This window comes from Acinetobacter sp. YH12205, assembly GCF_013418125.1.
GTDB classification, from domain to species: Bacteria; Pseudomonadota; Gammaproteobacteria; order Pseudomonadales; family Moraxellaceae; genus Acinetobacter; species Acinetobacter towneri.
This window is the reverse complement of the sequence record NZ_VPCQ01000009.1, coordinates 1-57,671: the sequence shown is the minus strand read 5'-3', so window position 1 is coordinate 57,671 and position 57,671 is coordinate 1. Positions and strand designations below refer to the sequence as shown.

Genomic DNA, 57,671 nt, shown 5'->3' with positions numbered 1-57,671 from the left:
ATTGGCTTTGCTGTCATCTAAGGCTCCTTTGGTAATTCGACCCGCTGCATAGTCACGTTGTGCTTGGCTATAATCATCTTTAGCTTTAGATAAGGCTTTAGTTGCATCTGCAACAGCTTCTACCGCTAAGATTGCATCTAAATAGGCATTGCGAATGCCGACTTCTGTACTGATGGTTTCAGTATGAGTCTTTTCTTCTGTGGTGGTTTTATTTTCATAACCGCCTATGTTAAGATTTCCTCGACCATGATCAATGATCGTATCACCTGTCGCTGTGATATTTTGGCCGAGGATATCTACACCTTCTGCACCTTGAATTGTTAAATTTTCAGTATTGATATTGCCTGACTTATGCGTTGTGGCTGTAGTTTTAACGGTATTCTCTGCGTCTTCAAGTACAAAGCCGCCCACTCGAATGCTGTCTTTATTCAGCTTAACCCCAAGACCTTGTACCGTTTCTTTGCTGTTTGACGTAACAGTTTTGTGTTGTTCTTCTGCTGCATCGAGCGTGACTTTTTTGCCCGCTAAGACCGTGTTCTGTGCATCAATGTTGCTACTGGTCAGTGTCGTTTGACCTGCTGAACCCACATAGACATTATTGGCACCAAGATCGGTCCCTGTTTGTGTTCTTTGCTCAGTCCGTGTGCTCGATGATTCTCCGATCGTGATCTTCGGTGCTTTTAATCCCGGAGCTAAAGCCTCAATACCCGCTAAGCCAACAGCAGTCACTTTCATTAAGTCTTTGGCAATGCCACGATAACCTTTTTGGGTTTCATCCCATTGCTGATCATTGGTTTCTAATGTCGTCAGACTGACATTTTCGGGCAGGGCATTACCATCTTTGGATTTTAAACTGCCATCCGCTTGGCGTTCGAATTGTTTATTGCCAATATAAATATTGTCTTGAGCTTGTATATCATTGGCTTGCAGCTCGATATTTTTACCGGCATTGATATCAACATTTTTGCCAGCTTTGAGCTGTGTTTGTGCAACATCTTCGTCGATATATCCTGATTGACGGTTTTTAAATTGAATTGTATTTTTCTTGGCTGTTTCCGTGCTCTTTATATCAGTATCAATATCTGACAAAAGTTTTACATTGCCTTGGTTTGCCGTAATTTGAATGCTGTCTTTCGCACCAGCTTGCAGGTGCGTGGCTTGAATATCTCCTGTTTGGCTATTGATCAGGATATTGCCACCCGATTGGATGTCGGTTGCAATCGATTGACTGGTCGAAGATTGGATTTTTTTATCTGTTGTAGAGAAGCCACCTTTTTCTTGGGCTGCAAGCTGAGAACTGCGTTCATCTCGTCCATTTTCGATCAAGACATTTTGTCCAGCATCAATCACTACATTGCCCGACGTACTGTTCAAGGTGCTGGCTTTAATCTGAGTATTGGCACCACTTTGCAGGGAAATATTTCCTTTCGCCTGAATCTGCGTCCCTACATCTCGACTCGAAGCATTCAGAATCTGATCCTTGTCACCTGCTGAGCTTAAATCACTGCGACTGACATTCACCGTAGAAAGATTCAGGTCTTGTCCCGCTTGGATCGCAATGCTACCTTGGCTTTGTAGATCTGATGCAGTCAGATTGATATTATTCTTGGCATTGGCAACCAGCTGACCATCCGCATCTTGTACATACAGCCCAGCAACACGGCCAATGTTTTCAGCGCTAAATTCACTTAAACCGTGCTTATTTTCAGTTTTAATCGTCGTGGTGATGTTGTTAATGTCTCGGCCCGCATCAAGGGCAAGGATTTGATTGGCGGTCATTGTCCCACCAATATTATTGATATCGGTGTGTGCTGTCGCAAAGACATCTCGACCTTGTATTAAGCCACCCACGTTATTAATGTTATTGGCTTCAAGACTCACCAATTGGCGTCCAGCAATACTGCCTTGGTTGTTTAAATCCCCACTCAGTTTTAAATTGACCGTCTCGCCTGCAATCAAGGCACCTTTGTTGTTTAAGTCCCCCGACTGTACCGCAACATACACTTTCGGTACCAAGACTTGGATTTTTTCGCCATCAACGGTAATGGTTTCTGTCACCAGCCACACCATATCACTGGTCAATCGAGCAATCTGTGCTTCTGAGAGCTTCACTCCAACACTTAAATTAAGATCTTTGGCAGCACTTACCCCAGAATCCATCAAGGCTTTGAATTGATCCTCGAAGTTCGTATAACCATCTAAATAAACTTGACCCGTCAGTTGTGCAATTTGGTCATTGACCAGTTTTTGCTCGTAATAACCATCCCCTAAACGTTTTTGCATATTTTGTGGGTTGGTCGCGAACATTTGCAGCATGTAATCACTGCCTAACCAATTTTTATAATTGGTAAAGGCATCGCTGCTTTCAATCAAAGGGCGGTTATTATTTTCTTTATTAACGCTGTATAAGGATTGCAGCGGTAAGCTGAGTTCTGAGGTATCACCATTTAATGTGCCTTGGTGAGCACCATCATATTTCACCACATCAAGTTTTATTGGCGTTACGATATCAGCTGGATTATAGGGTTTAACACTGTTCCACTTACTTCGTTTACTTGTACCTAATGTATTCCAACCTACATAGTGATACTGTGATGTCCCCGTTTTAATCACACGATGCTCACCCTCAGCATCAATATTATTCACTTCATTTTGTTCAATATTAATGCCTTTCGTCGCTAGAATTTGGCTCTTGTCATTGGTCAGGCTTTGGCCTTTTAGCGTCAGTGTGCCACCTGAAATAATCTCCGCTGGTGCACTGGAATCCACATAGTGTTGGGTTTCGTACTGGTTGTAGATATATCGGGTATAGTCTTCATATTTTTGACCATCCAGATAAATGCTGTCATAACTGCCACGACCTGTAATATGCGATGAATCAAGAATTTCAGCGCTTCCAGCACCTTGATAAGCGGTCACATCTTTGCGGGTTTCTGGTATTTCTTTGACACTTGAACTGAAATGCAAATTTCGGTTGGTCAAAATATCCACGCCTAAGTACATATCACCCACGGATTGAATACGTGCACTGGCATTGTCTAATAATGCGGCAGAGCCTTCTGCCATATGGTTTGCATTGAGTTGTCCACCAACAGTCAGCGCACCTTCGCTGGCAATTAAGGCTTGTTCTCGGTTTTCAATTTTTCCGCCTGCAATATCTAAGCGTTGACGTGCCGCAATCGTGCCTGCTTTGACATCGCCATTGGTTTGCTGTTCTGCATTGAGAAGATGCGCGGCTTGCAGGGCAATATGGTCACCATAGATTTGACCTGTACCCACGTTTTGGATGCCTTGACTGGCATCAATACGAGTTAAACCTTGGCTATTAATGAGGCCGGTATTGTTGACGTTTTCAGCCTGAATGCGTTGATCGCCTAGACTTAATATCTTGCCATTATTGTTTAAATCTTTTGCTTGAAGATTTAAACTCGCTGGGGTGCTATCGACTTTATTTTCTGCAACTACTGCACCGCTATTTTGCAGCTCGCCATTGGCACTGATTTTAATATGCCCGGCTGAAGCAAACACTTGCCCTGCATTGTTAATCCCAACCCCTTGTTCGGTACTGATTAAACTGATTTTGCCCGCATACATTCCGCCTAAGTGACTGGTATCAATGGCAAACTGTGGCACAGTGCCTGCCAACCCCGAAGCCGCCTGTATCGCACCAGCCTGCGGATTAACTTCAATATCATTTTGTCCAGCAACCACCGTCAATTCTTTAGCCCAAATCCCCGCATTGATCTGTGCAGCACGGCTGAGTAACTGGGTATAGTCGGCTTTACTGGCATCCAAGCCCTGACCTGTGATGTTAATCACCCCGTCACGGACTTGATAACCTGTCACTTGTCCATTTTGAATATTCGGATTGGCGGTACTTAAAGTCACCCCACCTGCATTGATAAAACCGCCACCATCGACATTAATCCCAGCTTGGTTGGCAATGATCACATCTGCTTTACGTCCACCGACCTCTACATAGCCATTTAAGTGACTTGGATTGCTGCCGTTCACCTGATTAACAATGACTTTGGCTTCACCGCCTGCAAGCCACGGATTGGCTTGGATATAACCCCCAAGCTGCGTTTGAGTATTTTGGCGGCTGTTATTTAAAATGACACCGTTCTGATTCACATCAAATTGCTGGTAGTGATTCACCGATACCCCAGCTTTGCTTGGGGTTTGAATATTCACCTGCGTTGTGCCATTGGCACTGTTCAATATCGTTGGACGCTGATTGCCTGCCGCATTCGAGTCTGCAACAACATTGCTGTGCGATACACCAATAGATGCATTGATCAGGGCAGTGCCTGTAATCAGCATCAATGAAAATGAAAGAACTTTTAAAGCTAAACTTTTTTCAGAAGCAACGACTGGTGTTTCAAGATCAACCGCTTTATTATTCTGTGTTGAGGCTTGTCCTGCAGCTGCGACATTTTCTGCAACAGCAATCATTTCACCACGGGTTTGACTAAAAATCGTTTTATAGCAGTTCTTATTCATTTTTCAATTACCAATGTGTCTTTATTTGGGAGATTTTTTCGCTTTAATACTACGAGCTCATTTTTTAGTTTGTACTTTTCTTTAGATCAGAATGAATAACTGGCACTAAAACCATAATTCAAATCATAATTTTGGAAATATTCAGGCTTCTTGATTGGTTTACCGATAAATATATCGTAGTAAAAAGTGCCACCCACCTTAAATTGACCACGTAGCCCCATCGCACCACCCACAAGGGTTTTACCTAAAAGCCATTGGGCAGATTGACCATCAACATGCCCAGCATCCAAGGCCATATAGAATTGATGTGCGGGAAAAATAGACATGGCTAAATCATTGCGCCAGTAGAAGCCACGGTCTGCTGCTAGGGTTAGGTCACCATCAAAACCGCGTACTGTATACCTTCCACCAATGGAAAGCCGGTCTTGGATGGTCAGCGGGGTGTCATTGTATTGCGCTCTAAAGGCACTTGAGTAGCTATATTGCTGGTTCTCAAATTGGAACGGAACATTCAGATTGGCATCTAGCGTCCAGATCTTCATCCGTGATGTACCTTCGTTCAGCGCTTCCTCAACTGCTGGTAATGAATCGAATGCACCTGTGCCTCGCTTATACCCTAGACTCAAATCCAGCACTGCAAATTGAATATATTCACGATGATCAAGGTTTAACTGCCAACCCGCAACATCTCTGCGCTGTATGGTCAGTTCGGCATCATCAATATAGCTTTTAGATTCTCGATGCCAGCCTTTCAAGGTCGCTGAGGTTTTACGCTTGGCATCCCGATAAAGCAATCGGGTCAAGCCTAAGTCTTGAGTCTGACTTTCTCCATTATAGTTATAGACATTATTGGTGCCTGCAACAGCTTGGTCATAATTGTATCGACTCGCATTGGCGCTGATCAGCCAGTTTTTATAAGGGACTGAATAATGAAGGGCATAGTTATGGGTTCCGCTCTTCACAGTGGTTCCATTTTGATCCGTAATCTCTTGCTGATCTGCTAAGTTACGGCCCATGGTGACGTAAAATAAGTCACTTCTAAATAAAGGGTTATCGACTGAAACGGTGATGTTACCTTGGTATTTACCGGTTTGACGACTACCGGCATCATCAGCACTTAAGGTCACGCGAATTGGAATTTTTCGCTGTTTCCATTTGACGATAACATCACTTTGATTGGGCGCATCTGCAGGAATAATTTGAATATCAGCTTCCGCTGTAGGCAGTCTTTTTAAGTTTTCTAAGCCTTGCTCTAAGTCACGTAAATTGAGAATATCGCCACTCTTCATTGGAAAGATATTTTTGGCATATTGAATTCGGCCTGCTCGGGTATTTTCCTCATCACTTAAATCGAGTTTGATTTCTCGAACTAATCCCGGAATGACGGTGAGTTTTAATACGCCTGTACTTAAGTTTTGAGGTGCAGCCAATATTCGTGTCGTAGTAAAGCCTCGGCCAATGATGATGTTCTGCGTTTGCGTCATCAACAGATTAATTCGCTGCTCACCCATGCATAAACCTGGAGTAAAACTTAAATCTTTTAACGCTTGTTGCACATATTGATCAAAATGCTTACTCATTTCGCCATCAAGTTCAACTGTCTTGATTTCAAAACAATTCTGATCTTCAAGGTCGGTAAGTTGTACAGCTTCTTTTTTTTGGATGACATCTAAATTAACATCACGTTCTGGTTGTATAATTTTTTCTAGTTCTGCTTGGCGCTGCTGGTTTCGAATCAAACCATCTATCGCTGGATCAAATGTTTCTGCAAATGCAAAAGGAGTAACAACAAAACCACCCAAAGTAAGCAAAATACTTTTTAATACTATATTTTTTTTGAACATAAATTTATTGCATGTTAAATTTTGCGCAGAAATTAACAAATAATGACCAAATATTCAATGGTATTTTATTTTTCAATTTCTCCCATTAGATTGTACCCCTCAATAGACACTTAACTTTCATTCTGCAGGACACCTTCACTTGCCACATGTGTCGTTGATAGCCAATCTGACCATTGTTCTTGATATAACTGTACCATATGAGCACTTGGCTGTTTTTTCGTAAGCGTCCGCTGAACACACCTTATGAATTCATCCTATAAGCCTTAATTTAGTCCCCACTTAAAAACAAGTGGGGACTTAAATTTATGACGACAAATAATCAGACATCCATCGCATCTCTAGCGAAAAAACGAAGAACATACAGTGCTGAATTTAAACAGCAGATCGTTCAGGCTTGTAAAGCACCTGACGTTTCAATTGCTTCGGTCGCTTTGCAACATGGATTGAATGCAAATCTTGTATCCAAATGGATTCGCTTATTTGATGGTAAACCAAAGAATGATCGCTCACCACCACCGAATAAACCTGCATTTATTGCCTTATCCTGCTCTGCACCATTAGATCCTATTTCTACTAATATGTTAACGGTTCAAATTGCTTTACCTCACTCAAAAGCAGAAATTGGCTTTGTGATACGGGTCTGATTTTTCTTGATAAGCTGTGGCTCAAATTTACCCTCACGATCTCTAGGGGTATCTAGTTCAAACTCACCATCATCAGTCAGTAGACGCTTCGTTGTGTAACCATTGCGAGCATTTTTACCTGTTCGTGGACTATTCTTTTCGTAACCTAAATGGTCGGTGAGTTCCGCATTAAGGGCAGTTTCAACAGTCAATTTCTTTAAAGCCCGACTAAAATTATTGAGATCGAGTTCGGTTTTTAGGTTCTTGGCTAACTCTTTAGCGAGTGCCAACATTGCTTCATCTTTCATGGTAAACACCTTTTGTTTGACCCCAACAACGTTGGGGGAGTTTAAGCGTTTACATAGTTTTATTTACAGTCTCAACAAATCCGAAAACAAGGCATCACCATTGCTCATCTAAGGAGTAGACCCAGATACGATATTAGGCATATTTAGGTTTTTTGTCGTGTACAGAGTCAAAAAAGATAGAATCTGGATTTTTATTACATTTACTATCCGTATACTTCAACAGCAGCTTTGAATGTTTCACTTAACCTTAAACTTTTTTTAAAATTAAATATATTTACATATACGTTCTAAAATTTGATATAATTTATTAAAACTTTAGATTCCAAGTGTAAATAATGAGAAGCGCTAATATTCGACGTGATGGCTACTTAAAATTTCTGAATACATGGCAAGACCGTGATGTCATTAAAGTACTTTCAGGTGTGCGTCGCTCTGGAAAATCCACCTTATTGGCAATGTTTCAACAAATCCTAAAAGCACAGGGTGTACAAGCCGAAAACATCATTGCCATCAACTTCGAATTTATGGAATTTGAAGAACTCACCGATTACCGTAAACTACATGATTATGTATTGTCCAAAGTTGATAAAAGTAAAAAAAACTATGTTTTCTTAGATGAAATACAACATGTTACAAATTTTGAGAAAGTAGTCGACTCTTTATATGTTCGGGATTATATCGATTTATATATTACAGGCTCAAATGCATTCTTTCTAAGTGGAGAACTTGCGACTTTACTTACAGGACGCTATATCGAGCAACATGTTCTACCTCTGTCATTCCAAGAATTTAAACAGTGGCATATTGAAAATAATCCGATCATCCAACAATTATCAAATCGTGATTTGTATGCCATGTATACGCGCAGTAGTTTCCCTTATACGCTTGCCATGACTAGCCAGCAGGAAACTTATGATTACTTGCAAGCAGTCTATGCCAGTGTAATGTTTAAAGATGTTATTCCCCGTTTGAATACTGCCGATATTAACTCTCTCGAGCGTGTCGCAAGATATTTGGCAAGCGTGACAGGCTCACCTATTTCCATCAATAAAATTAAAAATACCTTTGTTTCAAGTGGGGTTAAAATTTCATTTGAAACAGTAAAACGCTATATTCAGGGCTTACAGGACAGTTTGTTATTTTATAGTGCCGCACAATTTAAAGTACGCGGGCGTGAGTTATTACAATCCTCTGAAAAATACTATTTAGTTGATGTCGGATTGCGCCGGATTATGTTGCCTGATGCTAATGCTGATCAAGGTCATATCTTAGAAAATGTGATTTATCTTGAGCTTGTCAGACGAGGTTATACGGTCTATGTAGGGCGGGTTGATGAATATGAAATTGATTTTGTTGCTGTCGATACTTTACAGAATTTAACTTATTATCAGGTGGCATTAGAAACGCTCAATGAGGAGACACTCAGCCGAGAGTTACGTCCATTACAGAAAATTTCTGATTCGTATCCCAAGTATTTGCTTACCTTAGACACGATAGGGACTGAAGCGAATTATAATGGTATTGTAAAAATGAGTGCTCTCGATTGGTTGCTATCTGAAAATAAGTAAAGTTGAGGGTAGACATGGATACACTTATTTATTAATTAAAACTCAAAGACTTTTCAGCATTAACCAAGAGTGTGATCAAGCATAATTTCTGCTCCATTTGTGATGGATTGATTTACCTCGACTCGATTTCTATCTGATTAAGATGTATGGTCCGCTTGCATCATGTGAGGACAGGAAAAGGCGAAACGGCTACTTTTTGCATGTGATTAGATAGTTACGGCTGTTATAATCCGTTACTTAACGGGGGATTAATATGTTTAAAAATTTATTACTGAGTTTATTTGTGGCTGTTCCACGGCTTTGTTGCATAAAGATTTTGTAAGCTTCTGATTTAAATAGGTTTGTATGAATTTCAACCTAAAAATTAATGAACAAAATCAGTTGGTTATGTATTTATGCAACAAAGCCTATGTTAGAATATTTTTTTATCGATAGTCCAACATTAAAATTTCGTCTATCTGCGGGCTCAAAGAAACGATTATTACTATCATTGACAATCACGGAACCCACATAGTTTCGATCTAATAAATTATCTAGTCGTGCATAAGTATTTACTTTCCAGTCTTTATTGACCCACAAATAGCCAACATTTGCCGCAACGACCGTATAACTTGGTGCAGTATCAGAGTTGATATCATCGACATAAATCTTGTCCATATAACGTGCTTCTAAGCCTGCCTGAAATCCCTGCTCAGGTTGCCATGCCAAGCCTACAAAAGCTTGATTCTTGGCAATACCTGGAATATATGTTCCTTTTTGTATCAGCGGTTTGGTTGTGGTCGCTGGAATATCAGCATCAAAAGTCGCATCTAAATAACTATAACTGGTTCGAATATTGAGTGCTTGCCAGAGCTGTTTTTGCCACGATAACTCTAAGCCTTCACGTAAGGTTTTTTCTGCATTACGAAATGTGCTTCGCCCGCCATTGGCATCGTCAGGCACAATGTCATTTTTAGTTTCAGTATGAAATACAGCAAAAGTAAATAACCCTAAGGTATTCTGCGATTTTAAGCCAAGTTCTACGGTATCACTGGTCGCAGGTTTTAAATTAAAGTTAATGCCTGAAGTCCCTACTGTAAGATAGGCCATCTCGGTAAAGGTTGGTGTTTCGAAGCCTTTGCCATAGCTAGCATAAGTATAAAGCTCAGGTAATATATCCCAGCCTAAAGCGACAGTTGGAAGTAACTTTTGATAATCTGTTGAACCACTGTCATCACCATTGCCTGTGGTTTAGTCATGGTGCTGAAGCTATTTCTGATGTCTTAATTCTATTACCTGCAACACAGTACATTTAAGTTGATGATGCTACTAGCAATGTTTTAACTATTGGAAAATATTACAGTAATTTAAATTATTTGGGGGAATTTTCAATAAACATAAATTTCGACACGTCACATTGTGTCGTTAGTAAGTAGGATGATTCAATCACTTCAAACTTAGCATTGGTATAACCCTGCCCTATGAGACAGCTTCATAATAAGGCTGCTTATATCTAGAATACTGTGGCAGTTTAAAGTTTTATTTTAATTTTACCTCAAACCACATTTGATAAATAATGAAGAAAACCTAGATATAACCCCCACAAACTACTGATATTTTTAATTTGCTAAAATTTTACATTGATCATATTTCATTCATGTAATTGTCATTTTTGCTTCTTATGATGAAGCTTTTTAAACATGATGCTTCAAAAAAATGAAAAAAAAACCACTAACCTTAGCTTTATTAGCTTCGACAATTTTATTAACCGCATGTACTGATGATGGGGACAATGGTCAAAATGGATTGAATAGTTTGATTCAACAGACGCCTTTAGTACTTGGAAATGATGATTGCTGGAGTGCTGGAACACGTATTGAAAGTGGTTTGGATAAAAATCAAAATGGTGAGTTGGATGCGAATGAAATCCAGCAAAGCTCCATCCAGTGTGGTCCAAACTTATTTGCCCAAGGGGTTGCATTGCCTTACCAAAACTTAACAAGCTTTAAGGCGAATGGAACAACTATTGCGAGTGCATTTACACTTCGACAGGGTGGCTTTGGCTCTGATGTTGCTGCCCATCCTACGAACAATAAACAATTTTACGCAATCACAGATCGTGGCCCAAATGCTGACTATAATGATGGCGTGAATGGTGCTGGTAAGATTTTTCCAATGCCAGACTATATACCTAAAATTGGGTTGTTTGAGGTACAAGATGATGGCTCAATCAAACTCATCAAAACGATTTTATTAAAAGATCGTGATGGAAATAATATTAGTGGATTACCGAATACTGCTGCACTAGGTGGTACAGGCGAAACACCTTACGATATTCATGGCAAGGTCATCGCTAAAGATCCATCAAAGCCTTATGACCCAATAACGAACCCTATCAAACTTGATGATTACGGTCTCGATTCTGAAGGTTTGGCAGCATTGAATGATGGTACATTCTGGGTGAGTGATGAATATGGTCCTCACATTGTGCACTATGATGCCAATGGAAAAGAAATTGGTCGTATTAATCCTTTTGTAAATGATGTGCGCAATACCTTCACTTTACCGCAAGAATTTAGTTATCGTCGTGCCAACCGTGGTATGGAAGGTTTAACTATTACACCTGACCAAAAAACATTGGTTGGGATTATGCAATCGACAATGGACTTACCGACTAAAGCTGTTAATAAATCAACCTTAACACGTATTGTGACGATCAATCTTGAAACAGGAAAAGTTGCTCAGTATCTCTATCGTCAAGAAATTGATGCTAACTCAAACTCAGCTATTATTGCGATTAATGATCATGAGTTTTTAGTACTGGAACGTGATGGCAAATTCCTTAAAGACGATCCGAATATCATGAAACATGTTTATCGTATTGATCTGAAGGATGCTACCAATTTGGAGGATATCGCAACTCAGGGCGATCTAGTGCAAGATCCTAAACTTGGTTTAACGATTGCAGGTAAAACCCTCGAGCAATATTTCATCAATAACGATAAAAAATGGGAAGCATTACAAGCACTAAATATTCAGCCAGTAAGTAAAACATTGGTATTGGATATGGGTAAACGTGTAAGTTATGCGCATGACAAAATGGAAGGTCTATGGTTGATTAACCGACAAACTCTTGGCATTGTGAATGATGATGACATGGGTCTTTGGACAACCAATGGTTTAGAGCAAAAGTATTTGGATAATGTGGGCATGCGTGTCGATACACCTACCTTATATATTGCCGATAAGTTAAATCTTTTCAACCCATAACAATGAATGAAGCCCAAAAGCTAAAACTTTTGGGCTTTTTAAATTCAACTTTTGTCTAGAGAGAAAAATGAGAATAACTCAATCGGCTTTGATAACTTTCTTGGCAATTACAGTGCTACCATCGCTGAGCTATGCATCTCCCAAAGCCACATCTCGCGAATACAAAGTACTATTAGATCCCATAAATTTTAATTATGGAAATGAAGCAAGCAGCATAAATAGCTATTTTTCAGCGGTGAAAAATGCGATTGAAAATAAAATCAGTCGTGACGTAACTGGTGCTATGATCTTTGATACACAAAGAGAAATCCGCTTTTACGATACTCAAGGAAGCTGTACTTTAAAAAATATGGGATACAGCTTCAGAGAGCGTAATGAAAATGGTACAAAAGAAGTAACTTTAAAGTATCGTGGATATGACCATTATATTGCTGACTTCAAAGATTTGACTAGCAATGTATCAGGCGCAAAAACTAAGCTAGAAGATGACATTACTCGTAAAGATAACTTGAGTTTCCTTGTAGTTGCAAGCAAGTCAACAACCGTACCAACCTCGCGAACCATTAACGATTTTGAGGATATCAATATTCTATTTACTGGCTTCAAAAATGACTATAATTTTAATAATAGTCTAGCCCTGAATCAAGTTGGTGGTCTAACTATCTATGAACGAAAATATAGTGGTGCAACGATTGATTTAGGTGAATTCGATGCAGATTTAGAGTTAAGTTTATGGTATACCCTATTGCCTTACGGTAGTCTAAAACCTGTTTTAGCAGAAATTTCGTTTAAATATTCAGATCCCAATGCGAATTTCACAAGAAAAGTAGTTGATCGTGCTGCTTTAAGCTTCAGTGCTTTAAAAGGTTTAACCCAATATAATGCACCAACTTCGACAGCAACAAAGACTCAGTTTGTGTACCAATATCAATCAAATTTCTGCAATTAGCCTTCATACACATCTAGAAAATTTAACCTGATAGAAACAATAAAAAATGGGTAACTGTCAGATCAGGTTTGAGATACAAGTTATCCTTCTCTGCCCCAATTTCAAGCCCAATATTTAAAGCTTGGGCTGTTCTAAACACATTAATCACACAGCCTAAACCGAGTGAATAAATCGGCTGTCTTAATAGAACAACAACAGCACCTAGAATATGCTCAACTTCAGCCACAGTTTCAGGCTCGTATAGGTATTTTCCGTTCGCTTCTACGTGATTGTCAGTTTAGGACGCAAACTGGGGCTCATCCCGCCTGCACGTCCAACGCACAGCTTGGGGTATGAAGAATCACTCTATTGGTTCAGAGTATTGGCCTTCTTCGATGGCAAACGCAGCCGCATGTCGAAAAGGCCCATCAGGCGAAAATAGCAAGCCCCCCATTTGATCACTTACCGTGGCAGTTGGGACAATGGGGCAACACTTGATATGCCGAGCTTAAGAGGGTGAATAAGAGGGATGTGAACCGCCCCAAGGAATGGGGCAATTGGGGATGCGGTAACAACTCCTAACCGCATCAAGAATACCAAACTTGCAAAAGTCCCAAATTGGGACTAATATCTATTTATGAGAATTATCGCACTATCAACCTTAAAAACATTTTGGGAAGACAGCTCAGAATACATTGACGCTAAAGAGCCAACGTTAGCTTGGTATAGGCATGCATTAAACGCTGATTGGGGAGCACCGGCGGATGTGAAACAGGACTTTAGAAATGCCAGCATCCTCAAAGATGGGCGTGTCGTGTTTAACATTGCCGGTAATAAATACCGGTTAGTTGCTTGGATCAATTATGCGTACAAAGTGGTTTACATACGGTTTATCGGCAGCCATGCGCAATACGATAAAATTGATGTACAAACGATTTGAAGCCAAAAGGTAGTAACAAGAGGTAAATATAATGGACATCAGACCTATTAAAACAGATGCCGACTACCGCGCGGCATTAAACGACATCGAAAACCTAATGATGGCGGAGCCTGATACCGTCGAAGGCGAAAAGCTGGACATTTTGGTTACGTTAGTCGAGGCCTACGAAGCAAAGCATTTTCCAATGGATTTGCCAGACCCTGTTGAGGCAATAAAGTTTGAGATGGAGCGCAAAGGCTTAACCGTTAAAGATCTTGAACCCATGATAGGTAAAAGCAATCGTGTTTATGAAATCCTAAACCATAAGCGATCACTCACGCTAAAAATGATTTGGAAACTTCATGAAGGGTTAGGTATTCCAGCAGAGTCGCTGATCAAGCCACCGCAAGTTCGCGCTTTATAGTGCTGCGAATCAAAATTAGTTTGTTATGAATGACGCTCGCTACCCAAACATTTCTGCTATTGATAACAGGCTAGCTGAGCTTGAAAATGAAAAGCAGCAGCTTCTCGCATTAAGAGAGGCTTTGCGTAGCGCTCAAATCGAGCGTTCAGTACAGACATTCACGCCAGAACAAAAGGTCGCCTTATTCAGACAACGATTTCGTGGAAGAGAGGATATCTTTGCCAATCGTTGGCAAAATCAACAGGGGCGCAGTGGCTATTCCGTAGCCTGTGATAATGAGTGGGTAAGCGGGCTATGCAACAAACCCCGCATTAAATGCCAAGACTGTTCACACCGAAAGTTTAGCGAATTAAACGAGCACATTATTTACAGGCACCTTGCCGGTCATCAAGTGGTAGGTCTGTATCCACTACTTAAAGATAATTCGTGCTATTTGTTGGCAGCCGATTTTGACAAAGGCTGTTGGCAAGAAGAAGTCAAAGCAATGTCTAAAGTGTGCCAAGCGTTTGATATTCCGCACGCGATAGAAATCTCGCGTTCTGGCAACGGGGCTCACTTATGGATATTTTTTGAAACCAATATCCCAGCGAACCATGCTCGGGCACTGGGTTTCGCTTTGCTTGATAAAGCCATGGAAATATTTCCAAATCTATCGTTTGACTCCTATGACAGGCTCTTTCCTAACCAAGATGTACTTCCTGAAGGCGGGTTTGGCAATCTCATTGCGTTACCACTTCAAAAGGAGGCTCGCCTTTCAGGTCGTAGTTGCTTTGTTGACAGTGACCTGAATGCCATCGATGATCAATGGCGGTACCTTGCTGAGCTTAAAACGCTCACTCAGTCGAGTATTGACCAACTCATAACAACTATTTCACCCAACACCCTATTACTGTCCGAGCAAGGGCTAACAGACAACCGCCCTCCTTGGGAAATCACAGCCAAAGCCGCACCAATAAAATTAGAGTCTTTGCCGAAAAACGTGACCATTACCTTGGCCAACCATATCTACTTTTTGATGAGCGAGTTACCTGGGCCATTACTGGCCGGACTAAAGCGATTAGCTAGTTTTTCTAATCCTGTGTTTTTTAAAACACAAGCGTTGCGCTTTTCAACCCATGGCATTCCGAGGTTTATTTCCTGTGCTCGTATTGAAAACGGTTATCTAGCACTACCGCGAGGCTGCCTCGATGATGCGATTGCTTTGCTACAAGAGCAAAACATTTCGCCACTATTTGACGATAAGCGTGAAATTGGTAAACCATTATTAAAGCTTACCCCTGAGTTCACTTTGCGAAAGAACCAGCGTGACGCAGTGGCCGCAATATCTAAACATGACTTCGGTATTTTGCATGCGCCAACTGCATTTGGAAAAACGGTTACTGCCATTGCTATGATCGTAAAACGCAAAGTAAATACCCTCATACTGGTTCATAGCCGACAACTGCTCGACAATGGCAAGAGCGCTTACGCACGTTCCTACCCGAAGTAACCATTGGCAGTATAGGCGGAGGTAAAAGAAAGCCGAGTGGCATTATCGACATAGCCACCTACCAAAGTTTGGTTAATAAAAAAGACAATTCCATCACTCCTCTCATTCAAGACTACGGCCATATTATTGTTGACGAATGCCACCACCTATCTGCACCAAGGTTTGAAATGGTACTCAACGAGGTAAGAGCAAAATATGTATTGGGCCTTACAGCAACACCAGAGCGACAAGATGGTCATCAAAAGATCATTTTTATGGCGGCAGGGCCTATTCGCTACAAAGTGAAACAAAGCCCTGATGAGCAATTTACTCAAACCGTGATGATTCATCAGCTCTACGATGTACCAGCAGCAGAGCTTATAAAAACAGATGAGCGCCCCAAAATAAGCGATGCCTACCGCTGGCTCGTCAATAATGAGCAGCGCACTTCAAAAATCGTCTCAGACGCCTACGAGTGTGTTCAAAATGGCGGACACCCGTTAGTCCTTACAGAGCGTAGAGAGCACGCAGAATCCATACACTCACGACTTACCGAAATGGGTATAAGCACTGTCGTACTTAAAGGCGCCATGAAAGCTGCGGAACGCAAGAACGCTGACAATCATCTGCAATCGGCTCAAGTCGTCGTCGCAACAGGAAAATATGTAGGCGAAGGGTTTGACCTACCAAGACTGGATACGTTGTTTTTGGCCATGCCCATCTCATGGAAAGGAACATTGGCTCAATATGCCGGTCGTATTCATCGTGAATCGGAAGGCAAAACACAAGTCACTATTCACGACTATGTGGACTGCACTCTCCCTATGCTGCAACGCATGTTTAAAAAACGCGAGAAAAGCTACAAGGCTATGAGGTACGCCCTTGAGTACATTGATGACAACAGTAACAAGCAACCTTCATTGAAATTAGAAAACATCCCTTCACCAAATACCAAGCCAAAATAAACAGCAGCACTTCATTAAACACTTCCCCATGCCTTTACCCCCATACGCCAAAACTGAGCTAAATCAGCTGTGGTTTGTGCTCCACAATTGGAAATAAATTCAGCAATCTCTAAGTAGCTGGCACCTTGAGATTGTTCACCATCATAGTATTGAAGCTGTGTCATGGCCGACGAAAAATGCAGCCGCTTGTCACCGTCGCGGTCAAACCGTTTTGTTAAGAAGGTATGGTGCTGTGACGAAAATTGCCTCATCTCACTTGGAAACATGTCAACACCTGCCGCTAACGCCAATTCATAACAGACCATCTCCCACGCGCCCACATCATGGGTATCGTTTAAATTGGGAAACTTAGCAATCCACAAGTGGTCTTGTTCATCTGTGACACAAGCTTTGGGCCTTGCACCACCTAATGATGAGCCTGGAGAAATCAGCATTTTCAACCAGCGGTAATACTCGTCACTGTCGATGTTATCGTCTTTTTCAATCTGCATTGCTGCATGCTCTAGCTCTCGCAAAGAAGCCATTGGCGGCGCAGCAAATTCAGAATTGTCGTCCAAAAAAGCATTCGAGCCTGTTCGCTTAAATCGAATACCACCCATCCGGTAAGAGTCATTTACGCCCAGCAGGTAATCCAATTCGTTTAATCGACTTGTTGCTCGAATGCCTTTGCGCGCCTCAATCGCCGCACGCCGCTGCATTAAAATACGCCCCCATCTATCAGGCGATGAATCAAGAAATGCGCGGAAGCTTTTATCGACTTCATCGTTTTAGAGTACACCGGAGTGGAGGGTCAGGATGGGATCAATTTGCAAGCGATAGGCTGAGGTTAAAAATGCTTTATCGTAGGCAAAACTAAACACGCCACCTCGGCTTGAATCGCTGTAAGAAAGCAGCCCTATTAGCAAAGGTGCTTCAATTGGCTGCCAGTCGGCATAGACTTCAACGATTTCACGGCTCATCTTGAACCTTCCAGCAATTTTATGTTTTGCAGCTTGATACCCACTTCATCATGGGCGGCCATTTCTGCAAAGTTGCTTTCCATGCCAAGAACGGCCATCACCTTTAAGTAAGTGCCTATGGCAACGCCCGGATCACCGGCTAAGACTTAATTCACGGTTTTATGATCAAAACCAGTACGTTCACACAGTAGCTTTTTGGTAAAACCACGTCTTTTCATCGCCAACAGCAAGTCTTCACCAAACTGCGTCAGGATTTTACGCTGCTTTGGAAACAATATATTGTGTAAGTCACGCTTAGCCATATCACCAACCAAAGGGACTATATTCCCACTTTACTCAATATAATTGGATTTATATCCTACTTTTAGGTTTAGCTTGCGCGTTGGCCAAGGCGATGATGTGAATCCCTGAATGCCAAAGGTCATCAAATTACACTTTTATGCGCATAAAAATGTAAAATTCCGCACTTTTCTGCGCGTAAAAGTGTAGGCTGAGTTATACTACAGGCAGTTAACAGTCTTAATTGGCGGGAAATGACAATGCAGCGCAACTTACTAAACGCCCTAATAACATGGAAAAATCAACCGGTGCGCAAGCCATTATTGATCGATGGTGCAAGACAAACAGGTAAAACCTATCTGCTACAAGAGTTATTTGGGAATACCTTTGCCAACATCCTTCGTATCGACTTCCTTGAAAACCCTGCCTACAAAGAAGCGTTCGATGGCTCTCTGTCACCTGACGAGCTAGTAATGAATATTGAGTTGTTAACCAACCAAGCGTTCAACCCAGAAACCGATCTGCTGATATTAGATGAAATTGGCGAATGTGAACGTGCCGTTACCTCACTAAAGTACTTTGCTGAAAAAGCACCGTCCTATTTTGTCGCTGCCAGCGGCTCGAATATTGGTTTGCTCAACACCTTCCCTGTGGGCAAGGTAGAACAATACAATTTACGACCACTGACCTTCCAAGAATTTATTTACGCATCCAACGAGCAAGCGCTGATCAAAGCGTTTGATAGTCAAGCAAGCACACCGGCAGTACACACCAAATTGATGGACAAACTCACTGACTACTTTTTTACTGGTGGTATGCCGGAAGCCGTTTCTGCTTGGTATCAGTATAAGGATTCAAGCATTCTAGAGCGTGTTGAAAAAGTCACAAAAATTCATGCCGATTTAGTGGAAGGTTATCGCCGCGATTTTGGTAAGTACGCGGGCAAGGTCGACACCACACTGATTGAATCGGTATTTAATAGCATTCCAGCCCAGCTATCACTTGTCAGCGATGAGTCGGTTAAACGCTTTAAATTTAAGCATGTGCATGAGCGTAAATCTCGTTATAGCGATTTTGAAACCGCGATCCATTGGCTTAACTGCTGCCGCCTAGCTTTGCCAAACTACCCTATTGAAGGATTGCCGAAATCTCCGTTAGCGGCCTATAAAAAAGAAAATATGGTGAAACTGTTTTTGTTTGATGTGGGTCTGCTTAATCATATGCTCGGCAGCAGTTATAAAGAAATTAAGCAACAAAACTATGAATACAAAGGTTATGTGGCTGAAAACTTTGTGCAACAAGAGCTCACTGCCATTGGCGTTGACCCAAGCTATTCATGGAATGACGCCCGTGCCGAAATCGAATTTATTTTGGCGACCGATGAAGGCGATATCGTCCCTGTGGAGGTCAAAAGTGGTAAACGTACAAGAGCAAAATCGTTGGCATCCTACGTTGAAAAATGTACTCCAAGTAAAACCTTTAAGTTAACGGGTACACAAGGCTCATCCGCATTAGAGCAAACCAATATCGTGATGCCTTTGTATTTCACGCAGTATTTACCACAGAGATGGTAAAAGCGCGTTACTTAGACCCCGAGGTCTACACAAAGTGACTTCATAGGTAACAATTTGTAGACCTTTGGTGGGCTTACAACCTTTCAACCAACCCTCAATCGGTTTTTTGCTAACGTCATTTGGCCAGCCTATCGCCTCATCGTTTAAAGCAAATCACTCAAGCGATTTAACAGTGCTTTACGGCTATTATTCGCCACAACAAAGCGCTTAAAACGTTGTTCAAACGCCGCTTCATCAGCTTTGAACTGATAGGCCTCAAACAGCTGATGCAGATAGCGTGATGCCGCATCGTAACCACTGGCGCAAGTTCGATCCGCTTGCTCTTGTGATTGCTGCCAGTAGTGCTCACGTTGATTGTAGATATACGTCAACGCTTTTTCTTTTTCCGCTTTTTCGATAGCTAATTTTTTTGCGAGTGCTGCGGCTTGCTCTTGCTGTAATTGACTTTGCGCTTGCTCAATGAAAGGAGAAATGACGGCGGAAGTTAACCAGTATTGATAGATCTCGTCTGTGTTGACAGGTTCTTTTCGCGTCAGCGCTAAGGCTTGGTGACGGGTTAGCTGGCCTTGCTCAAACAACGTGCGTAATAGCGTGTCTTTCTCTGCTTGCGAGAGATTATGGATCCACGCATCAAGCGTAAGCTGAGTTTGTTTGGCTTGGTGACTGGGTTGTTCGCTCAGCACCATGGCGAGCGCCTTAACCAATGCTAAGGGAATATCATACAGCGCAGCAAACGACTGCTCCTCTTCCCTGAGGTGCTCAAAATCGAATTGAATTAACGGCACTCGCTCAACGCCATCATTAAAATCAAACGCTTTGAGCCACATTAAGTACACAAGGCGCCAATCCCCTTGCATTAACCCGCCGCGTAAAGCGGCTAAATGCTGGAAAAAGTCGTCAGCATGCTCATCGTCAAAATACTCATCACACTCCTCAAGGGAAAAAATCAGCAACTGCCACTCATCGTTTTCGTGAACATGAAGTCCATCACTTGAAAAGCCAAGTAACGCATCTGGAAGCGTTCCTGCTGGTAGCTTGATGTATACATCGATTGAGCCCCAATCGGCATAGTAAAAACCGATATCAAAGTATTTTAACATCAGCTCAAAAGGCTCGGCCTTTAGATCACTGTAGGTGTAATACACCTGAAAGGCCGTAGCGCTGATCTCGGCACGGCTTGAAATGGCTCTGAGTGCTTGACGTGCTTTAGCATCTAAATACCCATCCAGACGCTCAAATTTATAGTATTGAAATTCGCTCACGGTGACCTTGCTATTTATTTATTGTGAATTGAAAAGTTTGTTTTAACAAAGGCTGTACCTGAATCACTCTGGCGACTTGTTCAGCGTTTATATAACGTCTTGGGTCAATCGTTACAAATCCCCAAAACTGCAAAAATCGCTCAATAAATCGTGATTCGATGAGCATACTTAAGTTTCTTTCTGGCGAGAAGTAATCATCCGTAGGGAATACCAGCAATAGATTAGGGAAAGCTGTCATCACCTCTTTCACAAGCTGCTCCACACTGTTGTGGCTTTGAATACGCCACAGCATAAACAACCAAAAAGTGCGCAAGTCGACATCGTATTCGAAACTGTCCAAATAACCCCAGTTATATTTGCTGATAGCGGCCTCTAACATAGGTTTGAAAAAGGCCTGTATGCCTAGCGCTTGATACTGCTTTTGCGCTGATTTTTTTACATGGTAGCGGCCACTGCGCCGATAAATAATACCGCTAATTTCGGCAAGCACTCGGGTGTAGTGCAAGGCATTAAATTTGTCTTCATTGCTGCCCGAAAACTCGCTGATGCTTATACTACGTTCTAATTGAGCAACGGCAAACTCAGGCAATAACTCACTGGCCTGTTTAACCAACTTAGCCGGTAAGTTGCCTTTACTCGTGGCTTTGAAGGAGCCTTCTTGCGCCATGGCCTCATCAAGAATGAGGGCTAGATAACGCATTATTGGGCTGGCAGAAAGAGAGTCGGGAGTGCAAATTGTCACCCACTTTAATTCATCAAAAGGCGCATAAAGCCAATTGGCCATTTGCGTTGGCGTTACGCCACAAAAATCGGGATGAGGTTGATGATTGCGTTCTTGCACTTTGTGCTGCAAAGCGGCATTGAGTTCATCAAGACTCAAATTTGGGTTCATTGCCAGCATGGTTTCAACATCATCGAAGACTTGGGCATGTTGCTTGGAAACGCTGCTCATACAACAACGTTTAAATTTTTTACCACTGCCACAATGGCAAGGATCGTTTCGGCCGAGCTTCATTACTGTCCCTTCTTATTGTTATAGAAAAAGCGCTGCATTTTCTTGTTTACGCTGCTCCAATGTCTTAGCAATCACGGACATTGTTGTTTTACTGATCCCTTGTTGCTTGGCAAGATACGTAAATTGGCTGATGGCTTCTGCGACTTCTTCAATAACTTGCTTTGCATCATTCCAATTCGCAAAGCCAGCACTAGTAGCAAGTTTTTGCATCACCTTAAGCGATGGCGCTTTGCCATAACCGCCGAAAGCAGTGGCGTGTTCGTTGAATGGATGTGGGCTGTAGGTAACATCGTAAAAAGGTGCAGGGTTCCATTGACCGTCATCCGCTTGCAAAAACGCCCAGTTTTTACTGTGGTCGTCTTGGTTAGACGACAGCAGGTTAAAAACGGCACGGCGAAATTGCAGCTGCCCAGCAGCAGGAGATTTACACAACTGACGGCTGGCTTTGATCAAGTCAATATAATCTAAACTTGGCGTTCGAAAGTCTGCATCCAGCAGCCCGCAAGCGCTGTGCATATGCAAGCGACCTGAACTGCGATTACCGCTTAAACGGGCCTGCTCCGTGACATAATCAAAACGCTTAAGCGCCAACCAGGCAGACGCACCGCTTGTAGTTGGTGCTTCAATGAGTTGCCAGACTGGTGGTTGGCACTTGGCAAGCTCGGCCATTTGCAAATAAACCGCTTCACACAACCCTTCTTCATGCCCGAGCGCGAGATTTTTCGAGGTAAACTTAATCAGCCAAGCCTCATCTCCAGGCTGAGCAAAGGTTCGACAATGCTGAGTTTCCCCTGCAGGCATATAAATCTGCGCCTTAGGCCTTGCTCCACCCGAACTACCACCGGCGACTAATGCGGCCAACACCTGTTGCGTATGCCCATCTAACTCATCGTGATTATCATCCATATAATCTGACATTGAAGCATCGAACAGCGTTTGTGCTTCTAAGCCCAAGGTTGCTAAATCAATGTCCGCGTATGTCGTGGCTGAAAACTCAGACACCGGAGCAAAAGACAGCGCTCCCATGCCTTTATCACCGACAAAGGCCAGTCTATCCATCGCCGTTAATTGATTAGGTAGGATGCCCTTTTGCCGGAAAATACGATCTTGTAACAACATGCCCCAGCCATCGGGCAAACAATCCCCAAATACGCCATGTACACCTTGGTGCGGCGCTTTAGGTGCGGCTTGAACTAGCGTATTCGCTTGCAAGGTAAACGGTGATAAATTGCCAAACTGCTGCAAATAGTCGTCAGTATACTGAAAAAAAACGCCTTGCCGATTCTGCGCCAAGACTCCAACAGATATCTGCTCACCTGAGCTTAGCGTACGAGTAACATTAAGCTTCTGAATCGGTTTAAAACTCATCTTTTAGCACCTCATCAATACTCATGGGTATAGCAGCGCGTTCTTTGCTAAGTTGCGTGAGCTGATAAAGCCTATCTAGCGAATCAAGTGTCTGCCATAGCAACAGCAATTGACGAAATGAAATTTGCCCGGTCAGCTCAAATTTCTTAATGGTGGCCGCAGGTACGCAGCTTCGCTCAGCCAATGCAGCGCGCGACAGCTTTGCCTGCTTGCGTAACTCACGTAAATAAGCCGCATAAGCTTGGCTTACATCGGTATCATCAAGTAAGGTAAAATTCATCCGCAAAGACCAAATGGATACAGTTATATCCATTATAGCGAAATAAAACATAAAGTGGATACTATGATATCCATAATTGCGTAGAGTGTTGAAAAAATCACTCGATAAAGCCCTTCAAAACTGCTATTTTTAGACCCTAACAGCAGCATAAGATTAACCCGTTAGGTCAGGTGGCCTAACTTAAATAAAAAAGTCTCCGACAAACCCGGTACGGTTCAGCCATATATAACTCCATCAACCTGATTTTTTACCATTCGGTTTACCTAATTAATCATCACAAAATTATGTTGGTGATTATTTGGTAAATTTTTAAAAACTTATGTGACCAAAATTAAACGATCTTAATAAACATTAATTCCAATAAAAATATTTTAAAACGTAAGTTATTGATGTTATTGTACTTATATACACAGCAATTTATACAATTTAATGTAAATTATGTTGGTGACTATTGCCAAGGTTGGGGTTTCTGCAATACTTGAAATACGTTGTGCTAGATCTTGATCTAGCCGGTATTTATTAGGCAAACGTATTTGTTTTTCTATCCCCAAACTAGGTTCATAACTATTGGCTTGTTTTCGCTCTAGTTGTGTATCCGTCTTACGTACTTGCATACCGGCTGTAACAGTCCACGGATTTTGCCCTACTTTTAATCCTTGTCGGGCAAAGTCTGCATAATCTTGCTCTGATATTGCAGCACGCACATTCGGATGTTCTACTAGACTCTGTTGTACTGCTTCAAGTGGTGGCAAAGCAGCTTCAAGTTGAGGTTTTGCAATTGCTGTCGAAGCCACTGTAAAACAATAGCCCAACCCAAACAGATACCAAATTTGGCCTAGAAGTGTTGATTTAAATTTGATATTTAATGTCATTAGTCAAGTGCTCCTTGGCTCATATAACCAGAAATTAATGTAGGTATGACCCAATAAAAACAATCACTTGATTTAAATTTTTGCTGAATATGCGCCAAAACCAATGATACAGATTCGTGTTGTACAATCAGCAATATAAGATTCCGTTCAGTTGCTCCGCGAATTTTTTCCTGAACATTACGATAATGTTGGCGATTACCAAACCCTTGTGCGTTGACACAAGTACACCCTGAAATCAACTCAGGAATTAACCACAAATGCTCCATAAGTTCTTCAGCAATATCAGAGGACACGTTAATAGAGAGTTGGCATATTTCAGACATGATGATCTCGCGCTAAACCAAATTTTTTAAACAAGTTAGGAAGTAAAATCAGAGTCAGCAAAGTACAAGAAATAAGCCCTCCAATCACAACTATCGCCAATGGACGTTGAATCTCGGCACCAGGGCCAGTAGTAAATAACAATGGGATCAAACCTAAAGCTGCAATACTCGCGGTCATCATGACTGGACGTAAACGGCGCATAGCACCTTCACGAACAACTTCCTCAATTGCAACACCACGAGAAATCAGTTGATTAAAATAACTAATCATCACTAAACCATTCAGTACAGCAATCCCCATCAAGGCAATAAAACCAACTGATGCAGGAACAGATAAATACTCACCTGTTAATGCTAATGCAAATACTCCACCGACTAACGCAAAGGGAATATTGACGAAAACCAATACGGCTTGACGCACCGAACCCAAAGTCGTAAATAGTAAAAAGAAGATCATTGTTAATGCAGCAGGTACAACAAGCATTAAGCGAGCAGCCGCACGTTGTTGGTTTTCAAATTGCCCCCCCCATTTGAGTGAGTAGCCGGTTGGTAACTTGACTTTCTCTGCAACCAATTGTTTTGCTTCATCTACAAAACTAACTAAATCACGATCACGTACGTTGGCACGTACCACTGACATTCGTGATGCATTTTCACGATCAATTTTTACGACACCCTCAGTCTTAACCACTTCTGCTAAAGATAACAATGGCACTGCAGCTGCATTCTCAATTGGCAAGGCAATATTGGAAAATTCAAAACTCGACTCTCCCAAACGTGGATCCCCTTTCATCATTAATGGAACAGGGCGCCCCTGTTCAATAATGGAACCTATTTCTTTGCCTTCCACGAGCATCTTGAGTTGGGCTTGAACATTTTGACTGTCCAATTGATTTCGTATAGCCATATCACGATGGATTCGCAGCTCTTGATACTGTACTCCCGAATTTTCGAGTGTCATGACATCTTCATTGCCTTCAATGCCTTGTAGAACTATTGCAATTTGCTTTGATAAATCATTAAGCTGGTCTAAATCACTTCCAAAAATTTTGACAGCCAAATCTCCTCGTACTCCAGACAACATTTCTGAAGTGCGCATCTCTATGGGTTGACTAAATGTTAAGTTCACGCCAGGAACATCTTGAAGTACAAGACGAATTTTTTCTAAAATTTGCTCTTTATTTTTGACTTGCCATTGCGTTTGTGGTTTTAGCACAATGAAACTATCTGTTTCATTTAACCCCATAGGGTCTAATCCCAATTCATCAGAACCTGTACGTGCCACAATTCTTTCAACTTCAGGCACTTGTTCCAAAATACGTTTTTGAATATCCAGATCTAATGCAATTGAGTTTTGTAAGCTAATCGAAGGGATTTTTTCTAACTGTAAAATAGTATCTCCCTCATCCATGGTTGGCATAAATGACTTTCCAATGAATGGGAAAATCAATGCAGCCAGAAGTAAGGTACCACCTGCTAAGACATAAATCTGTTTAGGATGGGCTAAACTCAGATTCAAAAGTTTTCGGTAACCAGTTTCTAATTTAGCTACTAAAAAGGGTGTGTGATGTGCTTTCGGTTTTAGAAAGAATGAACACAGTACAGGAATCACTGTCAAAGAAAAAATTAGTGAACTTGATAAAGCAAATACAATTGTTAAAGCCACAGGTGAAAAGAGCTTCCCTTCCAATCCTTCAAGCGTGACCAATGGAATAAACACTAACATAATAATGATCATGCCTGCTGTGACTGGTACTGCAACCTCAGACACTGCGCGGTAAATCATATTTAATGGCGGTAAAAAAGAACGTTGCGGTGACTCTTTTGCTTCAGCAAGTTGCATTTCAATATTTTCAACCACTACAACTGCAGCATCCACTAATAAACCAATCGCAATCGTCAAACCACCTAAAGACATTAAATTGGCACTTAAACCAAAATGGTGCATCATCAAAAAAGTACTTAGTGCAGATAATGGTAAAACTGCCGCAACCACTAAAGCAGACCTTAGGTTTCCTAAGAACAATAAAAGTAAAATCAAGACTAAGACAATAGCTTCTAATAACGTTTTACTTACGGTATGAATGGCTCGGTTTACCAACTCACCACGATCATAAAATGGTTCAATCGTTGTACCCTGTGGCAGAGTTTTTTCAATGTCGGACAAATGCTCACGAACATGTTGAACGACTTGACGTGCATTCGCACCTTTTAAAGTTAATACAATACCTTGGACAGCCTCACCTTGGCCATTTTCAGTCACTGCACCATAGCGTGTGAGTGCTCCAGTATGTACCTGTGCAACATCTTTAACCCGCACCAATGTTCCTTGATGGCTAGAAACAATAATATCGCCTAACTCTTCAAGGTTTCTGACGCGGCTATCGCTTCGGATCAGTAATGACTCTCCATTTTCATTAAGCCGCCCAGCACCATCACTGGCATTATTTAGCTCGATTGCCTGTTGTAGCTGTGTTAAAGATAAGCCTCGTGCCGCCAGGGCCTCTAAATTAGGGGTCACTTCAAATGTACGAACAAGTCCCCCCAAAGCGTTAACATCGGCGACCCCTTCAATTTTACGAAGTTGTGGACGAACCACCCGATCAAGTAGAGTTCGTTTTTCCATATCACTGAGTGGCCCATGTAAGGTAAACATAAAAGATTCACCTAATGGGGTCGTCATGGGTGCAATTCCACCTGACGTACTACTTGGTAATGCAGACATCACATTACTTAAACGTTCATTCACCTGTTGTCTAGCCCAATAAGGGTCAGTGCCTTCAGCAAAGTCTAATGTGATAATCGCAATCGCGTATTTAGATTGCGAACGCATTACTGTCTGATGAGATATTCCCAACATTTCTTGTTCAATGGGTACAACAATACGGCTTTCCACCTCTTCGGGCGTCATGCCGGGCGATTTCATCACAATTTGTACTTGCGTACTTGACACATCAGGAAAAGCATCAATTGGTAGTTTCGTAAAAGCAATGTAGCCTGCCACACTGATCGCCAATGTGAGCAATAATATTAAAATGCGCTGACTAAGTGAAAAGGCGATAAGACGTTTTAACATATGTCTCACCTCAACGTTCTGTAGTGCTAATAGGTGCTTGCTCTGCACCAAAGCCAGACCACACCGCCTTGAGACGCTCTACACCACTGATAGCAAGTTGCATTTTGGGTTTTAATTTTTCAGCTGTAATATAACTTTGCTGCTGATCAGCTGATAGAACTTCAACCGTTACAGCTTCAAACCCCTTCTGATTTTTAACAAAAATAATGTGTTTACCATCTTGTGAGGTTATGGCAGTACTTGGTACTGGCCATGCTGCAATTACTGTTGGCTGCTTACTTTGAACATGAACTTTGACAAATTGTTGCACCCGCAAACAATTATGTTTGGTATCCATTTGTACGATGATATTTTGAGTTTGTGTATTCCCTACAAGTGCTGGAGCGATATTTTGTATATGCCCTGTAATATCACAACCTTCAACCTGAACAACATCCCCAATATGCACATATTTACTGTCAGCTAAATTAGCTTGTAATAACAATTGTAACGGTGAATCAGCGTTTACAAGTTGACCTAATACTGTACCAGCCTCAACATACTGACCTGTAGAAACCTGTAAGTTTTCTATATAACCACTTGTTGGGCTTTTAACATAGACAATGGAATTTAGACTATTTACCTGCCCTCCTCCCATAAATTGCAGCATTCGCTGTTTTGCACCTAAGTTAATATTAAGACGCTGTACTTGATTCTGTGCCTCTTGCACACGCTTCTCGGCAATAATGCCTTCAGCATATAAGCTACGTTCACGTGTTAAATTTTGCTGGGCTAATTGTTGTTGAGCACGAAGCTGCAATATTTCATTTTGAATCTGAATTAAATCTGGACTATGTACAGCAAGTACATGATGATTCCGGGTAACTTCTGCCAAGGGTTGTACCAAAACTTGCTGCACCATTCCTGAAACAGGACTAGTCAGTACAACTTTGCTTTCTGGTGACCACTGTACTTGCCCTTGTAAAATAATTTGTTTTTGTATGTTAGTAGAAGAAGCACCTAATGTGTGTAATTTGATCCCAACTTGCTCAATTTGTTTTGAAGAAATTAAGATTTGTTGCTCTGAGACTTCAGGACTCCTCTCAGCCTCTGAAACCTGTCTCTCTACTTTAGCCTCTATATTTTTATTCGAGAGCAGCTTACTTCCCCACCATAGCCCAAGGCTAATCAAGATCAAGACGCTCATTAGATATAATAGTTTTTTAAAATTTAGTACATCTACTCGCTGATCCACTCGTTTCATCCTTCAAGAGATTTTCTCTACAAAGCTAAGATTAAGTTCTTAAGATCAGATTAAGTTTATAAACCTATTTCAGACTGCATAGGCCCAAGTGAACCGTATTGGGTTTGTGGGAGACTTTTATTTAACTGATGTTACGTAGTAAGTGCATTTTGAGCATCTTCGCTACTACATGTTGTAGTCGATTTATAAATTATTAATAATCATTATATTAAACTATATATTGTTATTATTTCTCACGAAAATCAGCATCAAAACATAGGTGACTTTTATAAACTAAAATGTCTAAAATGAAGTGACCAAAACCACATTAAATGATCTAAATTGATCAAAATTTTACTCCACCAAAAACTATATACCAGTAATCAAATCATATACTTATAATTAAGGTCATTTAATGGAATAAATCTCGGTGACCTTGCCAAGGTTGGGGTATTTTTATGATCTAACTTTTACTACTTTGTAGCAGGAATCACAGCCATACAATCAATCAATCCCAACCTCGGTAATAGCTTAAAAATATTACTAATAAAAATAGAACCAAATTAAATTATGCACACCAAAACTATAAATTGTGTCTACTTTTCTACACTTACACAATAAATACCGTTAGATTACTTGAAAAGTAAACAGTTAAATAGTAGAAATGTATCATAGTTATATTTTAATAATCTAAATATGTGCCGTGGAACGCGTAAACAAGTAACTTCTGAATGTTCATTTAATTTTGATAACCCCAAAATTATCTTCAAGCGAGATCTTTCTAAACTCGCATTAAACACTCATCCAGATTTTGCTGGCATTCATCACTGCTATCACATGGCCTTTCGAGCTCTACGATTAACTTCTCATTTTCGTTTAGCATCAAACAAACTCAATGTTTGGTCTATAGCAGGAATATCCAATTTCTGGATCGCTGATAATTTTGATTTGTACCTGCATCACATGAAGCTTCCGCCTTCACCTCAGGAATTACATGTATATACGTTCCCACCTGATGCCAACTTACAACAACAACTCAAACACTATGCAAGCTTTGAATTCTTAAGTTTTTTGCAAGCAAATACTTTTGATATACACAATTTAAATCCGCAGCATCTTCAGCAAGCGATCAACCGATATATTTCGACTGAAGTTTTACTCGACTTTAATCGCTTACATTCATTCAAAGCACATAAAACGCTCAGTCTTGAGGGGCTTGGTAAGTTACTCAATTTTAGCCATACACAACTCCACAATAGAAACAGAAAAATCCATGCACGTCGCCAGCATCTACTTGACGAAGTCAGCAAGCAATCAAAAGTCGTCGATCATTATTTAAATCAAAATGATTTTTCACCAAATCCAACAGATTTTTGGAATTGTTCATATGCACGAAAGTGAAACTAAGCCCCTTCCTCAACCCAAAATTTTATTATCAGACTTATTAAAAAAGCTTTTTAATGCAGAGGATTTGTGTCTTCATGCACATATTAACTTTATCGCAGATCTATTGGTTTACCATGACTGCTCAGATTATCTTAAGGGGCTTGTTCTCAGTGAGATTGAATCTGATATTTCTACAAGTTCACCACCTCGCATTCCCGCTACTCTCCAAGCGTCTAGAAAATCTAAAATTGGTGATTCCCCAATCACGTATTACATCAACAGTATTGCCAGCATTTATCATGCGCACACGGAACTACTCACCTGGAATGTGCTCGTCCTTAAAGCAGCACTATATTTATTAGCATTGCCGCAGATCAAACCAGATTTATTTGAAAAACAACATACAGAGCATCTCAATACGATTAAGCGCTTATTTCAGCGTTTCCGCGTTGCAAACAAGTCTTTTTTTGCAAAAAAAAAAGATGCTCACGCATTAGATTATCAAGCATTCTTAACTCTTAAATTCCCTGCTTTATTTCTATCATTAGAGCAATTTGTAGAGTCTGCTCTTCAACCTGAAGCAGATCAAGAACTAAATGATTTTCAGAAAAATTTCTGTGATGAATTACGTATTGCATTCAATTATGTACTAAAAAGCCGTCCAAAAATTGCCAAATCAAGTGTAGATAGTAAACTGCAATATCGTACATGGGATACCGATGGAACTATTAACGAAATCATTGAGACTAAAAAAAGTAATAGAGGTTTAGCTAATGAGCAAGCCCTTGACGAGCAAGAAGACCCCTCTGTTATTGTTCAAGCAGATCAGATTACACCACTTGCCAGACATTCTAAAAATGCCCAACGTATGGCACTTTCGTTAATTCCAAAACATATGCAACGACAAGATCATTTGCTCACTGCAAGTTGTTTACTCCCAAGTGTTTATACTATTTCTGACCTAATTACATACCTGTATCATGATGATAAAAAACATAATGATAAAAGCGTGCTCGTTGTATTACTTTGCTTAATCACAGGCGTTGGCTTTAAAGACTGGTTAAATTTTCAAAAAAGGCGTGTAAAAAGATTAAATCATCGCCAAGTCATTAAATTGCAAAGTGACCAATACTATCTCTCAACCAAATTCAGCATTTTTGAAGATGCAACGTTTGAATATCCGGAGTCACTGATCAATAACACCGTTCATTTAGATATCCCTATCCCAAATCACTTTATTGATCGTATCAAAGCAGAACCAATCATCACTGAAGATGAGCTAAAGAAAAAAATTAGAATAATAAAAGATGAAGTCAAAATTCCTCAGCTGAACTTATCAAAAACTAGCTCATTACTGCATCATGTTATTTTGCAAAAAACAGGCAATAGGCAACTTGCTGACATCATCACTGGTGTAGATGCAAGTCACTCTTCTTCAAGCTCTTACTGCCATTACAATGTAAATAAATTACAAAAAAATTATGTCAAAGTTTTATCTGAACTATGTACACAGCTCGCTGAAAATGACTACGGTGATATTGTCTATAGTGATCAGTCCATCTGCTTTGGTAGCCAAAAAGCACCAAGTAAAAATGTCATAAAGGACATCCTTTTCTATCTTTACACCAAAATTTATACGACTTCAGATAACGACTGGGTAGAAAGTTTTAATGCTTATAGCATTTGGATGTGGCATATCCTACTTTTGTTTACCGCTGCACGACCTGTTCGGGACTTTCCAGGTTTTTTGAATAATATAAGTTTTCAGCAACAGACAATTATGCTGTCTGACAAAGAGGTCGGTGGTAGACGTGGCTTTGGACGCTTGATTCCACTTTGTGCATTTCTCATCGGTGAATTAAAGAAATATCTTCGTTTCCTCGAACATATCCAACAACATTACATGGCGATTAACCGCGAAATCTCAGCCCAAATTGATGCCATATTTAATAATGAACAGCCTCTGTTAAATCTTTTACAAAATGGCACACTCACTCCGCTTACACCTTCCAATGTGCGTGACTTTCATCCTGAAGTTGGGTTAGCACATCCCAACTGGCACCGCCATACAACACGTGCCTTTCTCACCAACAAACAAATCCCCGAGCCTTTAATACTTGCACTTTTTGGACATGAAGCCTTCCAACAGGAAGCCGCACATCCATTTTCTAGTTTGTCTCTGAACCAATATCGCGCGCTCGCAACACATTTAAATGAAATGCAGGAATATTTTGAAATTATTGGAGTGAATTTAAATGTCCTCATCGCTTAAAAAAGCAGATCAACTGTTTGCCGAAAAGAAACGAGAACTTACTCGACAATTAAATGAACAAAAAATTCAAAATGAAGTTCATGCTTCACTCCGCAAATATTTTTCAGAACAGCAGTTTGATCAGAATCCACATTTGCTAGGTGATTACGGCGAGGTTTATAGCCACATCAAGAAAAACTCTACGAGTAAAAAGTGGATCAAGTTTGCATATGATTTTTTTGAAGATTACATCAAAGAGTTAAATGCTCAGCATCGCTTGGATTTAGAGCTGCCTCATGCTGTTTTAGATATTAAAAGAGATAAGCCTATCGTGACCATGAGCTGGAATGCCGATGGTCATGAAATAAATGACCTCGTACAACAGCTTTATAATTATTGGGAATTGGCTGAAAGCTGTGACTCATTCTCAAATGAGGAAATCGTGGGCAATATTATATTGTCTGCCATTCTATTTGGTGGCTTAAATGAAAAAGCTGAACTTAATGCCTTGCTTGAACACCTCAGAAATCCAGTAAAAGTACGCCATTATAAAGACCTTAATATTCTTTTTTTAGAATCCCATTCTAATCATTATGGCGATATTTTTATTGATGAATATACTGTTCGAAAATCTAGAAATTTTATTCCAGACCCCGTCACACGTCTGTGGCTAATACATTTTAATCTGAGAGATATTCGACATGTTCATCTTCCCGTAGAGGGCTATCTTGAGTATATCTTTCGAAAAATAAAGAAAAAGTTTAAAAAAAATAGCTTATCGCATTTACTTCAGCATGCTCGCTACAACTGGTTACAGCTTCCCAACGTAGATATAGATCCGGCGCTCTCTGAATGCCTCATCGGGAATTTACTCAGTTGTGGTTTACCCGAACAAGAGTTTGAGCGTTTTGTGCAACCAAAATTTAAATATAAGCATGAGCTCACTACTGAAGTCATTCATCAGTCTAAGAATTTACCTCCACAAACTGTTTATTTGCATCATGAGCAAGATGCACTAAAAGATGTACTAAAAATTCATAAAGACTTATTAAAAATTATTCGTCTTCGCCAAACAGATGCCCCAATCTATCAACTCATGATCGATTATTGTATGGAGAATGCAAAACTCTTTAATGAATACAGTAAACGAATCACCCTGTGGTTAATTAGTCTCTTTAAACCACCTCAAGAAGATATAGATCTGCTAGCTCAGAGATTTGATTTTTGCGCTACAATTTTTGCTAAAATCATTTCCAACAATAGCCAGTTAGCCAAAAGCTCAATTTACACATACTACACTCGAATTGGTGAGCCTTGGCTAATCTATTCTTTACAATATCAATTTTCTGAGGACGATGAAGAAACACGCCTGCAAAAAATATATGCACAGATTTATCAAAATAACTGTATTGCTGAAAGTCTGCTCGAAGATACTGTTAAAAAATCGGCTGCTCAAATTGTAAAAACACTCAAACGTTTTCATCAATTTCAAGAACAACTATTCGATGCCCCAGCATTCACTTTAGAGACGCTGGATCAACAAACCAGACCACGCACACGTATTATCAGCCCAGTCACATTTCAACTGTTAATCAAAAAACTTCAACAAGCACATCTACAAAATATCATCTCTCAACATGACTATGAAAATCTTAGTCTTATTTATACGCTTGCTTACAGAACTGGGATGCGAATTAATGAAATGATTGGTTTACGTATCAAAGATACTGAAGGATTAAACAGAATATCATTATTGGTCAAGCCATATGGGTCAGAAAAAATAGGCAATGAACACAGATTAAAGACTGACAGCGCGCAACGTAGCGTGCCCGTGTATTGCTTACTCAAAGCATCTGAGTATCAACAATTTCATCAATATGTTGTCAAACAGCGGTTAACAAAAAAACCGAATGATTATTTATTCAGTCAGTTCAATGAGAATAAGAAACTCAGCCAGCACATGCTGACAAATTTTATGGATCAGTTATTCAAGCAACATCACTATACATTTCATTCATTTAGACATTCTGCAGCAAATCATTTAGCATTAATTTTTAAATGTGATTATCATTTTTTGTCTGATAGCCTCACAGACTATACGGAAGTTGAATATAATCAGCTCAGGGCTGAGTTATTACGTAATTCAATTGATCAAAATCATTGGATTATCATCGCACATCTTTTGGGGCATCTCGAACCCATCGAGACCTTTAAAAGTTATATTCATGTAGCTTACTTTATTGCAGGTTATCAATTTTCCAAATATCGCCCATTACTAAGCAATGGTTTGGTTAAGAAAATGCTGGGGATAAGCAATTCAACACAAGAGTTACATTTTCTAAAATCGCTCAATGATCAGTCTGAATTCAATTTTGAAATGCATGCTACAACGCTCTGTAAACTCCTTCTAAACAATCAAGAAAAATGGATAGCGAGCAATGCTCACACACTACATGCAGAATTAGAGGTAAATCAAACGCAAGAACATTGTATTTTTGACTATTTTGTCGCGACTCCAGAATCTAAAATCGATCTTGATCTATTTTATAAGGCACTCTGCTTATTAGAGTTATACAAATATGATACGGAGCGCGTAGCACAAGAACTTTGCCTATCTCATGAGCTCATCAAGTATTGGTATGACAATGCAATCCAACTCAAACAACTTAAATCTAGAAAAAACAATCCAAGACTTTTTCATATAACCGAACTGCAATACATCAAACCGTCAATGATTGATACTAATGAGGACCTTTTATTGGTCACACATTTTTTTAACTATCTACAAGCCTGCTATCAAAAGTCACCTGAAAATATTAGGTATGTCTTAGAATTCTTTATTAATCACGTAACTGCTTCACATACAGGTTTACATTCAACGCGGAAAAATATTCAGAATCTGGAAAAATTCTACTATGCGGCCAAAGATCTGTTTCCTGCCAACATGTGGCATTTACTTGGAATAGATATGGTTAATTTTTTAAACAAAGAAATTACGCCGAATCTACTCAAACTTGCCAAGGCAAATCAGAAACTAGAAGGTTACCCAACAACAAAAGAAAATAATGCACGCTTACAGCTATATTCCTTAAAACAAGGCAAAGCACTACCGGCTTTTAAATTTTGTTTACATCTGGCTTGCATTGGTAGGCCTGCTCAATTGCAGTTAGAAATAAAATGACTTCAATAAATCATCGTAACGGATACTGCTTAACTCTCGTGCTACACCTAAGTTTTAATGGTGAGTGTCTGTTTTAATTTTTTTTGGGGGTTATACAGTTAATTAATGCTGATAAAAGCCTAGGCTGGCCATATATAATTCCATCAACCTGATTTTTTACCATTCGGTTTACCTAATTAATCATCACAAAATTATGTTGGTGATAATTTGGTAAATTTTTAAAAACTTATGTGACCACAATTAAACGATCTTAATAAAAATTAATTCCAATAAAAAATATTTGAAAACGTAAGTTGTTTATTTCATTGTACTTATATACACAGCAATTTATACAATTTAATGTATATTATGTTGGTGACTATTGCCAATATCGGGCTTTGGATTTTGATGCTGTATTGATTGAATTTAATGGGGAGGATGATCATGTTCATTTATTAATTAATTACCCACCAAAAGTTGCTATTTCAAATTTAGTGAATAGCTTAAAAGGTCTATCTAGTCGCCACCTTAGAAAAGACTTTCCTGAAATTAAAAACAAACTTTGGGGTGATTCTTTATGGTCGCCAAGTTACTTTGCTTCAAGTTGCGGTGGTGCGCCATTAGAAATTATTAAACAATACATCGAGCAACAACAATCACCTCATTAGAATTAAAAATCGAGCCTTATATCACCTCCATAAATGAGGGTGTTTTACGGCTCATTGGATAAATAAACATAAACGTCGACTACTCCCAGATCATTTAGCAACCGTACGTATTGAGCATGAATCTGCATCAACGCAATACATCTGTGGGTGCACACTGCGTCGTATCGGCGAATATCAGTGAAAAATTGAATTTCAGACCAGCGCAGTTCTATAAAGAACAGCATGTGCGTGGTAAATGGGTTTGTGATCAATGTGACACCCTGACTCAGCAAACGATGCCTGCCTATGTGATCGATAAATGTATTGCGACACTTGAGTTACTTAGCCATGTGCTGGTATCCAAATATGCTGATCACTTACCGCTGTATCGTCAGCGACAGATCTTTCTGCGCGCAGGTGTAGATCTATCTAGATCCACCCTGTCAGATTGGATTGGTCGCTGTGGTGTAGACACTTGAACCTCTGGTCAATGCCTTAAAACAGGTGGTGCTGCAGCAAGGGGGTGATCTATGACTTTCAAGAAACCGTTCAGGTCTGCATGCAGAAGAATTCCTGAATGGCTGGCAGGGACATCTGGTCTGTGATGATTACAGTGGTTATAAAGCACATTTCAAATCAGGTCAGATCATTGAAGTAGGTTGCATGGCACATGCATGTCGTAAATTCCATGAACTGCATATCACTGGGAAAAGTCAGATTGCTGAACAGGCACTGGTGCTGATTCAGAAATTGTATGCGATAGAAGCAGAGTTAAGGCACAAGACCGACGGTACAGCGCAACAACGCTGCGAATACCGGCAACGGCATAGTCAACCAGTGATGCAACAACTATATGAATTGCTCAACCAACATCATCTGATGGTGCCATCAAGTTCTACCACCGCTAAGGCAATCAATTACACTCTAAAGCGCTGGCAAGCCTTAAGCCGCTATTCAGATGATGGTAATCTATCTATTTACAATGATTTGGTGGAGAACCAAATGCACCCTTGGGCTTTAAGTCGTAAGAACTGGTTGTATGTTGGATCACTGCGCAGTGGTCAGCGAGTTGCTAACATCATGACATTGATCCAGTCAGCAAAGTTGAATGGTCTAGATCTGTATGCCTATTTAAATGGTGTACTGCAAAAGTTGCCGACATACAAAGTGATCCAAATTAAAAGATTGGCATAGAGTTTAGAGGATACTTACAAATCAATGGTATCGCCAAGTTGATCGTCATCATCTTTAGCTAAAACGGTCTTTAGCTTATCATTTGTGGCTAGACGCAACAGCATCAAATATCTAGCTTAAGAAGCATCTCAGAGTAAATTTTTACAACAAAGCTAATAAGCTTAGGCTATTTTAATAGTTTTCATGATCCGCTGCTTTATACAAAGGCTATAAAAATATTTAGTAATTTTTTATCTAAATTACTCTATATACTTAAAACTTGGTTGATCTCCCTATCTTAACCACACCATTTTTTGAGCACTGAAAAACTTTTTTCTGCAAAAATATATGAGGAACAACAAAAGTGTAAAATCTAAAAATAATATCTATTCTTTTAACTATTTTTCATTCAGCTATACACACAGATATTTTGTATCCAATTTTCTTAGTACTTGAATTCTTCAGTGATACATTAAAAAATGTGTAGCAAGTTGCTACACTTTTCCTTAGACAAGCTCTTTACCAAAAATATCATTCAGCCTATCACGAATACTTTGTACAAATTCCGGATTATTTTTTAGTTTATGCTTCATATTACGTTTAAAGTCATTCAAGCTCATACCAACTTCAGCAAAATCCATTTGGAATAAAGTGTCATTAATAACAATATTTGCTTGAGAGTCAGTGAGACAACCAATTTTTTTAAACCACTTCTTGAACTGCGAATACTTTTCATCATTATTAAAAATGTACCAGGAACGTACATTCGTATCGAATTTTGCCCCCAATTCTTTTACTAATGCATTCTCTTCAAATGGAACATCAAGATAAATTTTTTCAATTACAGCAGTTTCATTTAGTGTTTTATCAGTAATACGCTGATGCAGTTTAAAATTCACCCCCACAATTGGGCGCCCTTTTTTTATGGTTTCATACTCTAGTTGTAGATCTGTATTTTCGTTAATTTCTGCAACTATTTTATCTAATACATAGCGTCTAAAATCTACCCAGCGATCATATTTAGTTTCATTAATATCAATCAGAGCTTTCAAGTTTTCTAAAAGCATTGGGACTTCATAACTCTTTTGGCTTGCGTACTTGAATTCATTTTTAATGAAATACGTATAAAGACTCATACTAGCAACAGAATCCAAGGCAAACAGATGTTTCAATTGATAGGTGGTGAAATTCCCCCCAGCCAACTGCGTGAAATACGGTAACACCTCACTGGTAAAACGAATCTGAATGGCATTTTTAGAATCATCTTCCCATCTTAACTCACGGATAATAGGAACGACAGAATGTACTTTTTTAGTCTTTCTCTTACCATCATCAGTAGGTTCCTCAATAATAAAATGAGCCACCCTAGATGAAAGTTCTTTATAAATCCGGTCTATTGCAACATTAATCGAATTGCGTTTATTCAATCCTAGTAAATCTGCCAAATCATCCTTATACAGATAAATATAGGTTTGTTCTGTGATTTCACCATTTACCCTATTTTTCTCACTATAATTTGCAACAGCCATTGCATATAGGAGCGCCTTATATTCATTGGCTGATAACTCAATTGGGCGAATTAAGCGGTTACTAGTGCTAACAACGCCATTATGACGAATATTGCCTATACAGTAAGGAATATGATTCAATTCTTCTTGCAATGATTCTGATTCTGTCATAACCGTGATATTTATATATTTAATTCTATTTTTATATACAAAAGTGGAAAAACTTTCAAGACTTTCACCACAAGAATCTAAGAGTGGAAGGCTTGTCATCAGAAATATGCATTTTTGACGATTTATTGTCCTTAAAGTGGAATGAAATATATTATTTCCACCATATAGTGACAGACCTTCCACCTTTAGCTCTAAACTAACAGTTCAAAATACCCATTTTCACTTATTTCTTCCAAATTTAGGTATGCTATGTCAGATAGAAACCTAGATGTGACAAGGCTTCCACCTTTCATTAGATTTGAAAGGTATAAATGAATAGATAATCATCAGGAAATATCCAATAAAAAAAATTTATCCACAGGGTGCTAACACATAGTGACAAACCTTCCACCCTTAAAGATTGTTTAGCCAACTTTATCAACAAATTAAGTATTTATTTTTGCAAGAGTTTTTTAAAAAATATAACCTTTTTAAAAATAGTAGTGACAAACCTTCCACTCTTGTGACAAACTTTCCACTTTACGGTGACAGACCTTCCACCTTTGAGTGACAGACCTTCCACCTTTGAGTGACAGACCTTCCACCTTTGAGTGACAAACCTTCCACTTTACGGTGACAAGCCCTCCACTTTTAAACTTATAAGCATTTGTTTTATATAGCAAAAAAACAGTCTTAATTATTAATTAGCTAAATAAATAATTATACTAATTATTAATTAAGCTAGCTTATTTAAAAATTAGTTTTTTAAGTTGTTTTACACCTAAATAAATAAGATTTATAAATTTAAAAACTATAGTATGATGAGTGAAAGTTATTTATATTGTTAAACATTCAAATACGGAAGCATCTGACACGTATGTCTGCAAAAATTATTACGGTTGCTAACCACAAAGGTGGATGTGGCAAAACAACGACCGTTGTACATCTAGCCTCTGAACTTGCAAATCTTGGCAATAAAGTTTTAGTCATTGATTTAGATCCTCAAGCAAACGCAAGTTTACACATTGGGATCCAACATCCAAGCGAAATTGTTGTTACTTCAGCAGAATTACTCGTTGGTGATATTTCATTATTAGCTGATGCATTACAAGAAGAAACAAACTTTGAAAAAGTATCATTAATTTATGGCTCATTAAATTTAGGAAAAACTGAAGACCAGCTTAAAGAAGAAGCTCCTCGTCCTTCAGAAGAATTAAGCATCAAGCTAGAACTGTTAAAAGATCTTTACGACTTCATATTAATTGATTGCCCACCTAGTCTTAAACTATTAACCAGTAATGCCTTAGCATCATCAACACATGTCATTATCCCTATCGAATCTGGATCACAATATGGACTGTATGGGGTAACAGATCTTTTAAACCATCTTGAAAAGATAAAACGTATTAATCCAGATTTAGAGCTTTTAGGCGCTTTACTGATTAAACATGATGAACGTCAGAATGTTTGTAAATTGATTCGGGATGAAGCTTTAAAACAGGTTGGAAAAATTTTACAAACTACCATTCCTCAAAGTACTAAAGTTAATCAAGCAGCAATTCTGCAACAGCCACTTTTGAAAGTAGAAAAAAATTCAAAAGTACGTAAGGCTTTTGAAAGCCTTGCTTATGAAATTGTAGCGAAAGTTTAAACCTGAGAGTATTATGGCAAGCACTAAAGAGCTTTTAGCTCAAAAATTGAAACAAAATACAGAAAAACATCAGCAAGCACAGAAAGACAATATTAAAGAGCTAAAAGAATTTAGACGTAATGTTCCTATTGAGGATATCAGTCGCAGTCCCAACCAACCGCGTAAAGTATTTGAAGATTCTCAATTAAAAGAACTGGCGGATTCTATTAATGAAATCGGCCTTTTGCAGCCCATTACAGTGCGTAAACTTGATAATCTGAAATATGAACTGATTGCAGGCGAGCGACGCTTACGGGCGCATCAATTACTCGGCAAGTCGGTGATTGAAGCCATTATCATTGATGCTAATGATGAAGAAGCATCTTTGTTAACCCTAGCTGAAAATTTAAAGCGTCAAGATCTGACAGATTATGAAATTTTTATTGGTTTGAACTCACTTGATGAAAAGTTGAAGAAGAACAAGCAACGTTTAGCTAATTCATTGGGTTTAAATCGCGAAGATATGTACAAATATCTATCGTATGAAAAGCTGCCTAAAGCAATGTTGAATGACCTGGATTTGGAGCCAGGTCTAGTCGGTCGTACTGCTGCAACAGCGTTCAAGAAATTTTTATCGGATCATATAGAGCAACTTTCGGAGGCGGAAACAGCTTTACTCGGTGCTTGGGAGAAATTAAAAGAAAAAAAACTGGAGCAAAGCAAAGTTACTTCTTATGCTGAAAAACTATTGAGTCAAGATCCAGAAAAAGTAACCACGACATCAGTGGTAAGAAAAATCGAATATGATGGTAAGGTTGCTGGAAATATCAAACTGAATCAAAAACAGCTCAATATCTCTCTTAAAATTTCAGAAATTGATGAAGCTAGTCTTTTACAACTAGAAGATTTTTTAAAACAGCTTATTCAGAAAAGTGAAAAAGTGTAGCAACTTGCTACACTTTTCAGTTTGCTCATAAAACTCTCACACTTACGTGAGAATTTTTTATAATTATCACATGCGAAAAATTATACCACCCAAACTGAAATTGATATGGTTACGCTAGAAGAGTTTATTCCTAAAAATTATCTTATACGTAAAATAGACAAAGCGATTGATCTCAATATCATTCATGAACGTGTCGCGCATCTATATTGTCCCGATAAGGAGACTGTTGAACGAATTTTGCCGTTGCAAAATAATTACAGGGTCTCTGTTATGCAAGTAACGCAGCAATGTTTACTGTCAGTTACAGCACAAAACTTGAAGAAAATCGCCTTGCACTTATCGAAGTTAATTTTTATTGTATTTTTTAGCCATCAATACGCTTAAAAATAAATCACTATGAATAAGCGATAGAAGTTTAGAAAATACCCCCACTTTAACGATCGCTAAAGTGGGGTTTGTGATTAGTCTGAAAAGTGTAGCAACTTGCTACACTTTTTTAATACTTAAATTGTACGACAAGAAATGACGTATCAATACTTACACACGAGCGTATTATTGGGTACTATTGGTTTAACTAAAACTAGATAACCTATTCATTGCAGGACAATTCCATGGCACGTACTCCAAAGCAAACCAAACAAGAACCCATTGAGGTCATTCTTTGGAAAGCTGCAGACAAACTTCGTAAGAACATTGATGCTGCTGAGTACAAGCATGTAGTCCTTGGTTTGATCTTCCTCAAGTACATCTCTGACTCATTTGAAGCTCACTACAACCTATTGGTTGAAGGTGAGGGAGAGTTTGCAGGAGCTGATCCTGAAGATCGTGATGAATACACTGCATACAACGTCTTCTTCGTTCCTGAGATCGCACGTTGGTCATACCTGTTAAACCAAGCAAAGCAAGTCACCATTGGTAAGATTGTAGACGATGCAATGGAAGCCATTGAGAATGAGAACCCTCAGCTCAAAGGTGTACTACCTAAAGTCTATGCACGTCAAAATCTCGATCCTACGAGCCTAGGTGAGCTGATAGACCTCATTGGTAACATTGCCCTAGGTGATGCAAAAGATCGCTCTGCCGACGTTTTAGGACACGTATTCGAGTACTTCCTAGGTGAGTTCGCTTTAGCTGAAGGTAAGCAAGGTGGGCAGTTCTACACGCCTAAATCCATCGTGAGCTTATTGGTTGAAATGCTAGAGCCATACAAAGGACGTGTATTCGATCCTTGCTGTGGTTCAGGTGGTATGTTCGTACAGTCTGAGAAATTCGTAGAATCGCATCAGGGTTTAGTGGACGACATCTCCATCTATGGTCAAGAAAGTAACCAGACAACTTGGCGTTTGGCCAAGATGAACTTAGCCATTCGTGGCATTAACTCAGAGCATGTGAAATGGAACTCTGAGGGTTCATTCCTGAATGATGCACACAAAGACCTGAAAGCGGATTACATCATTGCTAATCCACCATTCAACGTCTCTGATTGGAGCGGTGAGCAGTTAGTGGGTGATGCTCGTTGGTCTCTAGGTACACCACCTGCAGGCAATGCGAACTTCGCATGGATGCAACACTTCTTGTATCACATGAGTCCTAAAGGTCAGGCAGGCGTTGTGCTTGCTAAAGGTGCATTAACCTCTAAGACCAGTGGTGAAGGTGAGATTCGTAAAGCCTTGGTTTCAGAAGCCAATGTCATCGACTGTATTGTGAACCTACCTGCCAAGCTGTTCCTGAACACACAGATTCCTGCTGCTTTATGGTTTATGCGTCGTGACCGTGTTAACTCAAGCCAATACCAAGATCGTAGCAATGAGATTCTGTTCATTGATGCTCGTAACCTAGGTCATCTGATTAACCGCAGAACCAAAGTCTTGTCTGATGAAGATATTAAGCTCATCACAGACACTTACCACAATTGGCGTAACAAGGGTGGTGAGTATGAGGATGTTGCAGGCTTCTGTGCATCTGTACCACTTGAGAAAGTCGCTGAGCTTGATTATGTACTGACGCCAGGTCGTTATGTTGGTTTAGCTGATGATGAAGATGAGTTCGACTTCAAGGTACGCTTTACAAGCTTAAAGGCAGAGTTTGAAGCACAGCTTGCTGAGGAAGCCAAGCTAAACCAAGCCATTGCTGAGAACTTAGCAAAGGTGGTTGTATGAGTGAGTGGCAGGTTGGGCGATTAGATAGCTTCTTTACCCTAAAACGTGGTTATGACTTACCAAAGCAATCTCGTGTTTCTGGTAGTGTTCCCATCATTGCTTCTTCAGGTTTTGCTGATTTTCATAATGAAGCCAAAGTAAATGAATCAGGTGTTGTGACGGGCCGATATGGAACCATTGGTTCAGTTTTTTTCAGTGATGTACCATTTTGGCCATTAAACACATCTCTTTATGTAAACGACTTTAAGGGGAATGACAAAAAGTTCATCTACTACTTTTTGCAAACATTGGATTGGGAAAAATTTAGTGACAAAAGTGCGGTGCCTGGAGTTAACCGTAATGATGTTCATCAAGAAGAGATATGCTTTCCGTCTCTCCCTGAACAAAAAGCCATAGCCTCAATCCTTTCATCATTAGATGACAAGATCGACTTACTGCACTGTCAGAACAAGACTTTGGAAGCCATGGCTGAAACACTGTTTCGTCAATGGTTTATTGAGGAAGCGAAAGAGGATTGGGATGATTTACTAGTAAGTGATATAGCTACTCATATCAAAGACAATGTGAACCCATCAAAAGATCCTCTTAAGACATACTATCATTTTAGTTTGCCTGCTTTTGATTCAGGAGAAAAGCCTACTATTGAATTGGGTGCGGAAATTCTGAGTAATAAGTACAGAGTATGTGAGAACTCAATTTTAGTCTCAAAGCTGAATCCAAGAGTGCCTCGTATATGGTTATTAACTGATGTCAAAGATAATTATGTATGTTCAACAGAGTTTCAGAATTTGAAGCCTAAAGTAGGATCTCATTTAATGTTCTTGTATAGCTTATTCAATTCAAGAGATGTTATTGATGAATTAGCAATGAGTGCTTCGGGAACCAGTGGCAGTCATCAAAGGGTTAAGCCAGAAGATATGTTAAATATCTCTTTTAAGACTCCAAGTTTAGACTACCTTGAAGAGTATTCGCTGTTGATTACTCCTTCGATGCAAAAGGTTTCATCTAACAAGAAGCAAATCCAAACACTTGAACAACTACGAGATACCTTGCTTCCTAAGCTGATGAGCGGCGAAGTCAGAGTCCAATACCAAACAGAAGAAGTTGCATAACATTTGAGGTGAAGTCATTTGATGGCTTCACCTTTTTTACATTCAGGGGGCTGAATTGAATAAAAAAATTATAGGGGCAATCATTGCCTTAGTCGTAGTGATCTGTGGCTACTTGTATGCTTCGCCATACATTGCCATCAATAACATCAAGAATGCTGCACAAGTAGGTGATAGCGAAAAGGTGTCCAAGTACATCGACTATCCAAGTGTGCGTCAGAGCTTCAAAGATCAAATGAATGCCATGATGATGAAAGAGATGGCAACCCATAAAGATGATGGTTTCGCAGCACTAGGTGCCATGCTTGCATCTACCATGGTAGACAAGATGATTGATGGTTTTGTCACACCTGAAGGGATGACCATGATGATGCAAGGCAAAGACCTTAAAGATGCAGCACATTCATCACAGGGAGCATCAACAACAGAAACCAAAGAAGAAGATCAAGCAGAGTACAAAACTCGCTATACCTCATTCAGTGACTTTGAGGTTGTGATCCAACATCCAAATGATTCCAAAGCCGTCACTGTCAAAATGGTTCGTGATGGTTTGAGTTGGAAAGTGAATAAGATCGCTGTGCCGATGGATTAAGTAAAAGAGAACAAAGAGGAAAAACAGAATGATAAAGCGCATGATTCAAATGGGATTTGGCTTGATTGCTGTAGTTAGCTTTGCTGCAACCGTTCAAGCAGCACCGGCTAAATTCAATCATAGCGGCATACAAAAAGGTAAAGTCATAGAAACCTGTTATCACTCTCCTTGTTCAGTCGCCAAGTTTGTCTCTTACAAACAACTGAATAAGACAGCGACTGAATCCAAGATTCAAGTCACCTTGCTGGGCGGTAGTCGTGAGTGGGAAGCCAAGAAAATTGACTGGAATAGATCGCCACATAAAGTCACTGTGAATTGCTCATACCAACGACCAACAGTTCAGATTGGTTCACAAAAGACTCTGATTCCACTCAATGATGGTTTAGGTGTTCCTGGAGTACTGATGGTAGATGCTGAACTCTATCTATATGTTTGCCATAAGTTTGAGGGCGCTATTGAGAATGCTGTGCAGAAGTATGGCTATAACGTGCAGGACGATGAATAAGGTTTCTTAGCTTTACATCATATAAAAAATTAATGAGTCCAGGTTATATGGATAAGTTTAGGGGGAAATAATCAAGTGACTAAGATGACCGAATCAGACATTGAGCTGATGGCGATAGAGCAACTAGAGGGATTGGGCTATACCTATGTGTATGGACCTGAGATTGAATCGAAGGGCACTAACCCTCTACGAAGCTATAAGCAGGTCATCTTGGAAGACAAAGTGCTTGATGCATTACAACGCTTAAATCCTCATTTAAGCCAAGACAAATGTACTGAAGCACTAAAGCAAGTCACCAATATTCAATCCCCTGATCTACTCAGTAATAACCAAGCATTCCACCGACTGCTCACTGAGGGCATTAACATTGAGGTGAGCAAAGAGGGTAACACTCAAGGTGAGTATGCTTGGTTGATTGACTTTGAGAATCCAACCAATAACGAATTCCTTGTCGTCAATCAAGTAACCATCAAAGAAGATCGCTGGACAAGACGACCAGACATTATCTTGTATGTGAATGGCTTACCCTTGGTGGTCATTGAACTCAAGAATGCAACAGACGAGAATGCCACTGTAGAAGGCGCATACAAGCAAATACAGACCTATCAAAGCCAAATCCCTAGCTTGTTTACCTACAATGCTTTCAACGTCATCTCTGATGGTTTAGAGGCGAAAGCAGGTACTGTCTCAGCAGACTACAGTCGCTACATGGCGTGGAAGACAAACAATGGTCAAACCAAAGCCAAGAAGACACAAGCACAGCTAGAAGTCCTGATTCATGGTTTACTGAATCCAGTCACACTACTCGACATGATTCGACACTTCATTGTCTATGAATCAACGAAGCACGAGGATACCAATGGCTTAATCACCATTAAGACCATCAAGAAGATGGCTGCATATCATCAGTACTATGCAGTGAATGCAGCAGTCCTCTCGACTATTCGTGCGTCTGCAGTGAACTCGGACTCGAAATCAGCAGAAGTTGCCATGCAACATCAAGGTAGAAGTAAGCTCGAATTGGTACAGCAACAAGCAGTCGGTGACAAGAAAGCCGGTGTGGTATGGCATACCCAAGGCTCAGGTAAGTCTTTGTCTATGGTTTTCTACACAGGCAAGATTGTCTTGGCTTTGGATAATCCAACAGTCGTTGTGATCACAGATCGTAATGATCTAGATGATCAGCTCTTTGGTACATTCGCTGCATCAAGCCAACTCCTTAGACAAACACCACGACAAGCAGACAGCCGAGAAGAACTCAAAGAGTTACTCAAGGTGGGTTCAGGTGGCGTGATCTTCACCACCATCCAAAAGTTCCAACCGGATGATGGCACTAGCGTCTACGAGCAACTGTCAGACCGAACCAACATTGTCGTGATTGCAGATGAAGCACATCGTTCTCAGTATGGCTTTAATGCCAAGGAAGTCGATGTCAAAGATGAAGATGGCAAGGTTGTCGGTAAACGTACTGTCTATGGTTTTGCCAAGTACATGCGTGATGCACTTCCTAATGCTACTTACCTTGGTTTCACAGGAACACCAATTGAGAAGACGGATGTAAACACACCTGCAGTCTTCGGGAACTATGTAGATATCTATGACATCTCGCAAGCAGTGGAGGATGGTGCAACTGTTCGTATCTTCTATGAAAGCCGCCTAGCTAAGATTGCCATCAGTGAGGAAGGCAAAGAGCTGATTGAAGACTTTGATGACCAGTTTACTGAAGATGACTTAAACCAAACTCAAAAAGAACGTGCGAAGTGGGCAAGAGTCGAAGGTTTGATCGGCAGTAAAGAACGTATCAAAGCCATTGCAAAGGACATCGTAGAACACTTTGAGCAGCGTCTTAAAGCCAATGCAAACCAAGGCAAAGGCATGATCGTCAGCATGTCTCGCAGGATCGCTGTAGACCTTTACAACGAGATTGTAAAGATCAAACCAGAGTGGCACAGTGATGATCTGAATGATGGTGTAATCAAAGTTGTGATGACTGCCTCAGCTTCAGATGGTGAGGTGATTGCTAAACATCACACTACCAAGCAACAGCGCCAACGCTTAGCAGATCGTATGAAAGACAATGATGATAAGCTCAAACTCGTTATTGTTCGTGATATGTGGCTGACTGGTTTCGATGCCCCAAGTATGCACACCCTTTACATCGACAAACCAATGAAAGGTCACAACCTCATGCAAGCGATTGCACGAGTCAACCGTGTCTACAAAGACAAGGCTGGTGGCTTGGTTGTGGACTATCTTGGTATCGCATCTGACTTGAAAGAAGCCTTATCGTTTTACTCAGAAGCAGGTGGTAAAGGTGATCCTGCATTGGTGCAGGATGAAGCTGCAACGATCCTGCAAGAAAAGCTAGAAGTGCTTGATGGCATTTTGCATGGCTTCAACTACCAAGAGTACTTCACTGCAGATACTTCTCGTAAGCTCAACATCATTTTAGAAGCGGAAGAGCATATCCTTGGTGTAGATCAAGGAGAAGGGAAGACTCGCTTCCTGACAGCAGTCACAGCGATGTCACAGGCATTCGCATTAGCTGTACCTCATCCACATGCTATGGAAGCTGCACCAGTGGTGGCATTCTTCCAAGCAGTCAAAGCACGTCTTGCTAAGTTTAGTGATGGTACAGGCAAGATTTCTGGCTTAAGTAATGCTGAGCTTGAAGCCAAGGTAAAGCAAACCATTGACCAAGCTCTAGTCACAGAGCAAGTGGTAGATATCTTCGATGCTGCAGGGATTCAGAAACCAGATATCTCGATTCTCTCTGATGAGTTTATGCAGGAGATGAAAGACTATAAGCATAAGAACATTGCGCTTGAAACACTTAAGAAGTTACTTGGTGATGAGATTAAGGTACGAGAGCAACGCAGTGTCACCCAAGGTAAGAAGCTCATGGATATGTTGAGTTCAGCAATTAAGGGTTATCAGAACAAGGTACTTACTGCAGCAGAAGTCATTGATGAACTGATCAAGTTAGCTAAGACAATTCAGGAGTCAGACAAACTGGCTGAAGAACTCAACCTGACTGAATACGAATATGCGTTCTACTCAGCAGTAGCAGACAATGACAGTGCTCGAGAATTGATGCAGAAAGACATATTGAGAGAACTTGCAGTCGTACTCACTGATTCTATTCGTAAGAATGTGACTTTGGATTGGACGATCAAGGAAGCTGCTAGAGCAAAGTTAAGAGTCATCGTGAAGAGATTGCTGAAGAAGTATGGCTATCCACCTGATATGGCTTTATTGGCTACAGAAACTGTATTGGAACAGGCTGAGCAGTTGGCTGAAGAGCTTTCCAGTTCAAAAGAATAGGGTACAGATAGTGTTCAAAAAGACCGCTATATTAACCATAACCAAGGGGGCATTTTTACACTGCTGCTAACAAGGACAACCCTTCACTTATACTAGCTCAAAACTGATCTGACAGTTCCCCGTTTTTTATTGTGCCTGTCAGGTTAAATTTGGGCTAAATTCTTATCAGCCCAAATTCGTTTTCCATTAAGTAAAGTTTCAAATGGGCTTCCTGTTTGACATCTTTTGGGAATAGTTTCGGATATTTTGTTGTTCTAACTTTTCATGATGCTGTTGAATTTAGTCCAGATCTCATAAAACATTGTATAACTGAAACGCTGGAAAACCTATTTAGCAAATTTGGGGTGTAGTTTCCACTTGAAATAATTCAATTAAAAATAAATGTATGTATTTTATTTATTTTTTGATATATTTCAGTTTAACCTAAAAACGACTAGTGATAGTTATAAAAAGTTGTGCTTAGAAGAATCTTTATTATTTTCAGAGGTTTACTTATGAAAAAGTTAGTAATCTTATTATCAATGTCGACGGTTTTTTTATCAGCTTGTGGTAATAAACATGACAAAATGGTTGGCTACTGGCAATTAGAAAATGTGCAAGGAAAGCGCATTATGCAAATTTTTAAAGAGGGTAAAGATAGTTATATTCTTAAAGAAAATGTGGTTGCTCGTAGTAATGTGGTGAATGGTAAAGAGGGAAGTTCTCTCGTATTGGAAAAAAAAGATGATACTTTAGCGGTTAATAATGGTTTAGCTGCTATGCCCTTACATTTATCTGATGATGGTCAAACATTACGTATTTCTAAAAATCAGTACAAAAAAGTAGATGAAAATTTTGTCAATAAAACAATAGAAAATATTAAAGTGTGTCATGAAATTGAAACAGAATATCGGACTAAAGTTAAAGAACTACCTATTTTTACTCGTGACCCTGCAATTCAAGAGCAACGTAAAACGTTGGCTGAGTCAACTACTAAAAAAATGCAAGCCATTGAAGATTGTAAATTTGGTATCTACTGATAATTACACTATTTAATGAGGGTGTAAATAATTCTGTGTAAATGTGGTTTTAAAAATACTTGGTTACACGTTCATCAAACATGATACTAAAACGATTCATGGCAGCTTTCCAATTCTGAATGGGCATCGTCCATTTTTTGCTTGCTGCCATAATCGCTAAATATACCACTTTTTTCACAGATTCATCGGTTGGGAAGATTTTTCTTTTCTTGGTGGCATGGCGAATGACACTGTTCAAGGATTCAATTGCATTGGTGGTATAAATCGCCTTGCGAATGTCCATTGGATAGGCAAAGAACGTGTTGAGATTCGACCAGTTGGCAAGCCATGATTTACTGATTTGAGGATATTTATCGTCTCACTTTTGACCAAATTCATCCAGGGATGACATACAATCGATACAGCGCATCATTATTATTGAAAATGGTGCCATGATGAATAGGGTATTTGATTGGTATATGCAGTTGCCTCTTGAGTGGCAGTCGAGCCTGTTTGTCTATCGTGGGCATGGGGCCAACATTAAAACAGTAGTTAAATTATTAGAACAAGTATCGGATAACTGCTTGTTGGCATTTTATGGTGATCTTGATCCGTATGGGATTAATATTGCCTCTCATTTTTATAAAATACGTCCTTTAGCCCTGATTGTGCCTAGTATCTGGCAGGAGATCACAGTCACTCATATCGACAACAATGTGAATAAATTCTTGAAGCAGATCGTTCAGACTAGGGATATTGCATTTGATCAAGCTGAACCTTTGATTTTAAGAGAGCTATTTCATCATGTTGATCCTAGCCAAAATAATGGACAGTACTTCCCTCTAAAGATAACGTAACGTTAACTTTGGAGATCCAAGAAATGGCCAAACGTTTTAATCCCAAATTTAAACAGCAAGCAATTGATTATGCACTTTCAAACTCACACGAGCCTACAGCTGCAATCGCCCAGAAATTAGGTGTGGGTTATTCAACTTTAGACAAATGGATTCGTGAAGCCAATCCAGTGGGTTCAAGCAAACGTCAACTTTCACCAGAACAACAGCGGATATTGGAATTAGAGAAAGAAGTCAAACAGCTTAGGGAAGTCAATGACATCTTAAAAAAAGCGCATGTGTACTTTCTGACAGATCATGCCAAGAAAAGTACACGGTAATTCAAGATCTGGATGTGAATGAAGTCACTGTATCTTCTGTCTGTAAATGCCTGGGTGTCAGCACTTCAGGCTATTATGCCTGGCGAAAGCGCCAGACCAATCTAGCGCAGAAATATAATGATTTAAAAGCCGTATATTGGCAGCATCATGCACGATTGGGTGCACCTTCATTGGTACATGACATGCATGATTTAGGTTACAGCATGAGCGAACGAACCGTTGGAAGAATGCTTAAAAAGCTTGGTTTACGTAGCAGGATTGCACGTAAATACAAGCATACGACTGATTCAAACCATCGTTTGCCTACAGCACCTAACTTGTTAGATCGTCAATTTACGGTCAATGAACCCAATAAGATCTGGACAACAGATATTACCTATATCCGTACTAAGCAAGGTTGGCTGTATTTATGTGTGATGCTGGATCTATTCAGCCGTCGTATTGTCGGTTGGCAAACCAGCTATCGAATAGACCGTCAATTGGTATGTGATGCGTTTCATTATGCAATGGCTCGTCAGGGGTATCCAATGGGTGTCATGGTACATTCGGACCAAGGCTCACAGTACTGTAGTCGTGATTTTAGGGCGCTATTATTGACGAATAACTGCGTTCAAAGTATGTCACGCAGGGGAAACTGCTGGGATAATGCAGTGACCGAAAGCTTCTTTCATACATTGAAAGTTCATGTGGTCCATGGCAGTGTATTTGCCACTCGAAAAGAAGCGAATGCTGTCTTGTTTGACTATATTGAGATTTATTACAATCGAATCAGAAGACATTCTGCAAACGGCTGTTTAAGCCCAGAAGCCTTTGAACAGAAATATTTCAAGAATTTAGAGGGATTTGTTGTCCACGATACTGTCTAGGATCAAAAACTAGATCACCTACCTGTATATCTTCGATTTTTTTCCAAATTCTCCGTGGTAAATTTAGATCCCTCTGTACACGCACTAGAGTACCCGCAATAAAACACCCAGTAAGTGCTGGTATTTCTTTCAATTTATCACCCATAAAAAATGTCCCCTATTATTTGTTAATGATAATGTATGACTGTTAATTTTTTATCGTTCAAATTCTATTCTATTTAACATAATGGGCGTTATACGAAATTTTCAAAAAAATACAATAAAAATGCGAGCTTAAGGCTCCCATTTTTGATTTTTGTGTGTTATTCACCAATTAAAATGTCTATGCGATAAACCATTTAAAATGTCCTGTTTTTAACTGCAAGAGTCAAGAACAGGATTTAAATTTCTTTGTTCATTGCTAGCTTTCTGAGCTTTACGACTCGGCATACTTTTCTTGGCACGGGAACGTTTATTCTGTTTTTCCAACTCTTCATGCTGTTGTTGGATATGGGCCAGAACTGCGCCTAACCGTTTATTCTCAACCACTTCATTCTGCTGCAGTCCAGTCAGTTTATTGAAGATACTGTAGTTGATCTTCCGTCCTTCATACATGATCGCAACAGTGCCATCCGGGTACTCCAGAAATGAAATGTATTGTCCAACTAATTTCTGGTTCAATTCAGTCGGTTCAAGCATATAAATACATTTGTCATACGTCAGGGTTAGATTCTTGGTGACCTTACGTGGTTCCTGCCAGGTAAAAATATCATCCAGTTCAAGATCAGATTCGGTTAATGGTCGATGTAAATTCTTTGAGTTACGCGCACACTTGGCGAACTTCTGATTGAACTGCTCAATGAAGCAGGGTAGCCAAGCATTGGCTTCAGCAATCGAACTGATGCCTTCCAGACGCATCTCTTTGATCAGACGATCCTGAAGTGTCCTGTTAGCACGTTCCACACGTCCTTTGGCCTGTGGTGAGTTGGCAAAAATAATATCGATGTTTAACTCATTCAGAATCCGCCCAAATTGCGTGATCTTGCTGTCTTGGCTCGATTTCTGATTCACTCGGAATACTGAGTGTTTATCGCTATAAAAGGCCAAAGGCTTGCCATATTGCTTAATGTAGGCTCTCGTGGAAAGCATATAGTCGAAGGTCGTTTCAGCCTCACAAAAGCGCAGATGCAACAGCTTTCCAGTGGCGTCATCGATATAAACCAGCAAACAGCATTTGGCGGATCGTCCTTCAAACCAGTCATGATAGGAGCCATCAATCTGGATCAGTTCACCGAAGCAATCACGGTTATATCTAGGCTGATATGGACGTTTCAGACGCTTGGATCGCGGAATCCAGAGCTCATTGGCAGTCATCCAGCGACGAACTGTTTCCACAGGAATATTCAGCTCAAACATGCTGCTGAGCTTCTCATGCGCCAAGGTGGGCCCAAAGCCCAGCAGATGTTCAGAAATAATGGAAAGGCACTTTGCTTTTAACAAGTCATCATGGCGACGATGGCCAGGTTGACCACGACTGGCATGAGCCAGACCTGAAACACCATCTTGATTGAGCTTCTGCAATAACCGGGTAATTTGACGGGTGGAAAGATTCAGGATTTCAGCAGCACGGACTTGGGTAATACGATGATCTCGAACGTCTTGCAGAACCGCAAGACGTTGAATTTCTTTGTCAGACATAGTGATCAGCATCTATATTTCATATCCAGTCCATGATGGTTAAATCATCATAAACTAGACATTTTTATTGGTGAGAATACAGACACTTTAAATGGGTTCTAACATTTCGATTTCGTATAAGGTGTATTATGTTAATTTTAGGGGAACTTAATTCTATAGGTGATACCAATGGACAAAAAGATAGAAGATAAAACTAAAGATATTAATGAAAAAATTCAAAAATTGGATTTAGCTATCCAAGAACTAATAGAAACTACAGACAATTTTTTTATTAATGATAAGTACTATGGAATTGAATGCGCTTTTATTTTAGACCATGCACTAAATATTAAAATGCACTTTTTCAACAAGTATCCAGCATTTGCACCACCTCACTTACGAGGAGTAGAAAATTATGATCGAATTATACATATTAGAGAAAATAATCCTGAAGATAAGCTAGAACAAATTTCTCCTCTTAAAGACTAAATTTTCTAATCTCGTACTTAGAATCCCCTACCATTTAACATAATGGTGGTTATACGAAATTTCAAAAAAATACAGTAAAAATGGGAGCTTAAGGCCACTGCTGTCCCATAAATATAACAAGTGTTAGCAGCAGTGTAAAAATAACCCTCTAACGGCATTTTAAAACTGACCCCCTTGGTTAATATAGCGGTCTTTTTGGACTGCTCAACATGTTAACTTTGGAGCAAGCAGTGACCATCCAAATTCTTCATCAACAAGGTAAATCCATTAAAGCCATTAGTCGTGAACTTGGGGTATCCAGGAATACCGTACGTAAATATTTACGGCAAAACACCACACCTCAGTATCGGCGTACACAACCTAGAATAAGTATTCTTGATCCATATAAACCCTATTTGCTTGAACGTGTAAATGCAGCTCATCCTGAATGGATTCCTGCCGTTGTGCTCTATAAGCAGATTTTAGGGTTTGGATATCCAGGAAAGATCAGGATATTGAGGGAATATCTTGCAACATTAAAACCCGTTGCCAAATCAGAACCCGTCATTCGTTTTGAAACCCAACCTGGTCAACAAATGCAGGTTGATTTCACCACGATTCGACGTCACCATACGACTTTGAAAGCCTTTGTGGCCACATTAGGTTATTCCAGAGCAACCTTCGTGAAATTTTATGATCATGAACGGACGGATGCATGGATCGATGGTCTGGAAAATGCATTTCAGTTCTTTGGGGGCGTACCTCAGGAAATCCTGTTTGATAACGCTAAAACGATCATGATTGAACGGGATGCCTATCAGGAGGGGCAGCACAAATGGAACCCCAAACTGCTCGATTGTGCCAAGAAATATGGCTTTCGCCTCCCGCGTATGTAAACCCTACCGCGCACAGACCAAAGGCAAAGTTGAACGCTTTAATGGATATCTCAAATCAAGCTTTATTGTGCAATTGAAAGCAAGCCTTAAGACTTCAGGCTTATTGTTGGATGTTGATGTTGCTAATGCCCACATTGGTCGGTGGTTGCATGAAACCGCCAATCAGCGGATTCATGCAACCACGCAAGAAAAACCAGCTGTTCGACTGCAGCAAGAGCAGCAAAGATTCGCGCCATTACCGCAATCAAATACGGTTTCCAGCATTGTGCCTGTTACAGCGGCACCGCATGTGATGCCCTACGAGAGTTTGCAGCATCCATTATCAGTATATGACCAGTTGCTGGGAGTTTCCTGATGAATCTGCAATTGGCGGAGTGATTTCTCAAAATGGCAAGTTGATGACAATTGTTCCGCTGGATGAACAACTTTTGGTTGAGGCACGTATTTCACCGCGAGATATTGCTTTTATTCATCCTGGGCAAGATGCACTGGTGAAGATCACCGCGTATGATTATTCTATTTATGGTGGGTTGAAAGGAAAAGTTTCTATTATTTCTCCAGACACCTTGAGAGATGAAGTTAAGCAAGATCAATTTTATTATCGAGTGTATATTCGAACGGATTCAGGAAAATTGATGAATAAAGCAGGCAAACAATTCAGTATTACTCCTGGCATGGTTGCAACAGTCGATATTAAAACAGGGGAGAAAACGATCTTAGATTATCTAATAAAACCATTTAATAAAGCGCAAGAGGCTTTAAGAGAAAGGTAAGCGTCCGCTGAACCCCACACTCTTTGAGTGGAACGTTCTTTAAAAAAACGTTCCACTTTATTGAATATTTATCAATACCGCATAGCTCGATGCAGGGTGCTATCTTCAGATATCTTATTTAACATAAAATGAAGTTATGCGACTTCAGAATGACCTAATACTTGAGAATAAATATGACCCAAAAAATACTAGATCGATTTTCTTCACTAATAGAAGAAGGTGATTCAATCTATCAAAAATGTGAAGCCGCTGGATCTGGTTATAATCCTGAATTACAATCAGCTTTTATCGAATGGCAAATGAAATCTAAAAATATATTAAGCATTACTTGTGGTGAAAAGTCACATTATTTGTCTCAGTTTGATAAAAATCTTAAAGCAGGAATGGGGGATACAAGAAAAGCAATATTAAATCGCGTGATTCCAATTTTAAGAGCGGCAGAAGATGATTTAAAAAATGGTTTTCTAATCACAATCAAAAAACTAATTCAGTCAGAGGTTTTTGATAGTGAGTTGGATCAAGCACAGCATTTCCTTGATTCAGGTTATAAAGTAGCTTCTGCTGTCACTGCTGGTGTAGTTTTAGAAACAGCAATTAAAGAATTAGCTAAAAATAACGGAATTGATATTTGCCAAGAAGGTACTACTAAACCTAAAAAACTTGATGCTCTTAATTCTGAATTAAAAAATGCTAATATCTATAGTGCTCTTCAACATAAGCAAGTTTTAACTTTGGCACATATAAGAAATAAAGCTGCTCATGGGGAGATTGAGGAATTTAATGATAACGATGTACAGAATATGATCCGAGATGTTGAAAGATTCTTACTTGAATATGCTTCTTAATACAACAAAAAAAGAGTCCACGTTATCTAATGGTGGACTCTAGTTCCAAATTTGAGACTAATAGAGTATCTATTTTCCAGATATTGAAATCATAGCCACGCAGACTTGCGTAGGTTTGACTGATACGCAAGTCGAGTAGCGGTCTGATTTCCGCATAACTTATGTTATGTTACTTGGGATACACTTGACGGTAAGATAATTTATTATTGCAACCGTCAAGTGCAGCACCAACGATATTATTGTAGGGTGCTGTGTTTAGATATCCTATTTAACATAATCAATATTATACGAAATGCTTTTGTAACTCCAAAATAGAAATGTCCGGTTTCTCCAAAGTAAAAATGTCCGCTTTTAGAATATGCGCTGTTGCAATTTTCTTAGCGGACGGTTTGATATGTTGGTGTCTATGTCGGATAAAGAACTTAA

At 39.9% G+C, this 57,671-nt stretch carries 38 protein-coding genes and 10 pseudogenes (1 of these 48 running past the window's edge); 30 read left to right on the top strand and 18 right to left on the bottom strand.

The features are described 5' to 3' along the window. Both FTU92_RS11850 and FTU92_RS11845 read right to left on the bottom strand, forming a co-directional pair. Positions 1-4,503 carry the 5' portion of a hemagglutinin repeat-containing protein gene (locus FTU92_RS11850; RefSeq protein WP_179989050.1) on the bottom strand. The gene continues 2,541 nt to the left of window position 1, outside the view, so 4,503 of the gene's 7,044 nt are visible here — the first part of the coding sequence; it begins with the start codon at positions 4,501-4,503; its stop codon lies beyond the left edge, outside the window. 86 nt (positions 4,504-4,589) lie between these two features. Next, the gene (locus FTU92_RS11845; protein WP_154320126.1) at positions 4,590-6,347 is read right to left on the bottom strand and encodes a ShlB/FhaC/HecB family hemolysin secretion/activation protein; all 1,758 of its coding nucleotides are present in this window, start codon (positions 6,345-6,347) and stop codon (positions 4,590-4,592) included. Between the two features lie 305 nt (positions 6,348-6,652). On the opposite strand from FTU92_RS11845, the gene FTU92_RS11840 reads away from it, so the two are divergent. Beyond that, on the top strand, positions 6,653-6,991 hold the full coding sequence (locus FTU92_RS11840; RefSeq protein ID WP_154320127.1) for a transposase: 339 nt from the start codon (positions 6,653-6,655) through the stop codon (positions 6,989-6,991). On the opposite strand, the pseudogene FTU92_RS11835 reads toward FTU92_RS11840, so the two are convergent. Then, a pseudogene (locus FTU92_RS11835) lies at positions 6,976-7,278 on the bottom strand (transposase); the annotation flags it as partial. The gene FTU92_RS11840 and the pseudogene FTU92_RS11835 overlap by 16 nt on opposite strands. Positions 7,279-7,613: 335 nt before the next feature. Here FTU92_RS11835 and FTU92_RS11830 point away from each other — a divergent pair. Together FTU92_RS11830 and FTU92_RS14180 are read left to right on the top strand one after the other, a co-directional pair. Then, positions 7,614-8,846 carry an ATP-binding protein gene (locus FTU92_RS11830; protein ID WP_094069408.1) on the top strand — a complete coding sequence of 411 codons (1,233 nt, stop codon included), beginning with the start codon at positions 7,614-7,616 and terminating at the stop codon, positions 8,844-8,846. Positions 8,847-8,884: 38 nt separating this feature from the next. Beyond that, positions 8,885-8,971: pseudogene (locus tag FTU92_RS14180) on the top strand (HNH endonuclease); the annotation flags it as partial. 268 nt (positions 8,972-9,239) lie between these two features. Here the strand turns inward: FTU92_RS14180 and FTU92_RS11825 are convergent. Further along, positions 9,240-10,067: pseudogene (locus FTU92_RS11825) on the bottom strand (TonB-dependent receptor domain-containing protein); the annotation flags it as partial. A 474-nt stretch (positions 10,068-10,541) separates the two neighbouring features. Between FTU92_RS11825 and FTU92_RS11820 the strand changes: the two are divergent. Next, complete coding sequence (locus tag FTU92_RS11820) at positions 10,542-12,095, top strand: esterase-like activity of phytase family protein (protein WP_167846514.1); 1,554 nt, start codon at positions 10,542-10,544, stop codon at positions 12,093-12,095. A 67-nt stretch (positions 12,096-12,162) separates the two neighbouring features. After that, on the top strand, positions 12,163-13,044 hold the full coding sequence (locus FTU92_RS11815; RefSeq protein WP_179989051.1) for a hypothetical protein: 882 nt from the start codon (positions 12,163-12,165) through the stop codon (positions 13,042-13,044). A 22-nt stretch (positions 13,045-13,066) separates the two neighbouring features. Here the strand turns inward: FTU92_RS11815 and FTU92_RS11810 are convergent, their stop codons facing one another. Next, entirely contained in the window at positions 13,067-13,270 is a 204-nt protein-coding gene (locus FTU92_RS11810; protein WP_094069354.1) for a hypothetical protein, read from the bottom strand. Positions 13,271-13,660: 390 nt separating this feature from the next. On the opposite strand from FTU92_RS11810, the gene FTU92_RS11805 reads away from it, so the two are divergent. The 4 genes and pseudogenes from FTU92_RS11805 to FTU92_RS14110 all read left to right on the top strand — a co-directional run bounded on the left by FTU92_RS11805 (position 13,661) and on the right by FTU92_RS14110 (position 16,799). After that, positions 13,661-13,963 (top strand): type II toxin-antitoxin system HigB family toxin, encoded by a 303-nt coding sequence (locus FTU92_RS11805; RefSeq protein WP_154320130.1) that lies wholly within the window; start codon positions 13,661-13,663, stop codon positions 13,961-13,963. A gap of 31 nt (positions 13,964-13,994) precedes the next feature. Then, positions 13,995-14,366, top strand: coding sequence for a type II toxin-antitoxin system HigA family antitoxin (locus tag FTU92_RS11800; RefSeq protein WP_000354814.1), 372 nt, complete (start codon positions 13,995-13,997; stop codon positions 14,364-14,366). 25 nt (positions 14,367-14,391) lie between these two features. After that, positions 14,392-16,022, top strand: a pseudogene (locus FTU92_RS14115) (DEAD/DEAH box helicase family protein); the annotation flags it as partial. Continuing rightward, positions 16,023-16,799, top strand: a complete 777-nt coding sequence (locus tag FTU92_RS14110; RefSeq protein ID WP_257219781.1) for a DEAD/DEAH box helicase — start codon at positions 16,023-16,025, stop codon at positions 16,797-16,799. It begins immediately after the preceding pseudogene. Between the two features lie 44 nt (positions 16,800-16,843). Here FTU92_RS14110 and FTU92_RS11790 read toward each other — a convergent pair. Further along, positions 16,844-17,758, bottom strand: a pseudogene (locus FTU92_RS11790) (type II toxin-antitoxin system HipA family toxin); the annotation flags it as partial. Further along, positions 17,755-18,060: pseudogene (locus FTU92_RS14175) on the bottom strand (transcriptional regulator). The pseudogenes FTU92_RS11790 and FTU92_RS14175, both read right to left, overlap by 4 nt. 237 nt (positions 18,061-18,297) lie before the next feature. Between FTU92_RS14175 and FTU92_RS11780 the strand changes: the two are divergent. Next, the gene (locus FTU92_RS11780) at positions 18,298-19,611 is read left to right on the top strand and encodes an ATP-binding protein (protein ID WP_070153175.1); all 1,314 of its coding nucleotides are present in this window, start codon (positions 18,298-18,300) and stop codon (positions 19,609-19,611) included. 143 nt (positions 19,612-19,754) lie between these two features. On the opposite strand, the gene FTU92_RS11775 is transcribed toward FTU92_RS11780, so the two are convergent. From FTU92_RS11775 to FTU92_RS11740, 8 genes are all read right to left on the bottom strand, one after another. Continuing rightward, positions 19,755-20,873, bottom strand: coding sequence for a hypothetical protein (locus FTU92_RS11775; protein ID WP_179989052.1), 1,119 nt, complete (start codon positions 20,871-20,873; stop codon positions 19,755-19,757). A 10-nt stretch (positions 20,874-20,883) separates the two neighbouring features. Beyond that, entirely contained in the window at positions 20,884-21,888 is a 1,005-nt protein-coding gene (locus FTU92_RS11770) for a YecA family protein (RefSeq protein WP_070153169.1), read from the bottom strand. Between the two features lie 18 nt (positions 21,889-21,906). Further along, the gene (locus FTU92_RS11765; RefSeq protein WP_154320132.1) at positions 21,907-23,256 is read right to left on the bottom strand and encodes a type II toxin-antitoxin system HipA family toxin; all 1,350 of its coding nucleotides are present in this window, start codon (positions 23,254-23,256) and stop codon (positions 21,907-21,909) included. Continuing rightward, positions 23,246-23,536: a helix-turn-helix transcriptional regulator gene (locus FTU92_RS11760; protein WP_070153163.1), complete on the bottom strand. Its 291-nt coding sequence runs from the start codon at positions 23,534-23,536 to the stop codon at positions 23,246-23,248. Before FTU92_RS11760 ends, FTU92_RS11765 begins: the two co-directional genes overlap by 11 nt. 401 nt (positions 23,537-23,937) lie before the next feature. Then, positions 23,938-24,330, bottom strand: coding sequence for a hypothetical protein (locus FTU92_RS11755; protein ID WP_257218819.1), 393 nt, complete (start codon positions 24,328-24,330; stop codon positions 23,938-23,940). Between the two features lie 77 nt (positions 24,331-24,407). After that, positions 24,408-24,731 (bottom strand): DUF3240 family protein, encoded by a 324-nt coding sequence (locus tag FTU92_RS11750; protein WP_004974301.1) that lies wholly within the window; start codon positions 24,729-24,731, stop codon positions 24,408-24,410. Then, positions 24,724-27,807: an efflux RND transporter permease subunit gene (locus tag FTU92_RS11745; protein ID WP_004974298.1), complete on the bottom strand. Its 3,084-nt coding sequence runs from the start codon at positions 27,805-27,807 to the stop codon at positions 24,724-24,726. The genes FTU92_RS11750 and FTU92_RS11745 overlap by 8 nt, the downstream gene beginning before the upstream one ends. 10 nt (positions 27,808-27,817) lie before the next feature. Further along, complete coding sequence (locus FTU92_RS11740) at positions 27,818-29,041, bottom strand: efflux RND transporter periplasmic adaptor subunit (RefSeq protein ID WP_004974297.1); 1,224 nt, start codon at positions 29,039-29,041, stop codon at positions 27,818-27,820. A 684-nt stretch (positions 29,042-29,725) separates the two neighbouring features. On the opposite strand from FTU92_RS11740, the gene FTU92_RS11735 reads away from it, so the two are divergent. The 5 genes and pseudogenes from FTU92_RS11735 to FTU92_RS11715 all read left to right on the top strand — a co-directional run. Further along, positions 29,726-30,430, top strand: coding sequence for a hypothetical protein (locus FTU92_RS11735; protein WP_094069346.1), 705 nt, complete (start codon positions 29,726-29,728; stop codon positions 30,428-30,430). Continuing rightward, positions 30,417-32,687 (top strand): hypothetical protein, encoded by a 2,271-nt coding sequence (locus FTU92_RS11730; RefSeq protein WP_070153152.1) that lies wholly within the window; start codon positions 30,417-30,419, stop codon positions 32,685-32,687. The genes FTU92_RS11735 and FTU92_RS11730 overlap by 14 nt, the downstream gene beginning before the upstream one ends. After that, positions 32,671-35,847 carry a tyrosine-type recombinase/integrase gene (locus FTU92_RS11725; RefSeq protein WP_180096305.1) on the top strand — a complete coding sequence of 1,059 codons (3,177 nt, stop codon included), beginning with the start codon at positions 32,671-32,673 and terminating at the stop codon, positions 35,845-35,847. Before FTU92_RS11730 ends, FTU92_RS11725 begins: the two co-directional genes overlap by 17 nt. 329 nt (positions 35,848-36,176) lie before the next feature. Further along, positions 36,177-36,494: an IS200/IS605 family transposase gene (tnpA, locus tag FTU92_RS11720; protein WP_257229519.1), complete on the top strand. Its 318-nt coding sequence runs from the start codon at positions 36,177-36,179 to the stop codon at positions 36,492-36,494. Between the two features lie 61 nt (positions 36,495-36,555). Further along, positions 36,556-37,667: pseudogene (locus FTU92_RS11715) on the top strand (IS66 family transposase); the annotation flags it as partial. Between the two features lie 485 nt (positions 37,668-38,152). On the opposite strand, the gene FTU92_RS11710 reads toward FTU92_RS11715, so the two are convergent. Further along, positions 38,153-39,325, bottom strand: coding sequence for a replication initiation protein (locus FTU92_RS11710; protein WP_094069347.1), 1,173 nt, complete (start codon positions 39,323-39,325; stop codon positions 38,153-38,155). An 856-nt stretch (positions 39,326-40,181) separates the two neighbouring features. Here FTU92_RS11710 and FTU92_RS11705 point away from each other — a divergent pair. The 9 genes from FTU92_RS11705 (at position 40,182) to FTU92_RS11665 (ending at position 50,588) form a co-directional block, all read left to right on the top strand. Beyond that, complete coding sequence (locus FTU92_RS11705) at positions 40,182-40,955, top strand: ParA family protein (RefSeq protein WP_094069344.1); 774 nt, start codon at positions 40,182-40,184, stop codon at positions 40,953-40,955. 13 nt (positions 40,956-40,968) lie between these two features. Next, a complete protein-coding gene (locus tag FTU92_RS11700) occupies positions 40,969-41,880 on the top strand; it encodes a ParB/RepB/Spo0J family partition protein (protein ID WP_070153141.1) in 912 nt (303 codons plus the stop codon). A gap of 105 nt (positions 41,881-41,985) precedes the next feature. Continuing rightward, on the top strand, positions 41,986-42,264 hold the full coding sequence (locus tag FTU92_RS11695; protein WP_070153138.1) for a hypothetical protein: 279 nt from the start codon (positions 41,986-41,988) through the stop codon (positions 42,262-42,264). Positions 42,265-42,491: 227 nt separating this feature from the next. Next, positions 42,492-44,039 carry a class I SAM-dependent DNA methyltransferase gene (locus tag FTU92_RS11690; protein WP_154320136.1) on the top strand — a complete coding sequence of 516 codons (1,548 nt, stop codon included), beginning with the start codon at positions 42,492-42,494 and terminating at the stop codon, positions 44,037-44,039. After that, positions 44,036-45,151, top strand: a complete 1,116-nt coding sequence (locus FTU92_RS11685) for a restriction endonuclease subunit S (RefSeq protein ID WP_104915058.1) — start codon at positions 44,036-44,038, stop codon at positions 45,149-45,151. Before FTU92_RS11690 ends, FTU92_RS11685 begins: the two co-directional genes overlap by 4 nt. A 55-nt stretch (positions 45,152-45,206) precedes the next feature. After that, positions 45,207-45,740 (top strand): DUF2939 domain-containing protein, encoded by a 534-nt coding sequence (locus tag FTU92_RS11680; protein WP_167846516.1) that lies wholly within the window; start codon positions 45,207-45,209, stop codon positions 45,738-45,740. Between the two features lie 28 nt (positions 45,741-45,768). After that, positions 45,769-46,245 (top strand): hypothetical protein, encoded by a 477-nt coding sequence (locus FTU92_RS11675; RefSeq protein WP_070153126.1) that lies wholly within the window; start codon positions 45,769-45,771, stop codon positions 46,243-46,245. 84 nt (positions 46,246-46,329) lie between these two features. Beyond that, the gene (locus FTU92_RS11670) at positions 46,330-49,569 is read left to right on the top strand and encodes a type I restriction endonuclease subunit R (RefSeq protein WP_218944576.1); all 3,240 of its coding nucleotides are present in this window, start codon (positions 46,330-46,332) and stop codon (positions 49,567-49,569) included. Between the two features lie 494 nt (positions 49,570-50,063). Beyond that, the gene (locus FTU92_RS11665; protein WP_154320138.1) at positions 50,064-50,588 is read left to right on the top strand and encodes a hypothetical protein; all 525 of its coding nucleotides are present in this window, start codon (positions 50,064-50,066) and stop codon (positions 50,586-50,588) included. A 49-nt stretch (positions 50,589-50,637) separates the two neighbouring features. On the opposite strand, the pseudogene FTU92_RS11660 reads toward FTU92_RS11665, so the two are convergent. Continuing rightward, positions 50,638-50,946 (bottom strand): annotated as a pseudogene (locus tag FTU92_RS11660) (transposase); the annotation flags it as partial. A gap of 31 nt (positions 50,947-50,977) precedes the next feature. Between FTU92_RS11660 and FTU92_RS11655 the strand changes: the two are divergent. Then, on the top strand, positions 50,978-51,424 hold the full coding sequence (locus tag FTU92_RS11655; protein WP_228291712.1) for a Wadjet anti-phage system protein JetD domain-containing protein: 447 nt from the start codon (positions 50,978-50,980) through the stop codon (positions 51,422-51,424). 23 nt (positions 51,425-51,447) lie between these two features. Then, positions 51,448-52,607, top strand: a protein-coding gene (locus tag FTU92_RS11650) for an IS3 family transposase (RefSeq protein ID WP_154320140.1) whose coding sequence is annotated in 2 segments (ribosomal slippage) — positions 51,448-51,682 and positions 51,682-52,607 — 1,161 coding nt in all. Because the reading frame shifts where the segments join, the coding sequence is not laid out codon by codon here. A 354-nt stretch (positions 52,608-52,961) separates the two neighbouring features. Here the strand turns inward: FTU92_RS11650 and FTU92_RS11645 are convergent. Further along, positions 52,962-54,296: an ISNCY family transposase gene (locus tag FTU92_RS11645; RefSeq protein WP_103254392.1), complete on the bottom strand. Its 1,335-nt coding sequence runs from the start codon at positions 54,294-54,296 to the stop codon at positions 52,962-52,964. Positions 54,297-54,452: 156 nt separating this feature from the next. Here FTU92_RS11645 and FTU92_RS11640 point away from each other — a divergent pair, with 156 nt between their 5' ends. The 4 genes and pseudogenes from FTU92_RS11640 (at position 54,453) to FTU92_RS11625 (ending at position 57,245) form a co-directional block, all read left to right on the top strand. Then, a complete protein-coding gene (locus tag FTU92_RS11640) occupies positions 54,453-54,752 on the top strand; it encodes a hypothetical protein (protein ID WP_179989178.1) in 300 nt (99 codons plus the stop codon). 209 nt (positions 54,753-54,961) lie between these two features. Then, positions 54,962-55,982 (top strand): annotated as a pseudogene (gene istA, locus FTU92_RS11635) (IS21 family transposase). Positions 55,983-55,995: 13 nt separating this feature from the next. Further along, positions 55,996-56,400, top strand: a pseudogene (locus FTU92_RS11630) (HlyD family efflux transporter periplasmic adaptor subunit); the annotation flags it as partial. A 173-nt stretch (positions 56,401-56,573) separates the two neighbouring features. Continuing rightward, complete coding sequence (locus tag FTU92_RS11625) at positions 56,574-57,245, top strand: DUF4145 domain-containing protein (protein WP_179989177.1); 672 nt, start codon at positions 56,574-56,576, stop codon at positions 57,243-57,245. Positions 57,246-57,671: the final 426 nt, after the last annotated feature.

Bases quoted from the DNA above. Each gene is read 5' to 3' on its own strand.
- FTU92_RS11845 (WP_154320126.1), bottom strand. From the start codon at position 6,347: ATGTTCAAAAAAAATATAGTATTAAAAAGTATTTTGCTTACTTTGGGT.
- FTU92_RS11840 (WP_154320127.1), top strand. From the start codon at position 6,653: ATGACGACAAATAATCAGACATCCATCGCATCTCTAGCGAAAAAACGA.
- FTU92_RS11830 (WP_094069408.1), top strand. From the start codon at position 7,614: ATGAGAAGCGCTAATATTCGACGTGATGGCTACTTAAAATTTCTGAAT.
- FTU92_RS11820 (WP_167846514.1), top strand. From the start codon at position 10,542: ATGAAAAAAAAACCACTAACCTTAGCTTTATTAGCTTCGACAATTTTA.
- FTU92_RS11815 (WP_179989051.1), top strand. From the start codon at position 12,163: ATGAGAATAACTCAATCGGCTTTGATAACTTTCTTGGCAATTACAGTG.
- FTU92_RS11805 (WP_154320130.1), top strand. From the start codon at position 13,661: ATGAGAATTATCGCACTATCAACCTTAAAAACATTTTGGGAAGACAGC.
- FTU92_RS11800 (WP_000354814.1), top strand. From the start codon at position 13,995: ATGGACATCAGACCTATTAAAACAGATGCCGACTACCGCGCGGCATTA.
- FTU92_RS14110 (WP_257219781.1), top strand. From the start codon at position 16,023: ATGGTACTCAACGAGGTAAGAGCAAAATATGTATTGGGCCTTACAGCA.
- FTU92_RS11780 (WP_070153175.1), top strand. From the start codon at position 18,298: ATGCAGCGCAACTTACTAAACGCCCTAATAACATGGAAAAATCAACCG.
- FTU92_RS11770 (WP_070153169.1), bottom strand. From the start codon at position 21,888: ATGAAGCTCGGCCGAAACGATCCTTGCCATTGTGGCAGTGGTAAAAAA.
- FTU92_RS11765 (WP_154320132.1), bottom strand. From the start codon at position 23,256: ATGAGTTTTAAACCGATTCAGAAGCTTAATGTTACTCGTACGCTAAGC.
- FTU92_RS11760 (WP_070153163.1), bottom strand. From the start codon at position 23,536: ATGAATTTTACCTTACTTGATGATACCGATGTAAGCCAAGCTTATGCG.
- FTU92_RS11750 (WP_004974301.1), bottom strand. From the start codon at position 24,731: ATGTCTGAAATATGCCAACTCTCTATTAACGTGTCCTCTGATATTGCT.
- FTU92_RS11745 (WP_004974298.1), bottom strand. From the start codon at position 27,807: ATGTTAAAACGTCTTATCGCCTTTTCACTTAGTCAGCGCATTTTAATA.
- FTU92_RS11735 (WP_094069346.1), top strand. From the start codon at position 29,726: ATGTGCCGTGGAACGCGTAAACAAGTAACTTCTGAATGTTCATTTAAT.
- FTU92_RS11730 (WP_070153152.1), top strand. From the start codon at position 30,417: ATGCACGAAAGTGAAACTAAGCCCCTTCCTCAACCCAAAATTTTATTA.
- FTU92_RS11725 (WP_180096305.1), top strand. From the start codon at position 32,671: ATGTCCTCATCGCTTAAAAAAGCAGATCAACTGTTTGCCGAAAAGAAA.
- FTU92_RS11710 (WP_094069347.1), bottom strand. From the start codon at position 39,325: ATGACAGAATCAGAATCATTGCAAGAAGAATTGAATCATATTCCTTAC.
- FTU92_RS11705 (WP_094069344.1), top strand. From the start codon at position 40,182: ATGTCTGCAAAAATTATTACGGTTGCTAACCACAAAGGTGGATGTGGC.
- FTU92_RS11700 (WP_070153141.1), top strand. From the start codon at position 40,969: ATGGCAAGCACTAAAGAGCTTTTAGCTCAAAAATTGAAACAAAATACA.
- FTU92_RS11695 (WP_070153138.1), top strand. From the start codon at position 41,986: ATGGTTACGCTAGAAGAGTTTATTCCTAAAAATTATCTTATACGTAAA.
- FTU92_RS11690 (WP_154320136.1), top strand. From the start codon at position 42,492: ATGGCACGTACTCCAAAGCAAACCAAACAAGAACCCATTGAGGTCATT.
- FTU92_RS11685 (WP_104915058.1), top strand. From the start codon at position 44,036: ATGAGTGAGTGGCAGGTTGGGCGATTAGATAGCTTCTTTACCCTAAAA.
- FTU92_RS11675 (WP_070153126.1), top strand. From the start codon at position 45,769: ATGATAAAGCGCATGATTCAAATGGGATTTGGCTTGATTGCTGTAGTT.
- FTU92_RS11670 (WP_218944576.1), top strand. From the start codon at position 46,330: ATGACCGAATCAGACATTGAGCTGATGGCGATAGAGCAACTAGAGGGA.
- FTU92_RS11665 (WP_154320138.1), top strand. From the start codon at position 50,064: ATGAAAAAGTTAGTAATCTTATTATCAATGTCGACGGTTTTTTTATCA.
- FTU92_RS11645 (WP_103254392.1), bottom strand. From the start codon at position 54,296: ATGCTGATCACTATGTCTGACAAAGAAATTCAACGTCTTGCGGTTCTG.
- FTU92_RS11640 (WP_179989178.1), top strand. From the start codon at position 54,453: ATGGACAAAAAGATAGAAGATAAAACTAAAGATATTAATGAAAAAATT.
- FTU92_RS11625 (WP_179989177.1), top strand. From the start codon at position 56,574: ATGACCCAAAAAATACTAGATCGATTTTCTTCACTAATAGAAGAAGGT.